The 57,017-nt window shown below is 58.7% G+C and carries 46 protein-coding genes and 2 pseudogenes; 24 read left to right on the plus strand and 24 right to left on the minus strand.

Annotated features, from left to right (window positions below):
- Positions 1-98 precede the first annotated feature (98 nt).
- Positions 99-200: pseudogene (locus tag CFR76_RS18465) on the plus strand (porin); the annotation flags it as partial.
- A gap of 388 nt (positions 201-588) precedes the next feature.
- Here the strand turns inward: CFR76_RS18465 and CFR76_RS12455 are convergent.
- Positions 589-1,197 carry a TetR/AcrR family transcriptional regulator gene (locus tag CFR76_RS12455; RefSeq protein WP_110557331.1) on the minus strand — a complete coding sequence of 203 codons (609 nt, stop codon included), beginning with the start codon at positions 1,195-1,197 and terminating at the stop codon, positions 589-591.
- 100 nt (positions 1,198-1,297) lie between these two features.
- On the opposite strand from CFR76_RS12455, the gene CFR76_RS12460 reads away from it, so the two are divergent.
- The 4 genes and pseudogenes from CFR76_RS12460 to CFR76_RS12480 all read left to right on the plus strand — a co-directional run bounded on the left by CFR76_RS12460 (position 1,298) and on the right by CFR76_RS12480 (position 6,066).
- Complete coding sequence (locus CFR76_RS12460; RefSeq protein ID WP_110557332.1) at positions 1,298-2,704, plus strand: coniferyl aldehyde dehydrogenase; 1,407 nt, start codon at positions 1,298-1,300, stop codon at positions 2,702-2,704.
- Complete coding sequence (locus CFR76_RS12465; RefSeq protein ID WP_110557333.1) at positions 2,701-3,375, plus strand: NAD(P)H-binding protein; 675 nt, start codon at positions 2,701-2,703, stop codon at positions 3,373-3,375. The genes CFR76_RS12460 and CFR76_RS12465 overlap by 4 nt, the downstream gene beginning before the upstream one ends.
- Positions 3,376-3,649: 274 nt before the next feature.
- Positions 3,650-4,954, plus strand: a complete 1,305-nt coding sequence (locus CFR76_RS12470) for an MFS transporter (protein ID WP_110557334.1) — start codon at positions 3,650-3,652, stop codon at positions 4,952-4,954.
- Positions 4,955-5,166: 212 nt separating this feature from the next.
- Positions 5,167-6,066: pseudogene (locus tag CFR76_RS12480) on the plus strand (integrase core domain-containing protein).
- A gap of 403 nt (positions 6,067-6,469) precedes the next feature.
- Here the strand turns inward: CFR76_RS12480 and urtE are convergent.
- The 10 genes from urtE to CFR76_RS12530 all read right to left on the minus strand — a co-directional run bounded on the left by urtE (position 6,470) and on the right by CFR76_RS12530 (position 20,186).
- Positions 6,470-7,165 (minus strand): urea ABC transporter ATP-binding subunit UrtE, encoded by a 696-nt coding sequence (gene urtE / locus CFR76_RS12485; RefSeq protein WP_110557335.1) that lies wholly within the window; start codon positions 7,163-7,165, stop codon positions 6,470-6,472.
- Between the two features lie 11 nt (positions 7,166-7,176).
- Positions 7,177-7,917 carry an urea ABC transporter ATP-binding protein UrtD gene (gene urtD / locus CFR76_RS12490; RefSeq protein WP_110557336.1) on the minus strand — a complete coding sequence of 247 codons (741 nt, stop codon included), beginning with the start codon at positions 7,915-7,917 and terminating at the stop codon, positions 7,177-7,179.
- Entirely contained in the window at positions 7,914-8,993 is a 1,080-nt protein-coding gene (urtC, locus tag CFR76_RS12495; protein WP_110557370.1) for an urea ABC transporter permease subunit UrtC, read from the minus strand. Before urtC ends, urtD begins: the two co-directional genes overlap by 4 nt.
- A 41-nt stretch (positions 8,994-9,034) precedes the next feature.
- Positions 9,035-10,729 carry an urea ABC transporter permease subunit UrtB gene (gene urtB, locus CFR76_RS12500; protein WP_110557337.1) on the minus strand — a complete coding sequence of 565 codons (1,695 nt, stop codon included), beginning with the start codon at positions 10,727-10,729 and terminating at the stop codon, positions 9,035-9,037.
- A complete protein-coding gene (gene urtA, locus CFR76_RS12505; RefSeq protein WP_110557369.1) occupies positions 10,722-12,053 on the minus strand; it encodes an urea ABC transporter substrate-binding protein in 1,332 nt (443 codons plus the stop codon). The genes urtB and urtA overlap by 8 nt, the downstream gene beginning before the upstream one ends.
- Before the next feature lie 115 nt (positions 12,054-12,168).
- Entirely contained in the window at positions 12,169-13,740 is a 1,572-nt protein-coding gene (locus CFR76_RS12510; protein WP_110557371.1) for a tetratricopeptide repeat-containing sulfotransferase family protein, read from the minus strand.
- A complete protein-coding gene (locus tag CFR76_RS12515) occupies positions 13,740-14,726 on the minus strand; it encodes a HupE/UreJ family protein (RefSeq protein WP_167402130.1) in 987 nt (328 codons plus the stop codon). Before CFR76_RS12515 ends, CFR76_RS12510 begins: the two co-directional genes overlap by 1 nt.
- 46 nt (positions 14,727-14,772) lie before the next feature.
- The gene (locus CFR76_RS12520; RefSeq protein WP_167402131.1) at positions 14,773-15,594 is read right to left on the minus strand and encodes a peptidyl-prolyl cis-trans isomerase; all 822 of its coding nucleotides are present in this window, start codon (positions 15,592-15,594) and stop codon (positions 14,773-14,775) included.
- Between the two features lie 322 nt (positions 15,595-15,916).
- Positions 15,917-16,846 carry a response regulator transcription factor gene (locus CFR76_RS12525; protein WP_110557340.1) on the minus strand — a complete coding sequence of 310 codons (930 nt, stop codon included), beginning with the start codon at positions 16,844-16,846 and terminating at the stop codon, positions 15,917-15,919.
- Complete coding sequence (locus CFR76_RS12530; RefSeq protein ID WP_110557341.1) at positions 16,830-20,186, minus strand: hybrid sensor histidine kinase/response regulator; 3,357 nt, start codon at positions 20,184-20,186, stop codon at positions 16,830-16,832. Before CFR76_RS12530 ends, CFR76_RS12525 begins: the two co-directional genes overlap by 17 nt.
- Positions 20,187-20,464: 278 nt before the next feature.
- Between CFR76_RS12530 and CFR76_RS12535 the strand changes: the two genes are divergently transcribed.
- From CFR76_RS12535 to qhpE, 8 genes are all read left to right on the plus strand, one after another.
- A complete protein-coding gene (locus CFR76_RS12535; RefSeq protein WP_244191926.1) occupies positions 20,465-22,975 on the plus strand; it encodes a TonB-dependent receptor in 2,511 nt (836 codons plus the stop codon).
- A 378-nt stretch (positions 22,976-23,353) separates the two neighbouring features.
- On the plus strand, positions 23,354-25,099 hold the full coding sequence (gene peaA / locus CFR76_RS12540) for a quinohemoprotein amine dehydrogenase subunit alpha (protein WP_167402132.1): 1,746 nt from the start codon (positions 23,354-23,356) through the stop codon (positions 25,097-25,099).
- Complete coding sequence (gene peaB / locus CFR76_RS12545) at positions 25,096-26,571, plus strand: quinohemoprotein amine dehydrogenase maturation protein (RefSeq protein ID WP_110557343.1); 1,476 nt, start codon at positions 25,096-25,098, stop codon at positions 26,569-26,571. Before peaA ends, peaB begins: the two co-directional genes overlap by 4 nt.
- A complete protein-coding gene (gene qhpC, locus CFR76_RS12550; RefSeq protein WP_110557344.1) occupies positions 26,568-26,900 on the plus strand; it encodes a quinohemoprotein amine dehydrogenase subunit gamma in 333 nt (110 codons plus the stop codon). Before peaB ends, qhpC begins: the two co-directional genes overlap by 4 nt.
- Before the next feature lie 89 nt (positions 26,901-26,989).
- Entirely contained in the window at positions 26,990-28,081 is a 1,092-nt protein-coding gene (locus tag CFR76_RS12555; RefSeq protein WP_110557345.1) for a YncE family protein, read from the plus strand.
- A 52-nt stretch (positions 28,082-28,133) separates the two neighbouring features.
- On the plus strand, positions 28,134-29,177 hold the full coding sequence (locus CFR76_RS17775) for a hypothetical protein (protein WP_167402133.1): 1,044 nt from the start codon (positions 28,134-28,136) through the stop codon (positions 29,175-29,177).
- Positions 29,178-29,191: 14 nt separating this feature from the next.
- Positions 29,192-30,874 carry an ABC transporter ATP-binding protein gene (locus CFR76_RS12570; protein ID WP_208623995.1) on the plus strand — a complete coding sequence of 561 codons (1,683 nt, stop codon included), beginning with the start codon at positions 29,192-29,194 and terminating at the stop codon, positions 30,872-30,874.
- Positions 30,867-31,631: a subtilisin-like serine protease QhpE gene (qhpE, locus tag CFR76_RS12575; RefSeq protein ID WP_208623996.1), complete on the plus strand. Its 765-nt coding sequence runs from the start codon at positions 30,867-30,869 to the stop codon at positions 31,629-31,631. The genes CFR76_RS12570 and qhpE overlap by 8 nt, the downstream gene beginning before the upstream one ends.
- Positions 31,632-31,674: 43 nt before the next feature.
- Here the strand turns inward: qhpE and CFR76_RS12580 are convergent, their stop codons facing one another.
- Positions 31,675-33,900: a xanthine dehydrogenase family protein molybdopterin-binding subunit gene (locus tag CFR76_RS12580; RefSeq protein WP_110557350.1), complete on the minus strand. Its 2,226-nt coding sequence runs from the start codon at positions 33,898-33,900 to the stop codon at positions 31,675-31,677.
- 541 nt (positions 33,901-34,441) lie between these two features.
- Here CFR76_RS12580 and CFR76_RS12585 point away from each other — a divergent pair.
- From CFR76_RS12585 to CFR76_RS18110, 3 genes are all read left to right on the plus strand, one after another.
- Positions 34,442-35,797: an agmatinase family protein gene (locus CFR76_RS12585; RefSeq protein ID WP_244191927.1), complete on the plus strand. Its 1,356-nt coding sequence runs from the start codon at positions 34,442-34,444 to the stop codon at positions 35,795-35,797.
- A gap of 23 nt (positions 35,798-35,820) precedes the next feature.
- Positions 35,821-37,269, plus strand: a complete 1,449-nt coding sequence (locus CFR76_RS12590; protein ID WP_110557352.1) for an agmatinase family protein — start codon at positions 35,821-35,823, stop codon at positions 37,267-37,269.
- Between the two features lie 246 nt (positions 37,270-37,515).
- Positions 37,516-37,845 carry a hypothetical protein gene (locus tag CFR76_RS18110; protein WP_167402134.1) on the plus strand — a complete coding sequence of 110 codons (330 nt, stop codon included), beginning with the start codon at positions 37,516-37,518 and terminating at the stop codon, positions 37,843-37,845.
- 37 nt (positions 37,846-37,882) lie between these two features.
- Here CFR76_RS18110 and arsH read toward each other — a convergent pair whose 3' ends face one another.
- Genes arsH through CFR76_RS12615 form a run of 4 tightly spaced genes read right to left on the minus strand, consistent with a single transcriptional unit; the run spans position 37,883 to position 40,672 of the window.
- Positions 37,883-38,581 (minus strand): arsenical resistance protein ArsH, encoded by a 699-nt coding sequence (gene arsH, locus CFR76_RS12600; RefSeq protein WP_110557354.1) that lies wholly within the window; start codon positions 38,579-38,581, stop codon positions 37,883-37,885.
- Between the two features lie 23 nt (positions 38,582-38,604).
- Complete coding sequence (locus CFR76_RS12605) at positions 38,605-39,900, minus strand: arsenic transporter (RefSeq protein ID WP_110557355.1); 1,296 nt, start codon at positions 39,898-39,900, stop codon at positions 38,605-38,607.
- On the minus strand, positions 39,900-40,322 hold the full coding sequence (arsC, locus tag CFR76_RS12610; protein WP_110557356.1) for an arsenate reductase (glutaredoxin): 423 nt from the start codon (positions 40,320-40,322) through the stop codon (positions 39,900-39,902). The genes CFR76_RS12605 and arsC overlap by 1 nt, the downstream gene beginning before the upstream one ends.
- Complete coding sequence (locus CFR76_RS12615; protein ID WP_110557357.1) at positions 40,319-40,672, minus strand: ArsR/SmtB family transcription factor; 354 nt, start codon at positions 40,670-40,672, stop codon at positions 40,319-40,321. The genes arsC and CFR76_RS12615 overlap by 4 nt, the downstream gene beginning before the upstream one ends.
- A gap of 120 nt (positions 40,673-40,792) precedes the next feature.
- On the opposite strand from CFR76_RS12615, the gene CFR76_RS12620 reads away from it, so the two are divergent.
- Positions 40,793-41,203, plus strand: a complete 411-nt coding sequence (locus tag CFR76_RS12620; RefSeq protein ID WP_110557358.1) for an RcnB family protein — start codon at positions 40,793-40,795, stop codon at positions 41,201-41,203.
- A gap of 43 nt (positions 41,204-41,246) precedes the next feature.
- On the opposite strand, the gene CFR76_RS12625 is transcribed toward CFR76_RS12620, so the two are convergent.
- Positions 41,247-42,710: a multicopper oxidase domain-containing protein gene (locus CFR76_RS12625; RefSeq protein ID WP_110557359.1), complete on the minus strand. Its 1,464-nt coding sequence runs from the start codon at positions 42,708-42,710 to the stop codon at positions 41,247-41,249.
- A gap of 285 nt (positions 42,711-42,995) precedes the next feature.
- Between CFR76_RS12625 and CFR76_RS12635 the strand changes: the two genes are divergently transcribed.
- Both CFR76_RS12635 and CFR76_RS12640 read left to right on the plus strand, forming a co-directional pair.
- Positions 42,996-43,625 carry an ABC transporter ATP-binding protein gene (locus CFR76_RS12635; protein ID WP_110557360.1) on the plus strand — a complete coding sequence of 210 codons (630 nt, stop codon included), beginning with the start codon at positions 42,996-42,998 and terminating at the stop codon, positions 43,623-43,625.
- The gene (locus CFR76_RS12640; protein ID WP_110557361.1) at positions 43,622-44,431 is read left to right on the plus strand and encodes an ABC transporter permease; all 810 of its coding nucleotides are present in this window, start codon (positions 43,622-43,624) and stop codon (positions 44,429-44,431) included. The genes CFR76_RS12635 and CFR76_RS12640 overlap by 4 nt, the downstream gene beginning before the upstream one ends.
- A gap of 244 nt (positions 44,432-44,675) precedes the next feature.
- Here the strand turns inward: CFR76_RS12640 and CFR76_RS12645 are convergent, their stop codons facing one another.
- Positions 44,676-45,761, minus strand: a complete 1,086-nt coding sequence (locus tag CFR76_RS12645; protein WP_110557362.1) for an ATP-grasp domain-containing protein — start codon at positions 45,759-45,761, stop codon at positions 44,676-44,678.
- 40 nt (positions 45,762-45,801) lie between these two features.
- Here CFR76_RS12645 and CFR76_RS12650 point away from each other — a divergent pair, with 40 nt between their 5' ends.
- The 3 genes from CFR76_RS12650 (at position 45,802) to CFR76_RS12660 (ending at position 48,511) form a co-directional block, all read left to right on the plus strand.
- A complete protein-coding gene (locus CFR76_RS12650; protein ID WP_110557363.1) occupies positions 45,802-46,710 on the plus strand; it encodes a methyltransferase in 909 nt (302 codons plus the stop codon).
- A gap of 19 nt (positions 46,711-46,729) precedes the next feature.
- On the plus strand, positions 46,730-47,614 hold the full coding sequence (locus CFR76_RS12655; RefSeq protein ID WP_110557364.1) for an iron-containing redox enzyme family protein: 885 nt from the start codon (positions 46,730-46,732) through the stop codon (positions 47,612-47,614).
- 351 nt (positions 47,615-47,965) lie between these two features.
- A complete protein-coding gene (locus CFR76_RS12660) occupies positions 47,966-48,511 on the plus strand; it encodes a hypothetical protein (RefSeq protein WP_110557365.1) in 546 nt (181 codons plus the stop codon).
- 218 nt (positions 48,512-48,729) lie between these two features.
- On the opposite strand, the gene CFR76_RS18470 is transcribed toward CFR76_RS12660, so the two are convergent.
- Complete coding sequence (locus CFR76_RS18470; protein ID WP_244191928.1) at positions 48,730-49,593, minus strand: sensor histidine kinase; 864 nt, start codon at positions 49,591-49,593, stop codon at positions 48,730-48,732.
- A complete protein-coding gene (locus CFR76_RS18475) occupies positions 49,500-50,180 on the minus strand; it encodes a hypothetical protein (RefSeq protein ID WP_244191929.1) in 681 nt (226 codons plus the stop codon). The genes CFR76_RS18470 and CFR76_RS18475 overlap by 94 nt, the downstream gene beginning before the upstream one ends.
- Before the next feature lie 309 nt (positions 50,181-50,489).
- Between CFR76_RS18475 and CFR76_RS12675 the strand changes: the two genes are divergently transcribed.
- Positions 50,490-51,176 (plus strand): response regulator transcription factor, encoded by a 687-nt coding sequence (locus CFR76_RS12675; protein WP_110557366.1) that lies wholly within the window; start codon positions 50,490-50,492, stop codon positions 51,174-51,176.
- A 247-nt stretch (positions 51,177-51,423) separates the two neighbouring features.
- On the opposite strand, the gene CFR76_RS12680 is transcribed toward CFR76_RS12675, so the two are convergent.
- The 3 genes from CFR76_RS12680 to CFR76_RS12690 all read right to left on the minus strand — a co-directional run bounded on the left by CFR76_RS12680 (position 51,424) and on the right by CFR76_RS12690 (position 53,293).
- The gene (locus CFR76_RS12680) at positions 51,424-52,131 is read right to left on the minus strand and encodes a VIT1/CCC1 transporter family protein (RefSeq protein WP_110557367.1); all 708 of its coding nucleotides are present in this window, start codon (positions 52,129-52,131) and stop codon (positions 51,424-51,426) included.
- Positions 52,121-52,714 carry a cytochrome b gene (locus tag CFR76_RS12685; RefSeq protein ID WP_244191930.1) on the minus strand — a complete coding sequence of 198 codons (594 nt, stop codon included), beginning with the start codon at positions 52,712-52,714 and terminating at the stop codon, positions 52,121-52,123. Before CFR76_RS12685 ends, CFR76_RS12680 begins: the two co-directional genes overlap by 11 nt.
- Before the next feature lie 102 nt (positions 52,715-52,816).
- Positions 52,817-53,293, minus strand: a complete 477-nt coding sequence (locus tag CFR76_RS12690; protein ID WP_110557368.1) for a hypothetical protein — start codon at positions 53,291-53,293, stop codon at positions 52,817-52,819.
- 467 nt (positions 53,294-53,760) lie between these two features.
- Here CFR76_RS12690 and CFR76_RS12695 point away from each other — a divergent pair, with 467 nt between their 5' ends.
- On the plus strand, positions 53,761-55,266 hold the full coding sequence (locus CFR76_RS12695; protein ID WP_408884371.1) for a carbohydrate porin: 1,506 nt from the start codon (positions 53,761-53,763) through the stop codon (positions 55,264-55,266).
- An 80-nt stretch (positions 55,267-55,346) separates the two neighbouring features.
- On the opposite strand, the gene CFR76_RS12700 is transcribed toward CFR76_RS12695, so the two are convergent.
- Positions 55,347-56,597 carry a carbohydrate porin gene (locus CFR76_RS12700; RefSeq protein ID WP_244191931.1) on the minus strand — a complete coding sequence of 417 codons (1,251 nt, stop codon included), beginning with the start codon at positions 56,595-56,597 and terminating at the stop codon, positions 55,347-55,349.
- Positions 56,598-57,017 lie beyond the last annotated feature (420 nt).

The following is a 57,017-nucleotide window of genomic DNA, read 5'->3' on the forward strand; positions in this document are numbered from 1 at the left end:
AAACGCATCGGCTCACTCATCAAAGGCTTCTCACCACAGGAATGTGCCAACTACCTCAAAAACTCAGGATATGCATCAACCTAATCACAGAATGCTCTAGTGACCGCTCCAACCTTGACGGCCCGTATTTCCTCAGCACTTACGCCTTTCCGCTGGTATCGCAGTATCCCGGCGCATGGTCGGGGCGTGGTGACGGGATTGCAGATGGTCACATCCTCCACGATCGCGCCGATCCATGCGCAGGCCAGCACGCCGTACAGTGTGATGCCGGTCTGGATGGTGCTGACCAGTCCCGCTTCCATCAGCACCAGGGCGATGGCCACGTTGAATATGACATAGAACACCCGGCCCGGATGGGTATTGGGTATGGGGCAGGCGTGTGATCTCGTGGCGGAGGACGTGCGGGCCTACATCACCATCTGAGCATCAGGAACGGATCGATATGCCCAAGGGCGTTCGCCATCGGGCAGGCGGCATGATGTGCGGCCTGCCGTTGGGCCATGCTGGCAACGGGGGAACAGGCCGTGGGCACGCCGGAGGCGGGGCGGGACTTTTGGCACGCTTGAATATTTTCGAAGGTTAGCCTGATCAGTTGCTGCGGCACATGCCATCCAGCAGCACATCCAGCGCGGCCGGGATCGGCGCTGGCCCGACCTTTTCTTCAAGCAGTTGATGACTGATCGCCAGCATGGCCAGGCCATGCACCTGCGCCCAGCCTGCCGCTGCCTGCGCGCTTATGGCAACTGGCCGGAAGCTTCCGTCGCGCTGTCCCTTTTCCAGAAGCCCCAGCAGAATCCCGAAGGTATTCATGGCCGCGTCATGGAGCGACGGATCTATTGTCTTGTCGGCATCGGAACTGAACATCAGCCGATAAAGGCCGGGATTTTGACAGGCAAACCCGATACAGGCCTGCGCCGCCGCCATGAATTGCGCGCGCGTGGACGGCAGATCGGGGGACATTGCCTCTGTCATGGCCTCCCCAAGCCTGTTGAAGCCGATCCGGGCCAGTTCGCGCAGCAGCATTTCGCGATCCCGGAAATGCTTGTAGGGTGCTGCATGACTGACACCCGTGCGCCGCGCCACTTCCCGCAGGGTGAAGGCCCAGTTCTGGTCCGTGGCCAGCATGTCCAGCGCCGTGTCGATCAGGGCGCGGCGCAGGTCGCCGTGATGGTAGGGGCGGTCCTTGGTTTCACTCATTCGTGAGGTCCATGTTTACACAAGAAACTTTTGTTGACACCAGATCGTCATGCTCCATACCCTGCCTGTATAAGTTTCTCCTGTAAACATGGAGGGCGCGATGTCCGATGTTACCGCCATTGAACTGCACAGTATTCTCGACCGGCAGCGTGCCACGTTCCTGAATGCAGGGCCACCGGCCCTGAAACAGCGCCGGACCGACCTGCGCCGCCTGAAAGCCGAGATCCTGAAGCGGCGGACGGACATCCTGCGCGCCCTGAAAACGGATTTCGGCCAGCGCTCGGAACGCGAAAGCGCGATTGTGGAACTGATTCCGCTGGTGCAGTCGATCAACTACATGATCGCGCATCTGGGGCACTGGATGAAACCGCAGCGCCGCCACGTCTCGGCCTATTTCCAGTGCGGTCGTGCCTGGGTGGTTCGGCAGCCGGTGGGTGTCGTGGGCATGATCGCGCCGTGGAACTACCCGGTCTCGCTTGCCCTCGTGCCGCTGGCCACAGCCGTTGCGGCTGGCAACCGGGCCATGCTCAAACCGTCGGAATTCACGCCGGCTACATCGGCGGTGATCGGCGAAATCGTCCGGGCCATCTTTCCGCCAGAGCAGGTTGCTGTCGTCACGGGAGGTGGCGAAGTGGGCGCTGCGTTCTCGGCCCTGCCGTTCGATCATATCCTGTTTACCGGCAGCACGGCGGTTGGAAAGAAGGTGGCTGAGGCGGCCGCGCGCAATCTGACCCCGGTCACGCTTGAACTGGGCGGCAAGTCTCCCGTAGTGATCGCCCCCGGTTTTGCCATGCGGCGGGTGGCGGATCGCGTGGCATTCGGCAAGCTAACCAATGCCGGGCAGACCTGCATCGCGCCGGATTACGTGCTGGTGCATGAAGACGACAGGGACGCTTTTGCCGCAGTCTATCAGGACGCCGTGAAAAAGCTGCATCCAGGTGGTTACGCGGGGTCGCCTGATTATACGGCCATTCTCAACACGCATCATTACGAGCGCCTGAGCAGTCTGATCGACAATGCCGCAGCACAGGGTGCGCAGGTTATCCGGTTGGGGACTGATTCAGCTCCGGATCACGTCCTGGCCCCCGTGCTGCTGCTGGATGTGACACCGCAGATGGCAGTCATGCAGGAGGAGATTTTCGGACCCGTCCTGCCTGTGCTGACCTACCGCACGCTGGATGAAGCGATTGCCTTCATCAACGCCCGTCCCCGGCCTCTGGCCCTGTATTATTTTGGCGACAACCGTGCTGAACGCGACAGGGTGTTGAAGAACACGGTTTCAGGAAACGTGACGATCAACGGTACATTGATGCATTATGTGCAGGATGACCTGCCATTCGGCGGCGTGGGGGACAGTGGCATCGGGGCGTATCATGGAAAGGAAGGCTTCATCGCGCTCACGCATGCCCGTGGCGTGTACCGACAGGGGCGTTTCAATGCGGCAACGCTGCTTCAGCCGCCTTTCGGCAAACTTGCCGATGCCATCATAAATCTGATCCTGCGATGACGACGCGCATTCTGCTTATCGGTGGCAGCGGCCTGATCGGGCATTTCGTTAATGAAAAGCTTGCGACACGGCCTGATACCGTCGTCACCAGCCTGACGCGTCGGAAATCATCTGGTGTCGATCACGTCATTGACTTCGAACGTCTGTGTGCAGCACCGGAGGCGACGTTACGGGCTGTAGCCCTAACTGGCGCTGACGTGGCGATTTCCTGCCTGGGCACGACAATTCGTGCCGCGGGATCGCAGGCGGCCATGTTCCGCGTCGATCACGAATACGTCCTTGCCTTCGCCACAGCGGCGCATGCGCTTGGCGCGCGCCGGTTCATTCTCGTATCTTCCGTGGGGGCGGGTGGTCCCGGTTTTTACCTCAGGACCAAGGGCGCGATCGAGCGCGACATCAGGGCACTCGGTTTCAGCCGCGTGGATATCCTGCGCCCCGGCATGCTGCTGGGCCACCGTGCACAGGCACGACCGATGGAGGCGATCGGGCAGCGGCTGGCGATGGTGCTGGCACCACTCATGGTCGGCAGGCTGGCCAGATATGGCGCGATTGACGCGGAAACCGTCGCAGAGGCGATTGTGGCGCTGGTGCGGCAGACGGGTGATGGATGCCGGACATATGACAATGCGGACCTGCGCCGCATCGTCAGTCAGGCTGCCAGACCATGTTGATGCGGGCGCGATGTCCATGCCAGTTCGGTGGTGGTCTGGCCATTTGCGCCCAAGTTTGCCCTTGTAGTGTTCATGTTGCCGTCAGATTTGGTAACAGACCATATATTGATCCTCAATCGGACTTCTTTTCATATGGGCAACAGGCCGCGCCTGCCTTTCCCGTAACGCGCACATCATGGCGGCGTAGGGCATGAAGCGTGCGTGGCGTGGTTTGTGGTTCTGGCGGCGTATGATAATATCCCCCTGAGTCAGGCATTGCAGGGGTAATGGAATAATGGAAAGCAGCCGGCCTTTGTCCCTGAAGGAAAAGATGGCCTATGGCTGTGGTGATGCCGCCTCCAACATGATGTGGGGCATGACGTCATCCTACCTGATGTATTATTACACGGATATTTATGGCCTGCCGCTTGTTGCCGTATCGTGGATACTGCTGGTAGCCCGTGTTGTTGACGCCTTCTGTGATCCGGCCATCGGCTATATTATTGACCGCATAGGTGGGGTGGTCGTGCCGCGCCTGATCCGCGCCCTTGCCATTCCCTTCGGCGTAACGGGATTCCTGTGCTTTCTGGCCCTGCCGCTTTCGCCCACGGGAAAGGTCCTGTGGGCGGGGCTGACTTATATTGTGTTCGGTGCGATCTATTCCTGCATCAACACGCCCTATGGTGCGCTGGCGGTCATGATCAGCCGTTCCGCAACACCGCGGGTTGACCTGAATGCCTTCCGCATGATGGGCTGCCAGGCCGGATCGCTGCTCGTCGCGTTGCTGACCATTCCCGCCATTACCTGGCTGGGTGGGGGCGAAAGCGCGGCGCAGCATCAGTATGGCATGGCGGTGTATGTGCTGGTCCTGTCGGTTCTTGGTGGTTTTTTATGGCTGTGCGTGGCGCATGGCTGCACCGTGCGGCATCCGCCAGCCCCCGTGCGGCGGGATCTGGTGGTCACGGTGCGGCTTCTCTGCCAGAACCGGCGGTGGGTGCTGAGCAACCTGCTTGCGTTCTTCTATTTCGTGGGGCAGGCGGCCCTGTTCGGGTTTGCCCTGTATTACGCCCGTGTCATTCTTGGCGGCACGGAGCAGGTGGGGGCCAATATCATTACCTTTGTCACCGTGCTGCTGTTTGCGGGCGTGCCCGCATGCCTTCCCCTTGCCAGACGCCTGGGGACCGTGCGCAGTGGGATCATATGCCTGATCGCGCAGGGCGCCGCCTATCTGGCGATGGCTGTAGCAGGGGCGTCCATGACAGGTTTTTTCCTGTCGGTATCCCTTCTGGCGCTGGCGCAGGGCGTGATGTCCCCCCTATATTATACCCTGCTGGCGCAGGCCGTGGATGATGGTGATCCGCATGCCTCCACCGGGTCGGCAGGTCTTGCCTATTCGATCAATACATGGGTCACGAAACTGGCGATGGGCCTGACCGGCTTTGTCCTGGCGCAATTCCTGTCGCTGGGTCATTACGTCGAGAACGGCGTGACACAGCCACCGGCTCTGTCATTGTGGGTTACGGCGGGATTTGTCTGGCTGCCGCTGGGGGCGGTCTGCATGCAGACCCTTTGCCTTCTGGCATGGCGTGACAGGGGCTGAGTATTCCGCTGGCGCGCTCATCAACTCCGCAAGGGTTGTGCCGGATTGCCCGCCACGCCACGGACTGTTCGTTCGGGCCTGCGTCCCGGCCCCCACGAGCATGCCGCCCGCATGCCTGTACTGACTGCCATCATGCGCGAATGGATGCAGGCTAGATGTTTAGTCCCAGGATTTGATGGTGCATTATTTTCATGAGAGTGGAAGGATGCGCTATGGGCCAGGTTCACCACGGATGCGCCACGACGACAGCGGCAGTCCGTCGAGCGATACAGCATAGTCAAGAAAGCCTGAGATCTCTGGCGAAACGCTACGGGGGCAACCCGAAGACGGTCGCCAATTGGAAGGGACGGCCCGATACAGCGGATCGGCACACTGGCCCGAAGGCTCCTCTTTCGACGGTCTTGTCGATCGAGGAGAAGGGCATCGTCGTGGCGTTCCGTCGCCATACATTATTGCCCCTGGACGACTGCCTTTACGCGCTACAGGCGACGATCCCGCGTCTGACGCGCTCTTCATTGCATCGTTGTCTTCAGCGCCATGGAATCAGCCGCCTGCCCGACACCGAGGGCGACAAGCCCAGGCGCTCGAAGTTCAAGACTTATCTGATCGGCTATTTTCATATCGACATCGCCGAAGTTCGCATTCGTCCAACTGCACGAGAAAGCAACACGTCGCGTTGCCGGTGACTTCCTGCGCACCCTCGCCGCTGCGGTTCCATACCGCATCCATACCGTGCTGACCGGCAACGGCATGCATTTCACCGATCCGACCGGCGACGGATGGACACCGGACGATATCAAAGCCATGCGGGCCGATGGCGTCCAGTTCCGTTGCCATTCTTTCGAAGTGGCCTGTGCCGACCTCGATATCGAGCATCGCCTGACAAAACCCCGACATCCGTGGACGAATGGCCAGGTCGAACGCATGAACCGGACGATCAAGGAGGCGACGGTCAAGCGCGTCTATTACGAAACGCATGACCAACTGTGCCAGCACCTCACCGATTTGGTCGCGGCCTCACCCCATATGAATTCATTTACCAGCAGTGGGAAAAAGAACCATCACGGTTCATACAAAATCCGCACCATCAAATCCTGGGACTAAACATCTAATATATGTCGTGAAACATAATTTTATAACAAAATTCAGAAATTTTCATTAAATTATAATGAAATTAATTCAGTTACTTATTTTTTATTAATATTATAAATAAAAATTATATTAAACGGATGTGTTTTTGTGGATCAGTCCCATTGCCGGTATGGGGGCATCACTCTGCAGAGCAATCTCGTTCAATAGGGTATATGATTTGAATTTATCACGTCGATGCGTGCAACTGCAGTTCTGAAGGGCAGATTCAGAATTCCTGTCTATTATAAAAACTGGATTGGCACGTTAGATATTTAGTCCCATGGATAATATTTTCGAATTTTTAAGTATCGAATATTCAATACAGTTGCATCTGTCATTACTATTATAGCGTATAGATCAGTATGATATTTTCATATTGCCGGATCAGATTGCCACATGACTGCGGATTATATCTGCATCAAGCGTTTCGGTCGGTCCGGATGCGACAACCTGTCCACGATCCAGAACAATCACTGACTGCGCCAGGGCAAAAGCAAATTCGAAATACTGTTCCACCAGCAGGATCGCCATTTCGCCGCTTTCTCTCAATCGATCGATGACGTGGCCAATATCCTTGATAATGCTGGGCTGAATGCCTTCGGTCGGTTCATCAAGAACAAGTAGTCGAGGGCGGATGACCAGGGCACGGGCAATGGCAAGCTGTTGCTGTTGGCCACCGGACAGGTCACCGCCCTGCCGATTGAGCATCTGGGCCAGAACCGGAAAGGTCTCAAAAATGGCATCCGGTATTTTACGCTGCCCACGTGGCAGCAGGCCAAAGCCTGTCTCGAGATTTTCGCGTACTGTCAATAAAGGAAAAATATCGCGTCCCTGTGGAACGGTGGCGATGCCGCGTCGGGCGCGTTCATAGGCGGGCAGGCGGGTGATGTCCTCGCCTTCCCATTCAATCCGCCCTGACGAGACGGCATGCATGCCCGTAACGGCCCGCAGCACGGTTGTCTTGCCCACCCCGTTGCGACCCAGCAGGCAGGTGACCTGCCCGACACGTGCTTCCAGCGAGACGCCACGTAGCGCGATGGCCGCCCCATAATGAAGACGGATGTCCCTGACCCTGAGCATGCCGTTTTTCCTTACCGTCCCAGATATACGTCAATAACCCGCGGATCGGCACTGACTTCGTCAAGCGGTCCCTCAGCTAGAACCGAACCCTCATGAAGAACCGTCACACTCACATTGAGGGCACGGACAAATTCCATGTCATGTTCAACCACCACCACGCTGCGCGTGCGGTTTATATCGCGCAACAGGTCAGCGGTCGCCATTGTTTCGGCATCTGTCATGCCGGCAACCGGTTCATCCACCAGCAGAAGTTGCGGTTCCTGACCCAGAAGCATGCCAATTTCCAGCCACTGTTTCTGCCCATGGCTGAGACTGCCCGCCTGTTCTTCCGCCCGGGCCGCAAGGCGGGTGGTTTCCAGAAGCGCCCTTATGCGGAACGTCTCGACTTCCGTTTTCTTGGCAAAAAGCAGGGAGAAAGGTGAACGTAATCCTTTTAGTGACAAAAGCAGGTTATCGCGTACGCTCAGCGCTTCGAATACGGTTGGTTTCTGGAATTTGCGTCCGATCCCAAGACGGGCAATGGCAGGTTCATCAAGCCTTGTCAGATCGCGTCCCTCAAACCGCACGATGCCGGTATCAGGGCGGGTCTTGCCCGTGATGATGTCCATCATGGTCGTCTTGCCCGCGCCGTTGGGGCCGATGATCGCCCGCATTTCTCCCGGCTGCAGACTTAAAGACAGGTCATTGATGGCCCGGAAACCATCAAAACTGACCGAAACGTTGCGAAGTTCAAGCAGTGGGGATGCATTCATGATTCGGCGTCCCCTTCCGTCTGGGTCACTTCGGGTGTGACCTCGGCACGCCGTCGCATGACCTGGTGGCCTAGTCCCATCAGTCCTTCCGGCAGAAAGAGCGTTGTCAGAATGAAAAGCAGCCCCAGCCCATAAAGCCATGCTTCGGGTAACCATGCGGTCAGAAGCGTCTTGCCAAAATTGACAAGAACGGCGCCGATAACCGCCCCACAGATCGTACCCCGGCCGCCGACGGCGACCCAGATGACAGATTCGATCGAATTGGCAGGGGCGAATTCACCGGGGTTGATGATCCCGACCTGAATGACATATAGCGCGCCACCCAGTGCTGCGATCATGGCGGAAACCACCCAGACCAGCAGCTTGACCTGTTCAGGCCGGTAGCCAAGGAAACGCGTGCGGCTTTCCGCATCCCGCACGGCAATCAGCAGCCGTCCAAACCGCCCACTAACCAGCCAGCGTGCGCCAATCATGGTGCCTGCCAGTAGCAGGGCGCTGAATACAAGCATGGTCGCGCGCGTTGTCTGGCTGTGAAGGTCAAAGCCAAGGATATCCTTGAAATCCGTCAGGCCATTATTGCCGCCAAAGCCCAGCCCGTTCTGGAAAAATGCTAGCATGAGCGCGTATGTCAGGGCCTGGGTAACGATCGACAGATAGACGCCGCTCACCCGTGAACGGAATGCAAGCCAGCCGAACAGGCCAGCCAGAATGCCCGGCACAAGGAAAACAAGCACGATCGCCATAAGGATATGGTTGCTGCCCCACCAGTACCACGGAAGTGATTTCCATGACAGGAACACCATGAAATCAGGCAGGTCGGGATTGCCATACACGCCCCGTGTTCCGATCTCACGCGTCAGGTACATCCCCATCGCGTAACCGCCCAGCGCGAAGAACGCCGCATGGCCCAGTGTCAGGATCCCCGCGAAACCCCATACCAGATCGACCGCGACCGCCAGCATGGCATAGGCAAGGTATTTCCCGACCAGCGTGACAATGAACGGCGATACGGATAGCGGGTTTGAATCGGGCAGCAGGCTGCCGAGGGAAAGAAATCCAGCCACGATCACCACCATGCAGGCAATACGCGGCACGTTGCGAAAGCCGAACCCAGCCGTCACGATTCAATCCCCCGTCCCCGCAGCGGGAACATGCCGCGCGGGCAACGCTGGATAAACACAATAACCAGAACGAGAAGCAGTATCTTGCCCGATACGGCCCCCAGCAGGGGTTCAAGCGTCTTGCCGCCAATGCCCAGCGTCATGGCGGCGGCCAGTGTGCCCCACAGGTTGCCTACGCCACCGAATACCACGACCAGAAAACTGTCAATGATATAACCCTGTCCCAGATTGGGGCTGACATTATCGATCTGGCTGACGGCAACGCCCGCCAATCCAGCCACACCGGACCCCAATGCGAAGGTCAGCGCATCAACCCGGGCCGTACGGATACCCATGAGTGTCGCCATGCGCCGGTTCTGTGTTACGGCGCGCATTTCAAGGCCAAGCGCGGTACGACGGAGTACGAGCATCAGTGCAACCATCACTGCGGCTGCGAACAGCATGATCGCCAGCCGGTTCATGGTGATTGTCATTCCTCCCAACTGAAAAGCGCCCGAAAGCCAGCCGGGGGTCGAGACCGCCACATTTGTCGACCCGAAGACCGAGCGCACAGCCTGCTGGATGATCAGGGAAAGCCCCCATGTCGCCAGCAGGGTTTCCAGCGGGCGACCATACAGGAAACGGATCAGGCTGCGTTCAATCAGGACACCGATCGCAGAGCAGACCACAAAAGCCGCTGGCGCGGCCAGAACCAGCGTGAATCCCGACAGGCCAGGCGCTACGGCCAGCACGCCTTTCTGGACCAGATAGGTGGTATAGGCCCCAAGCATGACCAGTTCACCGTGCGCCATGTTGATGACGCCCATGACCCCAAAGGTAATGGCAAGACCCATCGCCACCAGAAGCAGGACGGAGCCGAGGCTGAGGCCATAAAATGCCTGCTGGCCCAGCGCCCAGATCTTTTCACGTCGGTCGATGGAGGCCATGGCATGACGGGCGGCGTCGCGAGCCTGCGTGGGTGCGGTTTCATTACCAGCGAACCCGGCCAGCACGGCACGGGATGTCAGGCCACCCTGCGCCCGCAGGCTCGCCACCGCCGCCAGCAATGTCGCCGGATTGCTGACCGGGGCGCCTGGACTGAGTATGATCGCCGCTTTTGCACGCTTCAATGTGGCATCCAGCGCTGCATCATGTGATGTATCAAGTGCATGATCGACAAGCAGAAGCAGCGCAGGATCGGGATGTTCCGCAAGACGCGATGCCGCTGCAAGTCGCTGTGCAGGCGTTCCGGTCACCAGCGCCTGTCCGGCCTGGACTTCGGCAAGGGCCAAGCGCACACGGTTGTTGACCCGCACCGGATGCACCTGGTTCGGATCGGGACTGGCTGGGATGCCTGTTCGCACGTCACGCCAGCCATCGCCATCATGGATATAAAGCGCGTGGCCGTCATTACCGGCAAACAGGTGATGTGACGCAAGCGCCTTCAGCGTATCGTGGGCCTGCGGTGTCTCCTGTGAACCGATCTGGGCAATGCTGGCCGCGATTACGTCAAAATGGGTTGAGGCCAGGCCGCTATAGGCATCGGGTGCAGGTGTAACAGCAACAACCGGGGCCGGGGCGGCAGGCTGGTCGGCCTGCCGTTGGATGGCGGACGGCGTGTCCGTTTGCGCCTGCACGGGCGATACGGCCATGTAGCCTGATGCCGTCAGGATTATGGTCGCAAGCGCAAGACGCCACCGAATGTCACGCATGGCGCGTGCCAAGACAGGCTTTCTTTGCTGTATCATAGTTGCCGCAGGAGATGGGTGCGCGCCAGTCCCCGGTCAGGTTGCGTGTTTCCGGAACATAAGGTGACCATGCCTGAGCAGGAATTTCCTGGGGGGTCTGCCAGACGACATTGAACTGTCCGTCGTCCTGAATCTCCCCGATATAGACAGGTTTGGTAATGTGATGATTGGGCAGGACCTCGGCAATGCCGCCTGTCAGGTTGGGCTGTTTCAGCCCGACCATTGCCGCGATGACCTTATCATGATCGGTGGTACCGGTCTTCTCGACCGCCTGAACCCAGAGATTGAAGCCGATGTAATGGGCCTCCATCGGATCATTGGTGACCCGTTTGGGGGACTTGGTGAACGTGTGCCAGGCATTGATGAAGGCTTTGTTGGCGGGGGTATCGATGCTTTCGAAATAATTCCATGCCGCAAGTTGCCCCACCAGCGGTTTCGTATCCATGCCTGCCAGTTCTTCCTCCCCTACGCTGAATGCCATGACGGGAATATCGGTCGCGGCGATGCCCTGTGCGCCGAGTTCCTTGTAAAACGGCACGTTTGCATCGCCATTGATGGTGGAGATGACAGCGGTTTTCTTGCCTGCCGAACCGAAGGCCTTGATCTGCGATACGGTGGTCTGCCAGTCTGATTGGCCAAAGGGCATGTAGCTGACCATTACATCAGCGTCGGCAATGCCTTTCTGTTTCAGATATGCCTGCAGGATCTGGTTGGTCGTGCGCGGATAGACGTAGTCCGTGCCAATCAAGGCAAAGCGCCGGGCGGATCCGCCATCCTCGCCCAACAGGTAGTCAACTGCGGGAATGGCCTGCTGGTTGGGGGCTGCCCCCATGTAGAAGACGTTCCGGCTGCATTCCTGTCCTTCATACTGCACGGGGTAGAACAGGATGCCGTTCAGTTCCTCGAACACCGGGAGGACGGCCTTGCGCGATACGCTTGTCCAGCAGCCAAAAACCGCCGCGACCTTGTCCACGGCAAGAAGCTGCCGGGCCTTTTCCGTATAAAGTGGCCAGTTGGAAGCGGGATCGACCACCACCGCTTCCAGCGGGCGGCCGCCGACGCCACCCTTTTTGTTCTGCAGGTCAACCAGCATCAGGATCACGTCTTTCAGCGTTGTTTCGCTGATTGCCATGGTGCCGGAAAGGGAATGGAGGACACCGATGCGGATTGGCTCACCCGTCGGGGCGGCCGCGCGTGCCGTCTTGCCGCCGACAAGCATCGCCGCAGACGCTGCAAGGCTGAACCGGGCAAAATCGCGGCGGGAAACGCACATTGTCGGGTCTGTCATCTGATCCATTCCATTAGAATAACGGAGGCATTTGTCCCTTATCCGCAACGTGTTGGCCATACGTAATCTTGCGTAGGGTGAAGCCTTTGTGGAAACCGAAAAAAGTGATTGTTGTCTATACGCTAATTCCGTTTTGTTCAAAAATTACGCGCGCAGGTTCCAGTTCCACCTCATGGCGTTTCCACCGCGCCAGGGCATCACGATAGATGGGGCGGCGCACCTGTGCCGCGCTTGGTGTGGAGACGGGGGCAGCGTTGGTGTGGAAGGCAAGACACTCTTCCGACCAGGGCAGCCCGCAATGAGCAAGCAGACGGCGCGTGGCGCCTTCCTGGTCTTCCACAATATCCTCATAGCGGATTTCGAGTACACGACCGGGAATGGCCTTTTGCCACAACCGCATCAGCCGATCGAAACGGACATAATATCGTGCAATGTCTTCAATGCAGTAACTATAGTCATAGTAGCGTGATGTCGTGGCGAACAGATTCTTGAAATTGCTTAATACGGTATCCATCGGATGGCGACGAAGGCATATGAGGCGCGCCCGGGGCAGGGCGCGGGCAATCAGCCCCGCATATATGAAATTGCCCGGGAATTTATCGCTGAAACGGGGACTGTCCTTCGGTACGTGGGGATGCGCACGTTCCAGATAGGCCTGTCCGATGGCGCCCAGATCCCGACCTGCCGTATGGGCCACCGTTTCAGGGTCGAGCACCATGCGGGTGCGCACGCGTGATGCGATCTTGACAGCAATCGGAAACGCCTGAAGTTCGCCTGCACTGGCTATGTCGGGATGGGAAGAAAGAATGCGATCCACCAGGGTTGTGCCCGTGCGGGGCATGCCCATGACAAAAACGGGTGCCGCATCGGGTGGATTGCTGACGGGGGCTTGAGCGAAGAGAGACCAGTTTTTTTCAATCGCATCAAAGATGGCGGCATCCCGGTCAAAGCTGTAAGGCAGGTTTTTCCTGTGTTCGGCATTGGCATTCCGCAACGCACGGAAGGATGCCTGCGTATCTCCCAGATCCTCCAGTTCCTTGGATAGGGCATAGCCGAGCAACAGCCGGTCTTCCGGGGTGCGCGTGGCCCCGTGGGCAGCGTTCAGGCGCGGCACATGGTTGTTTTCGGCCGTCTGGCGACGCAGGCGCGACAGGGCATGATGAGCACGCGCATGGCCCGGCGCGCTGGCAAGCAGCCTTTCAAACGCTTGTTCCGCTTCCTTGACGCGTCCGACAAAGCTTAACGCCACGGCAAGATTGTAGAGAAACTGCTCATGGCGCGGCTTGCCCTGCACGGCAGCTTCGAAATGCGGGACGGAAGCGGCGTGTTCACCTAGTCGGGCATAGGCGCAACCAATCGTGTCCCGTGTCAGGGGATCGGATTTTTCCCCAGCTTCCAGGCAGCCTTCCGCGTCACGCAGCGCAGCCGCCGCATCGGCGTCACGCCGCAAAAGCAGGAGGCAGCGCGCAAGTTGCGCAAAGAACTCGGCAGAGCGTCCCAATGTTACCGCCTGTTCCATATGCGCCGCGCCGGGCCGGATATTGCCCAGGGTCACTTCGCTCAGTCCAAGCAGGAAATGGGCTTCCGCCCGATCCGGTTCACGGGCGATGATCATGGCCGCAATATTACGTGCCTGAACCGGATTGCCACGTGAAAGGGCATATCGGGCCTGGCGGACATTGCCCATCACAATGCCGCCACTAGTCCAAATATCGAGGCAATCCTGTCAATCATCCAGAAAGCTCCCAGTGAACCGGCGGCATACAAAAGAAGGCTGCGTGTCTGTTGCGATACGCCGATGGAGCGGCATAGCCAGAAGGTTGTCTCAACAATGGCGACAAAGATCAACTGTCCGATCTCGACGCCAATGTTGAAGCTGACCAGAGCTACAAGCCGTTCGTGCGGTGCGACGCCAATTTCCTTTAGCGCATCGGCAAAGCCCAGACCATGCAGCAGCCCAAAGCTTCCTACCACAAAGGCGTAGCGTGCAAGGGGAAATGCTGCAGTCACGGGGCGGTGGGCCGCCAGTATGCCTTCTTGTGCCATGAACATGATCGACAGGGCGATTACCGCTTCGACCGGCGGTTCAGGCACGTTCACGACATGCAGAAAAGACAGTACCAGCGATATGGAATGGCCGATGGTAAAGGTCGTGATAAGCAGCAGCAGACGTGATCCACCCGTCAGCATGCACAGGCACAGTACGAAGGTAAGGTGGTCCCATCCCGTCAGGATATGCATGATGCCGTGATCGAGATAGGCGCGCGCCGCAGCGATCAGGGAACGTTCCACAGGCATGCCCATGGCCACAGGCAGGATGGCGCGCCCGGCTTCAAGTTCCAGTGGATGGCGGGCATGATCGGCGCTGAGGGCGCTCTGGAATCTTGCCCCATCCAGACGCCAGGGGGTGCCGATCCGGTCATTTTCTGTCAGTGGTCGGTCACAGTGCAGCGAAATGGCGATGCCCAGGCGGCCACCAGATCCCGTTTCTTCCCGTTGTGTTTCCGCACATCCGGCGGGAAGAGTCAGGGGATCGGGTGTCATTACGGTCCGGGGCAGATCAACGGTCAGGACATAGGTTCCTGCCGTAGCGCCACGTGTGAAGCTGAAATCCCCTGCGTTGAATACATCCGCCTTTGCCACGCCTGTCAGCGTAAGGAGAACGGCCGCCACGAATGCAAGGTTCAGGGCAAGGGCAGAAATCCGCCCGGTGAAGCGCCTATTTCTGAATAATGACGTCATAGCTCCTCCGCAGACGGGTAATCTCGGTTGCGATGGCGTCATCACGCATTTCGGATGTCATGTCGGCTTCGATTTCATGCTTTACGCTGTCATAAGGCATCTGGATGGCGGACGTGCGGGCCGTGACCTTTACGAAGTGGAAACCACGACTTGACCGGATTGGTCCCGACCAACTGTCTAACGGCGCTTTTTCCAGTGCATGCAGGAAATCAAGCCCGAACATGCTGCTGATCATCGATGCGCCATAGGATGGAAGTTCATGGCCCATCCAGAAATCATCGCCTTTTACATCTGTCCCTTCGCGCAGGGCGAGCAGTATGGAGACGGGATCTGCTGGCATCGTTCTGAAAAAGACATGCTGGAAACTGATTTCCGGTTCCTGCCGATAGAGATCGGCATGGGCTGCGTAATAGGCCCGCATCTGTGCCTCAGTCGGGTCGCCGGGCGAACCGCCAATCAGGAAACGGGCCTGATCAATCATGCGCTGGCGAATGTTTCCATCTGACAGGTAGAGACGGCGGCGCAGGGATTCGCGAAACAGGATTTCATCGGAAATATAGCTGTCGACTATCTTTTTCTTTTCCTGCGCATCCGGCTCGTGGCCTGACAGGGTGGCATAATCCTCAAACAGCATATCCTGTGTCGAACGGCTTACGTCAATCGTTTCCCGTCGCCCGTCCACCATCCAGTAAAGCAGGAAACAGCAGCCGCCGATCAGCAGGAAAACAAGAAACGGCAGCGCATCACGCCATATGGCGGGTCGCGCGGTCGGGGGCACTCGACGGTCATTCGTATCCATTGCCATGCTCATCCTGCCCGACAGGCATCAGGCCACGGGCACCGATCCCGCATGTTCCATAGGGAAATGGGGCGGCGGGACAGGATATATGTCGGCATGAACGGAATGTCCCAGGTAACGGAAGAAAGGCCCGGCATAAAGGCAGGACTGCCCCTGAATGTCATGATATCAGGAACATGACTGTCTCATGTTCCGAAATATGCGGATTGCGGAATGGATGACATTCTCCATGGACGTGACTTGGTTGCGACATATCATCGTTGTCTGCAGTTTATGGTGTCACTACGTCAAATACCGCAGGCCGGTTGATGCATGCATGGGACTATTCGCTTAGTGTCGTGACAGCGATAGCGGCTGCAGAAGCACGGTTTTCCACCCCGAGCTTGGCAAATATCTGCTCAAGATGCTTGTTGACCGTACGGGGACTGATCTTGAGGATCTCACTCACGTCACGGTTCGGCTTGCCGCGACTGATCCATAGCAGGACCTCCGCTTCACGGGTTGTCAGGCCATGGCTTTCAGCCAGGCGTCTTTCTTCTTCTTTCGGTCGTTTCAGCAGGAGCGTAACACACATCGATCCGTCGTTCATGGTACCGCCCATGACGCAATCCAGATTGCCCTGCGGTACCTCTATCGTCTGCCGGGTAACCAGCGGGCGCTGGGCGGCAAGTTTCATGACCGCCGTGCGAAGGGGGGCGGGTAGTGGATCTCCTACTTTCCATCCAGGAAAGCCACCCGACAGGACGGACGCCGCCCCCGGTGTATGCCACAGCAGTATACCAGCCGTATCGGTCCCTATGGTTGGCCGATGCCCGAAATCCAGTGCCATCTGACTGGCCCGGGTGGCGCGGGCATTGCGTAGGTGAACCCGTACCCGTGCAATCAGTTCGTCCACAACAATGGGCTTGTGGACGTAATCCACGCCACCGGCCTCAAGTCCGCGTATGACATCCGTGGTTTCTGTCAGGCCCGTCATGAATATGACCGGGATATGCCCCAGTGTCGGGTCGTTTCTGATTCGCACCGTCGTCCCGAAGCCGTCAAGCCCCGGCATGACGGCATCCATCAGGATAAGATCAGGCACCGCATCGTGCAGCAGGTCAAGGGCGGCATGACCGTCCGGCGCGATAAGCACAGTCATGCCCGCGCTTTCCAGCGCGCGCATTACAAAACGCAAGGACTGCGGGGTATCATCAACGACCAGAACGCATGGTGGACCCGCCTCGATCAGTCGGTCAGGATGCTGCATCATCAATTACCTTCACTATACTTTTCAGATCGAATGTCTCCAGATGTACCCCGACAACCGTGAGAAAACGCCGGTCTTCCTCCGTTATGGGCACCAGTTGGGCCAGCGATGTCTCGACTGCCCGTACATGACCCAGTTTCGCCGCACGCCGGAGTTCGGACAGGCTATGAAGCAATGAGGGCGACAGGGCACGGATTGGCAGATCCGGACGCGGTTGGCGTTCGCTCGTGTTTTCCGGCATTGCCGCATGGATCCACTCCAGTTCCAGCAGTCGTGCCATCATAGCAAGGAGCGCGTCCACATCCACCGGTTTTGTCACGAATCCATCATGGGCGGCCCGCCCGTCCCCTCCGGTGCTGAATTCCCCGGCATTGGCTGATACCATGACGATTCGCAGCCCCGCCCCTTCCAGCGACCGGAGACGCGACGCCACATCCCACCCGCTTTCGCCAGGTAACTGGATGTCAAGCAGGGCAAGATCGAGATCGGACCCAAGGGATATGGCCAGTTCCTGCGCCTCAGCCCCATGTCTGGCCTTGTGAACGATAAAGCCCAGCGGCGTCAGCAGGCCGTCAAGAAAATTACGCTGCAGGGTATCGTCATCAATTACCAGCACATGGCGTGCCCGACCATGAAATCCTGTTATCTGGCCGTACGCCGTAGCTGGTATGGCGTTATGAACGGCTGGTAGCATCATGCGCAGACGGAACATGCTACCCTGACCGGGAACGCTTTCAGCCGTAATATCACCACCCAGGATACGAGTCAGGACACGTGTGATGGACAGGCCCAGCCCTATGCCCGGCTCGCGCTGGACTTCCGCGCCGGTTCCGCGTTCGAAGGGTTCGAATATCCGCTTCAGATCCGTGGCAGCGATACCGGGGCCGGTGTCGCTTACCTCGATACGTACGACTTCACTGCGATACCAGACGGAAACGACCGCGCCGCCACGGCCCGTATATTTCACGGCATTGGAAATAAGGTTGATCAGGATCTGGCGAAACCGCTTTTCATCCGTTTTCACGTGATGCGGAAGACGGTCATGAATGACAAGGCCAAGCGTGATTCCCTTGGCCGCCGCCTGCATTCTGAACATCGTGACAAGATGATGGAGCAGTGATTCGATGGGGACGATATCCGACCGAAGTTCGACCACGCCACTTTCAACGCGTGAGATTTCCAGAAGCCCTTCCACCAGATTGGTCAGATGTTCGGCGGACTGGCGGATCACACTGCCAGCCTCGGTCGGATCGATGCTATTGCCCCGTTCAAGAAGCTGGGCATAGCCATAGATTGCATTGAGGGGGGAACGGATCTCGTGACTGACGGCCACGAGATAGCGCGTTTTCGCCACATTGGCCGATTCCGCCGCGTCCCGCGCTTTTTGCAGCGCCGCATCGGTTTCGATATGGGCTGCGACTTCCTGGCGCAGCATGGCGGTCTGCTGCCGGGTTTCGCGTTCGGCTGCGCACCGGCTGTCATGCGCCAGCACAAACAGCCATGCCACGATCCCGGCCAGTACCTCCAGTGTTACGAAAATATCGACAAGATCACGGCGCAGGGCTTCAGCCATCGGCTCGCCGAAGGTTATCCAGTAGAACACGACAGCCAGGGTCACGCTGAAGGCCAGCATGATGACCAGGAAATGCGCGACGCTGCCGTCTATGTAACGTTCAATGCCCCGGGGCGAGATCCTGCGCAGGAGATTGCGTGCCTGCTGGATGAAATCACTGTTTTCCTTGCATTGGTCATGACAGCGGTTTTCGAGCGTGCAGCACAGTGAACAGACCGGCCCACGATGAAATGGGCAGGCCACCATGTCTGGCGCTTCATACACGATATCGCAGGCCGTGCAGCGCAGGCTGGTCCTGAAGGTGGCCGACGTCCGGGCGATATAGAAACGGCCCCGTGTAATCCAGGCAAGAATGGGCGCGCTGACAAAGGCAACAACCAGGCCGAGCACGGGGGCGAATGCCTGCATGGTCGCCCCGGCAAGATCGGTCAGCGCCACGGAGGCCGCGAAAAAGGACAGGGCCATCGCGCCGACCCCGACGGGATTGACATCATAGAGGTAGGCGCGTCGGAATTCGACCTGTTTCGGACTCAGGCCAAGGGGTTTGGAGATCATGAGATCGCCAGAAAGGGCGCCAATCCAGCCTGCGGCTAGATTGGCGTAAAGTGCCAGCAATGTCGCCGTGGCCCCGATGACACCTGTTTCCATGATAAGCAGGGCCAGCAGGGCATTGAAGACAAGCCAGACCACGCGTCCGGGATGGGCATGGGTCAGGCGCGCAAAGAAATTCGACCATGCCAGCGACCCGGCATAGACATTGGTCACATTGATTTTCATCTGGCAGATCACGACGAATATGAGCATGAGGGCCAATGCCACTCCCGATGATCCGGTAATCTCCTGAAACAGGACCGTGTACATGATTGGGGGACTGTCCGCCTGGGCTACGCTGGTGACTTCAGTCAGCGTAAACATGACCAGGAACGATCCGGCAGCCAGTTTCAGTCCGCCGATAATTCCCCATCCGGGGCCGCCCACCAGCACGGCCGCCCACCAGCGCATGTCGGTACGGTTGCGTGCTTTGCGCAGGAAGCGGAGGTAATCAGCCTGTTCCCCGATCTGGGGCAGCAGGGACAAAATGGTGGAAAGGGCCAGCCCGAAGAAAATGAGGTTGCCTTGCGTGGCATGTCCCGTGCCATCCGGCCCGGTCCAGATTGCAACGGCCGCGTTCCAGTGAAAGAACAGATAGACCAGAGGACCGAATTGTAAAAAAAGCCATATGGGCTGGGTCGCGATCTGCATGCGGGTAATAGCCTTCATGCCATGCAAGGCAACCGGCAGGACACCAAGCGCACTAATGACATAGGACAGGGCTATGGGCAGACTGGTCGCAAGCGTTATGGCCAGCGCCATGATGCTGGCCTCCACCGCGAAAAGCAGGAAGGTGAAACTGGCGTAGATAAGTGACGTTACCGTGGATCCCAGATAACCAAATCCCGCGCCCCGCGTCAGCAGGTCGATATCCAGTCCCTCACGCGCCGCACAGATTGCAATGGGCGCGCCAACCACCAGAAAAATTACCATGCCAGCGGCAATGGCCAGCATGGCGTTGTAAAAACCGAACTGCAGGGTGATCGTGCCGCCAATCGCCTCGCACGCAAGGAAGCTTGCGGCGCCCAGCGCCGTATTTGCGATCCGCCAGTCGCTCCAACGTCGTCCACGTTGCGCCGTATAGCGCAGCGCGTAATCCTCCAGCGTCTGGGTATTGACCCACTGGTTGTAGGTCCGTCGTTCCAGGGGGAGGGGTTCATTGGTGGGATCCGCCACCATCAGATACCTTTCATGCGATGGAGCATCCTGACTTCGTTGTTATAAAATAATAATATGGACGCGGTTGCATTTATTGCCATCCCCACCCCGATGCGTTCAGCCAGATGTAAACTATAGTACGAATCGGTCAGGCAACCAAGGTTTACGTCAAATAACCCATATCTATATCGAAACGACATCTCCAGATTATCAGAAATAGCAGGTCAGTGTGAAAGCGACCCTTTGTTTCGAAGGGGAAATGCAGGCCAGGGCTGGGCACATGGGATTGTAGGGGGAGAATGATGAAGGGCCTTTCCACAAAGAAGACGTGGCTACTTTGTGCTACCATGTTCATCAGTTGCGCACCGATGGGGCTTGTCGTGTCGGCTTCCGCCGCGGATACAGCGACCAAGTCCACAAAGGCCGGGCAGTCCGCAACGGGAAAGGCAGGTGCCACGACCGCCAGTGCGCCCCCGAAACCGTCTGGCACAACACAACAGTCCACCACGACGGTTTCAGCCGCAGAGCCGACAGCGAAGGCGTCCGGCGGCGGGGAGCAACTTTTTGTCACCGCCTCACGGCGTCGCACGAAGCTTGAGGATTCGGCGATCAACATCTCTGTCGTGGACAAGAAGTTGATGCAGAAAGAGCGCATCAATGACATTCGTGACCTGAGTTCCTTCGTGCCCGGTCTGACCATCACGGATACAGGACCCGGCAGTTCCGGCAACATCATCATGCGCGGCCTGTCATCGGCCAGCACGTCGACCTTCGGGACCAATACCAACAACTCCGTTGGTGTCTATCTTGGGGAAGTGCCGCTTTATGCCGATTTCAAGATGATCGATATCGATCAGCTTGAAGTTCTGCAGGGGCCGCAGGGTACTCTGTACGGTCTTGGCACGCTGGCGGGCGCAGTGCGTTACATGCCGCATCGTCCCGATCTCAATAAATGGTCCGCTGACATGACCAGCAAGGTATTCGGGGAAAGTCACAGCGACTCACCGGGCGGCGAAGTAACGGGAACCTTTAACATACCGATCATAAAGGATCACGTGGCGTTCCGCACGGTCCTTGGTTATTACAATGATCCCGGCTTCATGGACTACAATTATACGCTGAAGAATCCCGGTGTATCCAGTCCGCAGGCCGGTACGGGGACGTTTGGTACACCCGGCCAGCAGGCTGAGAACTATAACAGGCGCAGGGACCTCAACTACGATCATACATTCACGACCCGTAACCAGTTGCTGGTACAGGTCAATCCGAATATCAAAGCCTATCTGACATACATGCATCAGGAAACAAAGACCGGTGGCCGGCAGGCCAACGGTGCGGGTGTCATGGGGACCAGCGAGTACGAATCCCCGTGGCGTTATGCCGAACCTTCGGATCGTACGACCGACCTGTTCAGCGGCGAATTCTTTTTCAATCTGTTCCACTTCGCGCAGCTGGTCCACACAGCGGCATATACGCACCAGACTGTTGATTATACCGAAGATAATACCGATCTGCTGATCGATCTCGATTACGGATATCAGGAATATCCCAAATTTTCGTCCTATGCGAAAAACCACTACAAATATACGCAGTTCAATGAAGAACTACGTCTGGTTTCCACCCACAAGGGGCCGGTAAGCTGGGTTCTCGGTGGCTTCTATAACGATCTTAAGAGTGATTATGACCGTCATGAATATACCCCGGGCTATGCGCAGTGGGCGGGTATCGATCGGCCGGACAATCTTGAATATGCTTCGATCGTTCATAACAAGACCCAGGAACGTGCCGTCTATGGTGAACTGACCTATCACATCATCAAGGGACTCCAGATTACGGGTGGCTTCCGTTACTTCGACTACGACGCCCTGGTGACGGGTGGTACGGCCCTGCCACTTTTCCAGACCTATCCCGGTGTCAATTATTCCATGAATCATGGCACGACAGGGGCGAACGGCACGATATGGAAAGCCAACGTTTCCTATCGTTTCAACCCGAACATCATGGCGTATTTTACCTACAGCACCGGTTATCGTGTTGGTGGGGCGAACAGGGTGGCCCCCTGTCAGATGCCCATGAACCCGAATACGCAGCATGCCTGCGCCCTACCGAACGAAATGTTTTACGAGCCTGATAAAACCCGCAACGTGGAACTGGGCGTACGCGGCAACTTCTTTCATCGGCGTCTAGTATTCACCCTTGCCGGTTATAACATCGACTGGACCAACGTACAGATACCCGGTCAGACGAAATACGGTAATGTGGGTATCACCAAGAATGGAGCGGCCGCTGTTTCCCGCGGGTTCGATGCTTCTGTCAATGTAAGGGTAACACCCAACTTCACTGTCTCGGCCACATATGCCTATACGGATGCACATCTGACGAAATACTCGCCGGATCTGGTCAGTAACGTGCTGGGTTCCTATCCGGGGCGTCCTGGCGATCGTCTGCCTGGTTCAACCAAGAATTCCGGCAGTATCATTGCTAACTATACGATACCGCTCGACAACGGGCGCAGCCTGCAGCTTAACTGGGCGACCACGTATGTGGGCAGCATCTATTCCCGCGTCGGGCTTGAGGGATATGGCTACCGGATGCCCAGTTACGTGACGCATCGCGCGGCGCTGACCTATAACACCAAGCAGTGGAGCCTGGATCTGTTCGTCAATAACCTGACAAATCAGTACGCCGTTACCGCCGTCAGTAATGATTCCAGTTCCATCCGGTCGCGTGATGGCGTGACTGAACGTTATTATGCCTATAGTGTTCTGACGCCACGTACATTCGGACTGGAAGGTCGCGTGCATTTCTAAGGTCGGATTGCAGCGGTCATGTGTTTTCGTCCCACGCGGACATGGTGCCGCGCAGTTCAGGCAACACGGGAATAACCGGTGACGTCATGTATTCTGTCATTTTCTGGCGTGGGAAATGACAGAATACACCGTGCGGATGCCAGCAGGAAACCGGCTGGCATGACACAATCCCCAAATCGAAATATTCCGGGCTGGATATTATGAAATGTCCAGAAAGCTGTACAGCAACGATCGCTTGGCGGAGCGGCCGTCTGACCGATCTAACAGGAGGGTCCGCCGCATATGAGCACCTTGTCCGCTACCGTCGGTGATCAGAAGCCGGATTCTGCGCCCTTACGTTTCAAACGCGGACGTCCGTCGTCGCGGATGCCGCTTGGCATGATATTACTGACCTGTCTGTGCGCCACTTCGATAACGGCCGCGCATGCACAGGATAAGGCGGGAGTTGGCAAGGATCCGGCAGACTGGGTCGAGACCGAAACTGGAATTCCCGTAACCGATCTCCTGACCACGCAGAAATGTGGCGCGTGTCATACGCCAGATGGCAAGGGAAATCTTTCCCGTATTTCGTGGACCCGTACGACACCCGAGGGTTGGTCCCAGACGATCAAGCGTATGGTGAAGCTCAATGGTCTGTCCATCACGCCGGATGATGCGCGCGCAATAGTCAAATACCTTTCGACCTATCACGGTCTTGCGCCCGAAGAAGCGAAGCCGGTGATGTATTTTGCCGAGCATCGCGCCGTGGATGAAACAATTATTCCCAATAATACGATGCGCCAGACATGCGCCAGTTGTCATGCCTTCGCACAGCCGATGTCGTCGCGTCGTAGCCACCGTGAATGGGCGCTGGTGGAAAACCTGCACAAGGCCATGTATTCAACGGCACAGCGGATATATGAGACCCCGATCAAGGATCACGCCAACGAAGAAGGCGAGGCAGAACCGGACAATGTTCCGAAACCCGTGCTTCAGGGGCAGGCAGCACTTGACTGGCTGAGCAAAAATGCACCTGTCAACACGGCGGAATGGGCGGCGTGGCGGCCACGTATCCGGCCGCCAGATCTGGGCGGAAAATGGCTGGTGGCCGGCAGCATGAGTGGCCATGGACGTTTTGTGGGTGAAATGACCATCACACCCAAAGCGCCCGGATCGGATGAATTCATGACCACGACAACCCTGCGTGCGCTTGATGACAACCATACCTATACCCGGACGGGTGTTGCGCTCGTCTATGCGGGCTATTCATGGCGGGGCACGTCACAGGGGCAGGGGGCGACACAGCCTGGCCATCCGGATGATCCGACAGGCATGATGCGTGAGGCGATGTGGTTCGCACCGGACCAGACGGCAGGGCAGGGACGTTGGTACTGGGGTGACTATCATGAGTTTGGTCTTGACGTCACGCTGGCGCGTGAAACGAAAGCGCCCGTTCTTGTCATGGCGTCCCCCGATGCGCTCAGGACCGGTACACAGGAAAAGGAACTGCATCTTTATGGCGCGGATCTGCCAACCGACCTCCAGCCGCGGGATATTGATTTTGGTGGCGGGGTAAGCGTCCGCAGGATTGTATCCGCATCACCCACGGAAGTGGTGGCTGTGGTTGATGTCGCCAGGGATGCCGTGGCTGGCATGCGTGATGTTTCCGTGCGTGGCGCAGTTTTGCAGAAGGCCGTGCCGGTCTATTCAGGGATCGATTATATCAAAGTATCGCCTGAAACCGGGTTGGCCCGTCTGGGTGGTATTAAATATGGTAAGGGATACCAGCAGTTTTCCGCGATCGGATGGTCGAATGGTCCGGATGGCAAGCCAGATACGTCAGACGATTTTCCTGTTCATGTCGTAGATGCAGACTGGTCGCTGGCGGAGATGCCAACCGTCACATATGATGATGACATCAGGTTTGTTGGCAAACTTGACCCTGCTACCGGCTTCTTTACCCCAAATGTGGAAGGACCGGATCCGCAGCGACGCTTCATGCGCAATAATTATGGGGAAGTCTGGGTTGTCGCGAATTCGAAAACAGAAAAGGACGCGCAAGGCAAACCACTGACAGCTCGGGCCTATCTCGTCACGACGGTGCCTACGTACAAGCGTTGGGATCAGCCGGAGGTTTCAAAATGAACGCTATAGTGGAAGCAGCCCCTCGCGCACCGGCCGTACGCTACAGGACTGGTGAACTGCATGAGTTCGATGCTGCTGGCCAGAACTTTGTCTATCTTGTCGCGGCTGGCGCCATTTTCATGCTTGATGAAGGTGCATATGCGGTAATCAGACGGCTGGATGATGGCGCGCTGGAACATCATCAACTGGTGGCGGCCCTGATGGAAAATGGCTATTCTCATGAGGATGCCATGGACCTCATCCGTGAACTGCTTGCGGTGCAGGGAATTGTTACGGATCAGAGGGACATGGCGGCGTCTGGGCCTGTTTCGCCACCCGCCGATTTTCCGTTACAGGCACTGGTTCTCAATATTACCAATCAATGTAATCTTGCGTGTACTTACTGTTACGAATTTGGTTCCGACAAGATCGCGACCCCACACGGCAAGCAGAAATTCATGACGCTGGAAACGGCAAAAATGTCGGTGGATTTCCTTCTGGCGCAATCGCCGGGGCGCAAGGCGGTTCACATCACCTTCTTTGGTGGTGAAACCCTTATGAATTTTCGCCTGCTGCGTGATGTCGTGTTCCATGCCAGTGAACAGGCGGCGGCGCATGGTAAGGCGATTACCTTCAGTCTGACCACAAACGCAACCTTGCTGACTGATGAGATTATTGCCTTCCTGTCTGAACACGAAATTGGTGTGACCGTCAGCATGGATGGTCCCCCCGACCTGCAGGACCGACACCGCGTTTACAAAAATGGCAAGGGGTCGTACGATGTTATTGAACCACGCTTGCGCAAGCTGATAGCAGCCCACAGGACCCGTGCCATAACCGCCCGTGTGACACTGAGTGACGGCGTGACCGATGTCAGGCGCATATACCATCATCTGAAAGACGAACTGGGTTTCCATGAAGTCGGGTTTGCGCCTGTCACCAATTCCGGGAAACAGGACTACGCCATTAACGCAGTCGATATGGACGAAGTACTGCGGGCGTTCAATGAACTGGCCAATGAATGGCTGGAAGACGCATTGCAGGGAAAAACACACGGTTTTTCGAATGTTTCGGAAACAATAGGCGAACTGTTCCGGGGCGTGAACAAATCACACCCCTGTGGCGCGGGCCTGGGGCTATTGGGTGTCAGCGCATCGGGTGATCTTTCGCCCTGTCATCGTTTCACGGATGCCGACACGCATACACTGGGCAATGTCAGAAATGGTATTGACGCAGCCAGACGTGTGGATTTTCTGGCGCGGGGGCACGTCGGCACCAAATATGACTGCCAGTCTTGCTGGGCACGTCCATTATGTGCTGGTGGTTGCCATCACGAGGCATTCGTCCGTTATGGTGATACAGGCCACGCAAACCTGCATTATTGTGACTGGATTCGCGAATGGACGGATACATGTCTTCGGATCTATGGCGTCCTCGCTGTGAAAAATCCTGAATTCCTTGATCGTTTTGCCGTGCGGAAGGGTCTGTCATGAAGCATCTGAAACCGGTTAATCAGAAGGCCCGGCGTATTGACGACCTTACGTCCTCTACCGACGAGGATTTTGTCGCGCTCCAACATACGCCGCCCCGTCCTCATGTCCCGATGGGATGTACCCTTGCCTTTTCACCGGGATGGGAAGTTGATGCAGGGGGTGGTACGGCAGGTCTGTGCCAACCCGTCGAACGCGATATTTATGATTGTTATGTTACCTGTTTCTGGCCGGTGCAGGTAGCAGATCACGTCAATTATTCGCCCGACTGGGCCAGCAACTGTGCATCGGCTACCAAGGACTGGCGTAATCTGGACATTGTTTTTCCCTGATCGTCGCGTCCTTTCATTCAATGTTATTTTCAGGCCGTTCCCGGCATGTTTCCGGGGCATGGTCCCCGCTTCGAGGAAGAGCATGTATCATGAATATGCTTCGTCCCGCCCTTGCACTGTTTGCCTCAGCGTTTGCATTTGTCTCCTCAGCCTGCGCTGGGACAGTGGTACTTGGCGGTTATCCTGATCAGCTTCAGTTTATCAATGACATAAATGGCACGGTTGTCCAGAAAGTAACACTAGAAACCGGGCTTCCCGCGAGTATCCAGCTTTCAGCAAATCGCAGCAGGATCTATGTGCGCACGCTCACGACATCCGGTATTGAAGTGCTGGATGCGACAAGTCACAAGGTACTGACACGGTTCAGCCTTAATACCCCGGTCACGAAATATCGGTTCTCCGGTGGCATACCGGATGCGAGTGGTCATTATTTTTATGCCACAGGCTGGCGAATGGACAAGGAAATCGACCGCTATCGTTTCAGCAGGCCACAGTATTTCCAGATCGATATGAATGCCCGGAAAATCATCCGCGCGGTGGATATGGCGGATGAAGATATTTCCGAAAATAGCCGCGGGGCGCTGGCAATTTCACCGGATGAAAAAATACTCTACGTTTTTGACAAGAAGTTACGGGTTATCAGCACCACAGATTTCAAGGTTATCCAGCGCATTGACCTGGCGAAACCCGATCTGCCCTGGAAACAGGACATCAGCATGGGAAGCGCCCTTGAAACGCTGCGTGACCCCAGACATTACGTCTCCCTGTTTCAGGCGGAAGACCCCTATATCCATAACAAGGTCTTCGGGATCGCCCATTTCGATCTTGTAACGCGTAATTTTTCATTCCATCCCGTGGGACCTGCACCCAAAGCTGTTGATCGCCTGCAGGTTACACCAGATGGCAGGGATGGTTATACCGTGGTGATTAATGGGGAATATGGGAATCAGCGCTGTGAATTCTGGCATTTTGACCTTAACGCCAACATTGCCATGAACAAGGCGGAGTTCCCCTGCCGCCGCCGTTTCTATTTTGGCATGTCGGAAGACGGAAAAAAGCTTTATATTTACGGAGCGGGTTTTGACGTCGCGGTTTACGATGCAAAATCATTGAAATATGAAACTGACTGGGTGCTGGGAAACGACATTACCATGTCGGGTATCATTACATTAAAACAATGATATGATGAACAGATACCGTGATGTATGGTATCTGAATCAGAGGAGTAACCGTATGGTCGTCCCCCCGCTGTCGCGAATGCCTGCTCATGTTACCATTCGGGGTTCGGGCATGGCGGCACGGTGTTGCGCCCGGTTGCTGACCCAAAATGGGATTATGACTAAATGCGCGGGCGCGGTGACTTCTACCGGGCCTGCCGTGCTGCTTGGTGAAACCGCGCAGGTATTGCTGCGTGACTGTATGGGTAAATCATTGCAACAGTCGCGCTATATGCCCGTGACCCGGCGTATCGTTGCATGGGGCGGTCAGGAACCAGTTGTGGTGCCGCACCGTGGTGCCGCGTTTGCCCCCGGGGCGCTTAATGCCCTGTTCCATCAGCCAGGACGGCAAGAAGCGGATATGATCGGGGCGCCTTTGTTTATTGTGCATGGCATCGGGCCATTTCCGAAGTCCCGTCTTCGTCGTTTCGGCAGTCGGCCAGCGACAGCTGCTTCGGTCACACTTCTCCATCCTGAAGACGAAGATGCATGCTGGATCGAAGCGCTCGATCATGGCTGGCTTTTCATGCTGTCAACCGCACCGGGGCAGGGGTGGTTACTCGGTGTGGGGGCGCCACTGGATGATTTATGCCAGATGAGTCGCCATCTCGCCCCCCGGGTGGTAGTGACCGGACAGCCCCAGGGACCATTTGAGACCGCGCCACGGTTGCTTGAATGTCTTGCTGCCCCCGGTTGGCTTGCCTGTGGCAATGAAGCGATTGCTTTTGATCCCCTGTGTGGTGACGGCACGGCGCAGGCCGCGCGTGAAGCCATTCTTGCCGCCGCAGTCATTACGGCGATTATGGAATATCCTGACGATCCTCATGCCATGGAGACATTGCTCATGCATTATCGTTCGATGTTGCTGGCATCAATGCGGCGTCATCTGCGGTTTTGCGCGCAATTTTACAGTATGGGTGGGAACAGCCCCTGGTGGCGCACGCAGATTTCGGCCCTTGCTACGGGTTTTGAATGGTGTTCCGGACAGCTCGCGGGCCTGCCCCAACCGCGTTATGAACTGCATGGGCTGCGTCTGGTGCCGCGAATGGTTCCCGCGTGACGCGGCCATCACCCGTGGCGCAATGGCGCAGCTATCGTCTATTGCTGCCATTTCTGCGGCCATATGTGTATTCGCTGCTGTTTGTCGTTGTGGTCAGCCTCATGGCCACATGTCTGGGACTGGCCCAGCCGTGGTTGTCCAAGCTGATGATCGATCAGGCCTTGCTGCCACGGGATATGACGGCACTGGTCCGGATCGCCGTACTCATGGTGGTGGTGGCAGTGGCGAATTATGCTCTTAATATCATTGCCAGTTATCGTTATGTAGCCACTTCCGCTGCGATGCTGTTTGACATACGGGCGGCGTTGCTGCGCCATCTGCAAACCCTGTCGCCACGTTTCTACAGCCGCTTCCGGCTGGGGGATCTGATGTCGCGGATCAATAGTGACGTAAGCGACATCCAGCGTGTGACTGCGGATACCCTGCTGTCGGTAATCAGTAATATGATGATGCTGACAGGATGCGTCGGCATCATGCTGTGGCTGGACTGGAAGCTGTTCGTGATCAGTGTGGTGGTCATTCCCGGTTGCGTGCTGCTTTTTCTTTATTATCAGCGGCGCATTACGGCGCTGACCCGTCAGATGCGGGCGCGTGGGGCCGATCTGGGCTGCATGCTGGTCGACAGCCTGATGGGCATGCGGGTGATTACCTCCCTCAATGCAGGGGAACAGGAAGTCTCCCGTTTTCATAAATGCAATACGGCGTTTGTCTCCGTCATGATGCGAATGCAGGTGGCGTCATTCATGGCCGGAGCGGTTCCCGGCACATTATTGACCGCGACGACCTCTGGCGTGGTGATTTATGGCGGCGCGCAGATCATTATGGGCAAGATGACGGTGGGAACACTCGTTGCTTTCATGACCTATCAGATGCGTCTGTTCGGACCTGTTCAGACGCTGATGGGGCTTGTGTCAGGATTGAGTTCTGCCCGGGTGTCCCTTGCACGTATTCTTGAACTGTTTGAAATGCGGGCTGATGTCGTTGACTCGCCTGATCCTGTCGCATTGACACGGGTGGCGCGGGAACTGCGTGTCACGGATGTATCGTTGCGCCATGAAACGCGTGAGGTGCTGAAACGCGTCAATCTGCTGGTTCCACAGGGTGCCTTCTGTGCCGTGCTTGGTCCCAGTGGGGCTGGTAAATCGACCCTTGCGGATCTGATTGTCCGTAATCTTGATCCCGACAGTGGACGGATTACGGTTGATGGCATCGATATACGTGATGTGAAGCTGTCCGATGTGCACCGTGAAATACTGCTTGTGGATCAGTCCCCGCATTTGTTCAATGATACGATTCTTGCAAACATTACGTTTGCGTTTCCTGCGGCAAGCGAGGCTGATGTGGCACGGGTGGTGCGTCTTGCCGGACTGGAACATCTGGTCGCACGGCTGCCCCATGGCTTACGGACCCAGGTGGGGGAGCGTGGGCTGGCGCTCTCGGCAGGGGAGCGACACAGGGTTGCCCTGGCGCGCGCGTTGCTGCGCCATCCCAGCGTGCTGATTCTTGATGAACCGACCGCAGCACTTGATGGGGAGACCGAGCAACTGGTGGCCAAAGGACTGCGTGCGGCATTTCCTGGGACGACACTCATTGTCATAACACATAAACCGGCACTGGCCGCGATGGCCGATATGGTTGTCACCCTGAGAGAGGGGCACGTCGATGTAGAACGTCCCGCCCTGCACGCGCATGCTTGATGCCAGTGATCCGTCATTCGGTCGTCCGATCGCCCTGCCACCGCTTTTCCCCGGTATGACAGGCGCTGGCGTGCGGATTGCGGTAATTGATAGTGGCGTGCAGGCTATTCATCCGCATATTGACGCAACCCGACTTGCACCCGGCATCATGATCGGGACGGATGGGCGGCTGGATACAGGTCTGGAAGCCACCTGTGATCAGCTTGGTCATGGTACGGCCGTTATCGCGGCAATTCAGGAAAAAGCGCCCGATGCCGTCTGTCTGCCCGTAAGGGTTTTCGGTTCCGTGCTGCGTACCAGTGGGGCTGCGCTGGTTACGGCCATCCATTGGGCAGTGCGGCAGGAAGTCGATCTGATCAATCTCAGTCTTGGTTCGACCAATCCGGCCCATATGCCCCTATTAAGTCAGGCCATCGGGATGGCAGTCAACCATGGCGTGAGCGTAATCGCCGCGCGGGATACAGGTGGCAGGCCGTGTTACCCGGGAATGATAAAAGACGTGATCGGGGTTACCCTCGATTGGGATATTCCGCGCACGCACTACCGGATCATGCAGCAGGACGGGGCATGCGTGATTAGCACTGCGGGTTATCCGCGTGCCATTCCCGGGGTGCCGCTTCGACGTAATCTTTACGGTGTCAGTTTTGCGGTGGCGCAGGTAACGGGTTTTGCCGCCCTTGCACTGGAACCGATCGCCCGACCGCGATGCAGGCGAAGTCTCGAAACAGCACTGAAGGCCGCGTTGGAAGTGATGTGAAGCGGGCCATCCTGAAGCAGGTTTCGCGGCAGGGCGTCATTTTTCAGGTCGGGTCAGAAGTATCCGCGTCACCGGAAATACGGAAAGGATATCTGCGAAAGCGTTTCCCCGTGGCGGCAAACAGGGCGTTGCCAAGAGCTGGAAATGCCGAAACCGTTCCCACTTCACCTATGCCGCCCGGTTCAGCGCCACTGTTGATGATATGTACGTCGATGCGTGGAATCTCATTAATTCTCATAAGCTGGTAATTATGAAAATTGCTTTGTTCCACGCACCCGTTCCTGATTGTGATTTCACCATATAATGCAGCTGAAAAACCGAATAGCAGGCCGCCTTCCATCTGGGCGATCAGGGAATCGGGATTGATCGCCATTCCACAATCCACCACGGCTGTGACGCGTACGATCTGTATTGCTGTCGTCGGCAGGACCGAAACTTCCACGACGACGGCGCAATGCGAACCAAAGGCATTGTGCAATGATACTCCGCGCCCCGAACCCGGTGGCAGCGGCTGTCCCCACAGGCTTTGCCTTGCAACAAGATCAAGAACGGCCAGCGATCGGGGATTTTGCGACAGAAGACGCCGTCTGTATTCAATTGGGTCCATGCGGGCTTCAGCCGCCAGCTCATCCATGAAGCTTTCAACGACATAGGCATTATGCGCGGGTCCGACGCCTCGCCACCAACTGACCGGAACCGGTGTATCCGCCCGTGTCCACATCACGCGCATGTGGGACAGGGTGTATGGCGTATCAACAGCACCGGCCACGGCATCCCGGTCCAGCGTGCCCTGTGGCAGCCCACCGGGGGAAAATCTGTCAACCACAGATGGGCCAGTGACATGATGCATCCATGCGACCGGCAGGCCGTCATCACCCAGTGTGGCGGTCATCCGGTCATGGTATGCGGGCCGGAACAGGTCATGCCGGATATCTTCTTCCCGGGTCCATATGAATTTGACCGGATAGGAAAGCTGGCACGCAAAGCTCGCGGCCTGTTCCAGTGAATCAACCGCCAGTCTGCGTCCAAAGCTACCGCCGATCATGTAATTGTGGATGTAAACCTTCTCGCGGGGCAGTTTTGTAATTCTGGCAATGGCGTCCTGCCCGCGGGTGGGCACCTGTGTACCGACCCAGACATCACAGCCATCGGGGCGAACATGGATTGTGGTATTGATCGGTTCCATGGTGGCATGCGCCAGGAAGGGCAGGTCATAAGTACGTTCGACTTTTTTCCCCTCTGCAAGGGCTGTATCCATTCCCTTATCATCATGCGCCATAACCGGTGCGCCATGGGTAGCTGCATCATGCAGGGTCTGCCGCACCTGATCCGTGGACAGGGATGCGTTCGCACCATCGTTCCAGACAATCCCGAGGGCGGCCAGCCCCTTGCGGGCAGTCCAGTAGCTTGTCGCGGTGACCGCGACGGCCGAACCGATATTGACGACATCGCGCACGCCGGGCATGGCCCGTGCCTTGCGCGCATCTACTGACCGGACCGTTCCACCCAGAACCGGACAGGCCATTACGGCGCCAAACGCCATCTTGGGAACACGGACATCAATCCCGAAAACAGCCTGTCCCGTGATCTTGGCGGGAATGTCAACGCGGGGAATGGATTTTCCCAGCAGCTTCCAGCGTCCCGGTTCCTTGAGGGGGACAGGATTGGGGACGGGCTGCTTTACGGCGTCGGTAACAAGATCACCATATGTTGCCTGATGGCGTCCCGCCGTATCGCGGACAATACCGTTTTCCGCCATGACATCCGCCATGCTGATCCCCCACCTGTTAGCGGCAGCGGCCAGAAGCATCAACCGCGCGGCTGCCCCTGCCTGACGTAGCGGCAGCCAGCCCTTGCGGATGGAGCGCGAACCACCGGTGGAGAGGGATTTGAGCAGGTCAGGCGAAATATCAGATGTTTCCTGGGGCAGGGCGGTCAGGACATGGACTTTCCCGGGGGCCACTTCAAGTTCTTCGGCAATCAGCATCGCTTCCGCCGTGTATATTCCCTGTCCCATTTCGATATTGGGAACGATCAGGGATATCTGGTTATCAGCACAGATACGAACGAAACCGCCAAGCGCGACATAGGGTTCATTATCCGGTCCCGGGGTTTTGGTATCAGCTGCTGCGCCACGGCCCTTCGGAACGGCTGCGAATGCCAGCAGCAGTCCCCCGCCAATCAGGAAACGTCGTCGGGATGCATCATTCAGGGTGTTCGTGGCAAGGCAGACGAATGAGGGGGCCGTCTTGTCTGATCTGTTTGTCATCCGTAGACTGTCTCTAAATATTATCAGTGGTTATTATGACTGTCGAATGGGTACGTCACGCCGCATCTGGCTGGCCTGTATAGTATTTTAAGGAGCAAAGGACCGGGATGCATGGGCGCAATGTCAGTCTGGGTATCACGTATCGTCAGTATCCACCATGGGAAAGAAGGTTTCGTAGCCTTGAGGAAACGTTATGGACACCATGGGTAGCCAATATCATGACATCAATTTTTTTCAGGACGCGCCACCTTCTTTTTCTACGTCAAACGCCCTATGTTCGTTTCGATTTCGTATGCCATTGTAATGTCTGTTTCCGGGGTCTTTACTAAGGCTGCGGCGGTATATGTCGCGATCTTTTCGACTGGGGCTTTAAATGAGAACACGTCTTGCGCTCATGGCTGCTGCATCGCTGATGCTGCCACTTCTGGCAGGTGGCCATGCTGTTGCCGCACCGACTGGTGATACGCCTTCTTTTCCGAAGGTGCCCCCAACCAAGCCAGGCGAAATCCCCAAATACATTGATGCTTACACGCCGGGTATCATGAAGACGGAGCCTCTGGACATTCCGGCCGATGTCATGGAACGCCTCAAGGGCCTGCCTGCCGAGAAAATTGATTTCATCAAAAGCGGCAAGAGCGCGGCCGTTCTTTCGTCAAAGCAGCTTTTCAAGCAGATCAACGAGACATCCTCGCAGCAGGAACTGGCGCAGTATGTCGATACCGTGATGACGGTCTACGATCAGGTGCAGTTTCACAAGGGCGTTGATGTGGAAACCATCCCGCTTGATACGAAATCACCCAGATTCAATGACTGGCATCTACGTCGCCCCGCGGAGCTTGATCCCCCCCGCAAGCCGGGACTGATCGATACATCCCGTTATGTCCGTAGTTATGGATCAGGACTGCCGACCTTCGCCGGTTCCCAGATTGCCCTTACCCCGGAAGACCTGAAGGCCGGGAAGGTCGATGTTGCCATCCTGGGCGCCCCCCTGGATATGGGGTCCGGCTGGCGTGATGCCCGTCACGGACCCAACGCGATGCGCGTCATGCGCGACGGGACTGGTGGCACGGAAGTCAGCAGCATGATTTCGCCCAGCGAAGAACTGAAAATCGTGGATTACGGTAACGCCGCCATTGACCAGAACAGTACGGAACGCAGTATGCAGGAAGTGCGCCGCATGGTTGGTGAAGTCGCCAAGGCCGGCGCCATTCCCGTCGTGATCGGTGGCGATCACAGTCTGGAATATCCGGATGTTGCCGCCATGGCCGATGTGTATGGCAAGGGACAGGTCGGTGTCATCCACTTTGACTCCCATCTTGATACGGGGCGTGGGCGTATTCACCTGCTTGATCATGGTCAGCCCATCTATCGCGCCATGAAGGAAGGGCACATCCGTCCGGAAAATTATATCCAGGTTGGCATCAAGGCCCATTATTCAAAGGATTATTACGAGTGGGAACGCCTGATCGGCATGCGTTACCATACGATGGCGGAAGTCGAGAAACATGGCTGGACGGCCGTGATGGAACGCGCCATTCAGGAAGCGAAAAAGAACACGAAATACCTGTGGATCTCGTTTGACGTGGATGTGCTTGATCCCGCCTTCGAACCCGGAACGGGCACCCCCGTGGCTGGTGGTCTGACCATGCGTGAGGCCATTCCCATCATGCGACGCCTGTGCGCGGAAGCCAATGTCGTTGGGTTCGACGTTGTGGAACTCGCCCCTTCGCTCGACCCGACCTATCGCAGTGCGTTGAATGCCAACACGATCATGTTCAGCTGCCTGACAGGGCTTGCGATGCATAAGAAGGGCATTACCCAGGCCAATTACTTCAGCCCGCTTTCTTCCGAGCATGGGCAGGATAATTATTACGCGACCAAGGGGACGAAGCAGTGATACATCCAGCAAGCTTTCGGACCATGAAACTTCCGTCCCTGTGTCACCGCACCGGTCGCCGTGCGGCCTTGGCCGCACTCACCCTTGCGGGTCTTTCCCCTCTTGCCGGGCCTGTTGGCGCGTGGGCCGCGACAAGTCCCTCGATCGACGGGCTGACAACAGAACAGAAAGCGTTCATTGCCGATAACTCGGTTCTGGAACGTTTCCACCTGACACCAGAAAAAATCGAGAACATTCTGGCAGCCAAGTCACCTGATGATGCGCGTAAAGCTGTGTCGGCCATGATGCGCACGATTGAGGCAGATAAGTTCCAGCCTGCAAAAGGACCAGCCGAACCAGGCAGATCTGCCCTTGACCCTGACGGGGACATGGCAGCGGTTGAACTGAATACCACCGCTGGGGATTTCAATGCCTCGACGGTTCTGCGGCCACCCGCGCTGGATGCGACGCAGCGTGCGCCCGGCCCGTTCAGTGTCAAGCGTTATATGTATGAAACGGACAGTATCCCCACCTTTGCCGGGGCACCATTTGCACTGCGTAAGGAGGACCTGATCGCGGGCAAGGTGGATGTCGCCTTTGTCGGTGTGCCGATTGACTTCAGCAGTGGCTGGCGTGATGCGAAAAATTCAACGGCTGTCCTGCGTGCAATGTATGGTCTGGGTGATTATGACGTCTATGCGGGCGTCAATCCGGGCACCTTGCTCAACATCGTTGACTACGGCAATTTCGCCGTTGACAGGATGAGTGTTGAACTGTCCATCAGCCATGTTCGCAAAATGGTTGGCGAGATGGTGGATGCAAAGGTTGTTCCCTTTATCGTCGGGGGGGATCATTCGACCCTGATCCCGGCGGTCGAAGCGATGGCGGACAAATATGGCGCCGGCAGTATCAGCCTGGTCCAGATCGATGCACATAATAATGTCGCCCGCGATCAGGCACATTTTTATTCGGATGAGCAGGCGGTGTCCCGCCTCGTTACTGAAGGCAGCGTAAAAGGCGGGTCGGTTGTCCAGATCGGCACGCGTGGACCCGGTCTGGCTACGTCTGATTTCGAGTGGATGAAAAGCCACGGTATCCATTACCATACCATGGCACAGGTCGAGACGAATGGATGGCAGAATGTGGTCGATACAACATTGCATGAAATCGAAGGAGGGCCACAAAACGTCTTTGTTTCCTTTGATATCAGCGCGCTTGACCCGTCTTATGCCAGCGGTGCGGGGCGGCCAGCTTCAAATGGTCTGACAATGCGGGAGGCCGTGCCGCTTGTCCGGCGCATCTGCGCGGAAACAAAGGTCGTGGGTTTTGCTATGCTTGATGTCGCCCCCTATCTCGACCTCAGCTATGCAACTGCGCTGAATGCCAATCAGATCATGAATGCCTGCCTGACGGGGGTCGCGATGCGCAAGATCGGGGTCAAGGGCATAAACTATCATGATTCCCTGACCGTCGGCATGGCCGCAACGCCCTAAACCCAAGATAGCCTGCCAATGTCACTTGACCTTATGGCGTGGATGGTTTTTCTCGACCGGACCATTGTCAGGCTATTGCAGGGGAGGTCTATCGTGTCAGAATGGAGCAGGCACGCCACTATCGGCCGAATACGGTCTGGTTCATGGGTAGTTGGCGCTGTTGTCATCCTGACGATGACCGGCGCCAGCCCCGTTTATGCGGCGCCGCGCGAATTCATCTGTCAGGGAAAAACGACGGCGCGCAGCATGTCGGATGAAAAAAGCCATTTGTTCAATGCCGACTTCATTTTCGATCAGGCGGCGCGAAGCTGGGTCAGGACTGATTCCAACACCGGGGCGTCCCTGCCGATGTGTGATACCCCTGATTGCACGGTGACGTTCAGTCCAGCCAAGGTCATTGCCCGCACTGGCACGCTGGTGGCGACCTTTGACGCGAAGCAGAAAACCTTTGTCGCAGCCGATCTTAAAGATATTGATGGAACAATGGCTGAAATCGTGACCCATGCGCAGTGTCGTGCCGCAACGTCCGCCCTGTCCGGCACAACGGGCAAGAACGCGCGCTCAGGAAAACGCTGATCGCCGCTTGTGGAACGTGGCATGGTCACCTCCCGGCTCACGGCTTTTCAGGCAGGCGGTGTTCCGACCTGCGCTCGCTATAGCGATCGACGAGGTAGTCGGCCCGGTCCCGCAGCAGCCACGTGAACTTCATCAGTTCCTCCATGACATCCACCATCCGGTCATAGAGCGGGGACGGCTTCATCCGGTCATCATCCCCAAACTGGGTATAGGCCATCGGTACGCTGGACTGGTTGGGGATGGTGAACATCCGCATCCACCGGCCCAGAACCCGCAGGGCGTTGACGGAATTGAAGCTCTGCGATCCGCCGGAGACCTGCATGACCGCCAGCGTGCGGCCCTGGGTCGGGCGGATAGCCCCTTCGGACAATGGCAGCCAGTCGATCTGGTTCTTGAACACGGCGGTGATGTTGCCGTGCCGTTCAGGGCTGCACCAGACCTGGCCTTCCGACCAGATCGACAGTTCCCGCAGTTCCTGCACTTTCGGATGCGTGGCAGGCACGGAATCCACTATCGGCAGGCCGGCCGGGTCGAATACCCGCGTTTCCGCGCCGAGGACATTCAGGATGCGCTCCGCCTCCAGCACCAGCAGGCGGCTGAACGAGCGTGGCCGCAGCGAGCCATAGAGCAGCAGGATGCGCGGCGGGTGGCCAACCCGTGGCAGCGGCTCAAGCCGCGCGAGGTCGACCCGTTCGAGGTATTCCGGGTGCAGGGCGGGCAGGTCGGGGTTGGTCATTGCGGCAGCGTCTCCTTTGCCTGTCACGGGTGGCTGATCCGGGGCAGCCACAGGGCCAGCGCCGCAAGCGCGGCCAGCAGGACGGGCGGCGTGATCGCCAGTCCGACCGTCATGTATTGTCCCCATGTGACCCGGTGGTTTCTGGCCGCCAGCACATGCAGCCACAGCAATGTTGCGAGACTGCCGATCGGGGTGAATTTGGGGCCGAGATCGCAGCCGATGACGTTGGCATAGACCATCAGGTCACGGGTCAGCGGCGTGATGTCATGCGCCTGCCCGATCGCCAGCGCGCCGATCAGGACGCTGGGCATATTGTTCATGACCGATGATAGCAGGGCCGCCAGAAAGCCGGTGCCGAGCGTGGCGATGAGTGGCCCCTGATGGCCAAGCCAGACCAGCGCCGTCGCCAGATCATCGGTCAGCCCGGCATTGCGCAGCCCATAGACCACCAGATACATGCCCAGCGAGAAGATCACGATCTGCCACGGGGCGCCCCGCAGCACCTTGCGAACAGGGATCACCCGGCCATATCCGGCGACGAGCAGCAGGATTGCAGCGGCCAGGCAGGCGACGACACAGACCGGGATATGAAACGGCGCTGTCAGGAAATAGGCCGCCAGAACGAGGGTCAGCAGCGGAAAAGCCGCGCGGAATACAAGGGGGTCACGAATGGCGGTGGCGGGCGCGGGCAGTTCGGCCACGGGGTAGGCCCGGGGTACCTGCCGCCAGTAACGGAGCCACAGGACGGCCAGCGTTGCACCAAGTGCCACCAGATCGACAGGGACCATGATCGCGGCATAACGGTCGAACGCAATGCCGAAGAAATTGGCGCTGACAATATTCACCAGATTGGAAATGACCAGCGGCAGGCTGGTCGTATCCGCGACAAAGCCCGTGGCGATGATGAAGGCCAGCGCCGCGCCATGGCTCAGGCGCAACTGCGTGAGGATGGCGATGACGATCGGCGTCAGCAGCAGCGCGGCGCCGTCATTGGCGAACACGGCCGCGATCGCGGCACCCAGCAGCACGATCAGGGGAAACAGCGTCCGGCCCCGGCCCTTGCCCCAGCGGACCACATGCAGGGCGGCCCAGTGGAAGAACCCGGCCTCATCCAGCACCAGCGAGATGATGATCAGCGCGACAAAGGTAAAGGTCGCATCCCAGACGATATGCCACACGACCGGGATATCATGCCCGTGGATCACGCCTGTTCCCAGCGCCATGGCGGCGCCGGCCATGGCGCTCCAGCCGATGCCCAGCCCCCGTGGCTGCCAGATGACGAAAACCAGCGTCGCAATGAAAATGGCAAGCGCCAGCATCAGACGATCCGCTTTCCAGCCGCGTCCACGATCTTCTCACCGTCCTCCCTGGCAAACGCGCCGCGCTGCGGGGCGGGAAGAATGTCCAGCACCGTCTCGGATGGACGGCACAGCGCAACACCGAGCGGAGTGGCAACGATGGGCCGGTTGATCAGGATCGGATGTGCGATCATGGCGTCGATCAGCGCGTCATCCGTCAGGGCCGGATTATCAAGGCCGAGTTCATGAAAGGGCGTGCCCTTTTCCCGCAGCACCGAGCGCACCGGGATTTTCATACGGGCGATCAGATCGACCAGTTCCGCACGGCCGGGCGGTGTTTCCAGATAGGCGATGACCGTCGGCTCGATCCCGGCATTGCGGATCATCGCCAGCACGTTGCGTGATGTGCCGCAGGCCGGGTTATGCCAGATCGTGACGGTCATGGGCAGGATTCCGTAGCGGGGCAACATGAGACCAGGTTCGCGAGAAGGGGCGCGCAGAGTTCGGGACTGCTCGCGCAGCAATCCCTGACAAGGAAGACCATCAGCGCCCGTAGCCGCGCCAGACTGGCGCGATAGATGATCAGGCGGCTATGGCGTCGTGAGGTCAGCAGGCCGGCACGGCTCAGGATCGCGAGGTGGGTCGAGATGGTGTTCTGCGGGATATCGAGATGGCGCGCGACGTCTCCGGCGGGCAGACCGTCCGGTTCATGGCGCACCAGCAGGCGGAAGATATCCAGCCGCGTGGACTGGGACAGGGCGCTGAGCGCGGCAAGGGCTGATTCCATATCCATATATCCTTGATTGTGGATATATAAAATAATGTCAATCCCTGTTCTGGCACGCGGTTTCGCGCGTTCACACAAAAGCCATGAGGGCCTGTATTCCTTACCCTGCTTGTCCGTGGAGGCATCATGATAGATCGATTTCCGGCCGCCATCCTGTCAGCCTGCCTGATCATGGCCAGTGCGACGGCCCATGCGGACCCGCCATGGGGGCACGGCGGGCATGACCGTCATGACGGGGGGCGCGGCCATGGCCACATGAGGGACTGGCGAAGGGGGGAGTATTATGCCAACTGGCGCTCGCAGCGGTGGCGGGTCCGTGACTGGCGGCGCTACCATGGCCTGTGGGCGCCGCCATCGGGCTATTACTGGATGCAGTCCGGGGCGCAGTACCTGCTTGTGGCGGCGGCAACCGGACTGATCGCGGGTGTGGTCGCTGCCACTGCCGGCGTGGCGCCGCCTGCTCCGGTCGGTCCGGTAGCGCCCGGTTACCCGGCGGCGCCCTATCCGGCGGCGCCGGCCTATCCGCCACCCTATTGAACGGGCCGTTGATCGCGGGCGCTGGCGGTCATGTCCGTCGCCATCACGCATAATCGAAAAGCGCCATGAACCCGAAATCCATGTGGAGCTGCTGGTGGCAGTGAAAAAGCGTCGGTCCCGGGTTGTCGGCGACGAAATCGCATTCAAGTTCCTGGAAGCCACCCAGCATCACGACATCCTTGATCACGCCCCGGGTTGCCCTGCCGCCAACCCGGATCAGTTCGAAGCTGTGGCGGTGCAGGTGCAGCGGATGGATGTCGTCGCTGGCGTTGCGGACCCGCAGGCGGTAACGCCGCCCCTGTTGCAGGATATGGCGCGGCCACGGTGCCGCCATCGGGAAGGCTTCCCCGTTGAGGGTCCACTGGTTGAAGCCGTTCAGGACTGCATTGCGCTTGATGATCGTCATTTCGATCGTCTCATCCGGTGTGATGGCGGGAAGGGAAGCGCCAAAGCGCGCCCCAAAGCGCGCATAATCCCAGCGCGCGGGCCGGGGGGCGATCCACCGTGGCCTGCCCGTCTGTCCGGCATACGCGACGACAATGCCCATCCCGCGCCGGCGGTCATCATCCGCCACGTCACCCATCACCCAGACGCCCGGGTGATCCATCCGCACCATGGCCGAGATACGCTCCGCCGTGCCCAGCCACAGCACCGGAACCTCGGCCTGCGTGGGCACCGGGTTGCCATCAAGGGCCATGACCCGGAAGGTGTGGCCCGGCAGGGCCAGGCTGCGGATTTCACCGGCGCTGGCGTTCAGGATGTGAAACAGCACATGCTCCCCCTGTTTCACCCGGACGGGTTCGCCATGTCCCAGCATCTTTCCGTTGATCGTGAATGACCCGTAGCCGACCTCGAATCCCTTCGTCCCTTGCGTGGCGGCCGCGTCGGCGGCCTTTCCCATCCGCTGGAGTTCGGCTACCGGATCACCCGCAAGCGCATCCACCGCCATGTCGCCACCACGGCTGAAAAATGGCGCGAATTCCTTCAGCACAAGGAAGACCTCGCGGTCATGGGCGCCGGGATTATCCTTCGGCTCGATATAGAGCGGCCCGACCTGCCCGGTATAGGTGCCACGGTTGAGATCGCCCCCGGCCATGACATGCGTGTGGTAGAAGCGGAAGCCCGAAGGCCGTGGCAGGAAGCTGATCCGCCGCATGCCATGTGGTGGTATGAAGGGCGTGCCTTCCTCCGCCGCCCCGTCCACCGCGCTCGGGATCATCTGGCCATGCCAGTGCACCAGTTCCGGCGTGTCGGTATCATTGAAGATGTCGATCACGCTCCGCCTGCCTTCCTCAAGTCGCAGCAGGGGGCCGGGAAACTGGCCATTATAGAGCGTGGTTGAAATGATGCGCCCGGGGGCAGGTTCGACCTGTCCCGTGGCGATCCGCAGCGTATGGTCCGCTTTTCCACCCATGGCGGGGCCTGCGCCACGGACCCGGCCCGGGATCATGGCCGCCAGCGCCGTTGGCCCGGATAGTGCCAGAAAGGAACGGCGGTCCAGCGTCATGGTACTGTCCGATCATGGGGAAGCAGGCAGGATTCCCAACGCCCGCAGCCATTGGCCGGTTCCATCGGGCCGGCGCGGGGGTGGGCCGTCCCGTCGCCGGGACCTGTCCGTAAATGGGCTATGGACCGGGCCATGCACACCGTCAGGGTGCCGGTCGCCATGTCTGGCGAGGATATAATATTTCCTCATATCGAGAAATTCAGATATGGGAAAAGGCCCGGGACTGGACGCAACATGGCTGATGTCTTCGCGCGAACGGGCAGGGATGGCTGTTCAGGAGGATGGATGACTGTAGCGACAGATCAGGCCAGGCCCGTGGCGCTGGAGGTACTGGCCTTGCGCAGCGCCCATGGTGGCCCGTTTGCATTTACTGTCCCGGCGGGGGCGTGCGTGGCGATCACCGGGCCATCAGGCAGCGGGAAGTCGGTACTGCTGCGCATGATCGCCGATCTTGACCCGCATGAAGGCGATGCACGGGTCGATGGACAGGCATGCTCGGGCATGCCCGCGGCGCAGTGGCGGCGTCTGGTGCAGTATGTTCCGGCGGAACCCGCGTGGTGGTCCGATAGTGTGCTGGACCACATGGCGGATACGGACGCGGTGCGCGCGCTGGTCGCGCGCCTTGGCCTGCGGGAAGACTGCCTGCGCACGCCGCTGTCGCGCCTGTCCACGGGGGAACGCCAGCGGCTGTCCCTGATCCGCGCCCTGCTGCTGCGCCCCCGTGTCCTGCTGCTCGATGAACCCTGTTCGGCGCTGGATGCGGCCACGACGGACAGGGTCGAAGCCGTCCTGCAGGAGGTGCGGGCGCAGGGGACGGCCATTGTCCTGGTCTCGCACGACATGGGGCAAGCGGGACGCATGGCCGGGACGCAGTTCCGGATGGCACGGGGCCACATGGAAGAAATCGCGCCATGACCCCCATCGTGCTGACGACCGGGGACATGCTGGTGGCCGCTGCGCTGATCGCCATTGGCAGCGCGCTGTCGTTCCTGCTGTCGCTGGGGTTGCAGCGGGTGCTGCTGGTCTCCGCCGTGCGCATGGCGGTACAGCTTGCGCTTGTCGGCAGCGTGCTTCTGTTCGTGTTTGGCCATGCGTCCGTGTGGCTGACCATCGGGCTGCTGGCCTTCATGTTCACCGCCGCCGCCTGGGAAGCGGGGTCGCGCCAGCAGGTCCGCCTTGGCCTGCGGTGGCATTTCGGGATTGCTGGCATCGCCACGGTGACGGGGACGGTCATCGTGGTGCTGATCGGGCTGCTGACCGCGCTCCAGCCCCACCCGTGGTACGTGGCCCGTACCGCCATTCCCCTGACGGGCCTGCTGCTGGGCAATGTCATGAATGCCACCAGCCTGTCGATGAACACGCTCCTGTCCGCCATCATGCGTGAACGCCAGGCCATCGAGGCGCGGATCATTCTCGGCGCGACCCGCGCGCAGGCGATGAACGGCCTGATCCGCCAGGCAATCCGGACGGCCCTGCTGCCTACGCTGAACCAGATGGCGGCCGCCGGGATCATTACCATGCCCGGCATCATGACAGGGCAGATCCTGGCGGGCATGAATCCGCTGGATGCCTCAAGGTACCAGGTCCTGCTGATGTCGCTTATCGTCAGTGGCAACCTGATCGGCGCGACAGTCGCGGCCTACCTGGCCGCCTGGCGGCTGACGGACAGCCGGGGGAGGCTGCGGCTGGAACGCCTGCTTTCCCGATTGCGGAAGGACTGAGGAAGTGGTCGCATCGGCTGCACGGAAATCGGGGGGAAACCGATGTGGTCCTGACAGTCCCGGCCGGTTTGCCGCCCCCTACCGGGTTTTCGTCGCAGGGACCGGCTGTTGGCCGACGCCCGGAGACGGCGGTATTTTTTCGTTCGTGGCGGCGGTATCACATGTCGTGGCATGACAGCGCCGATCGGGGTCATGCAGGCGCAGGGCCGGTTTCCAGATCATGATCCGGGGCAACCCATATGAACTAATTGGACGAAGGATAGCGCCGCATCAGCCTGAGTTGCCGCCACCATGCCCTGGCAAGCGCCATGGCGCTGATCGGGACCGCGCCATCGGCCCGCATCCGGGCGGCCAGCGCGAACAGGGCGTCCTGCTTGGCGAACACGCCATGATAGGCATCCCGCAGGCGCAGCGTCGGGTCCCAGAACTGGATGGCTTCGGATCCGGCGCCGTTGATTTCGATAATCCGGAACTCCCCGCGTTGCAGGGCCGCCTCGCTGGCAAAACGTACGTCCAGGCGACCGAAATGGAAACCGTTCATGGAGCGGGCTATGGCATCGACACGGCCTTCAAGGGCAGGGGTATTGAGCCGCATGGCATCCTCATAGCGGCCGCCCACCCGCAGGGATGCGACCGTGCCAAGGATGACGCGTTCGCCACGCATCGGAACACGGTCAATCCCTCTGGTGGAAAGGGCGCGCCGGTAATGCCCGATCCGCGAACACAGCCGTGGGTCGGCGGCCATCAGGGCCGCGATGGAACGCACGCCGTCGCCCGTGACCTGTGGTGAATGCCGGATGGCGAGACCGATAAGGCGGCCACGGGCTTCGGTCGGGCCACGGCTGTAGAACAGTCCGGCCTCAAAGGGGCCGGGCACGAATTCCTGCAAGAGGAAGCTGGCGTCGGGGGGGAAGGCCGCGATGTAGGCCGTCAGCCCATCTACGGTATCGATCCGTCGCACGCCATGGCCGCACCAGCCGATATCGGGCTTGGCAACCAGCGGGTAGCCCAGTGTCCGCGCCATGGAGGCTGCCGCCGGGATGTCGGCGGGAGAGACGAGGACGGTGCGGGCGACCCATGGCGCATGCGCCTGACCGATCCGGGCCAGGCAGGCGGCTTTTGATTCGCCCGCCAGCCCACCGGTCTCGATCGCCGGGTTGACCACCGATGGCAGCGTCAGGCTGCGGTAACGCAGCCCCAGCCATAGCCACTGCAGGACAAGGGGTATACACAATACCGGCTTCGGGAGCCGTTCCATCGCGCCAAAGCCGTAGGCGTTGCCGGCATGGTGGGAACAGGCGTCATTCGTGCTGCGTTGGGGCTTCATCATGGACAATCCTATCTTTCCCGCGGCAGTTCGGGATCACGCAATGCGACAGGTGGGGATCACGCTGTTGCGATCAGGCTACAGATTCGTCTGCCCCACGCCAGAGACCCAGCGCCGTGTCAATGCGCGGCCGGGCAATGGGTGGGCGGCGAACCCCGTCGATATCTTTGGCTGGAGCCGGCCCTTCCGGCGTGATGCGCTGCCCGCGCCCCTCTTCATGCAGGCGATGGAGGCGGGGATGCTTGTTGCGGATAACGGGGCCTGGCGCAGCCGGTTCCGGTTCTCGACGCTGGGGGGCAACGGGTTCTTCCATTCCGCCTTTCCCACCGTGGCGGCGGACGCGGTGTTCTTCGGCCCCGACAGCTACCGGTTCGGGGCGGTGCTGGCGGCCCATCTGCGCACCGCCCCGCCGCCCGTGCGGGCAGTAGACATTGGCTGCGGCACGGGCCTCGGTGCGATCATGGTCGCGCAGGCCAGTCCGGGGACCGAGGTGGTGATGGTCGATATCAATCCCGAGGCCCTGCGGCTGGCGCGCATCAATGCGCGTATTGCGGGCGTTGATGGCATCATGGCGTGGCAGGGCGATCTCCTGTCGGGGCTTTCGGGTGAATTCGACCTGATCATCTCCAACCCGCCCTACCTGCCGGACCCCGGCTGTCGGCTGTACCGCAACGGTGGCGGCAGGCTGGGGGAGGGGCTGTCGCTGGCGGTCGTCAGGACGGCCATGGAGCGGCTGGCGCCCGGCGGGACATTGCTGCTGTACACCGGGAGCGCGATCATCGATGGGGACAATCCTTTCCTGCGCGATGTGGCGGCCCTGCTGGATGGCAGGGATTTCACGTGGGAAGCCAGTGAACTCGACCCGGATGTATTTGGCGAGGAACTGGAAGGTGGCCCGCTCTCCGTGGCGGAGCGGATCGCCGTGATCTGCCTGACCGTGACACGACGATAGCAGGACAGGAATGGCCCCAATGAACGATATCATGGCTGGCGACAGTATCGAACGGACGCAGCGGGATCTCCATCTGGCCCTGGCCGGACTCAATCGCCTGCGCCTGACGCCATGCCTGCCGGAGGAAGACGGCAGGGCGGATGTGGACCTGCCCCGCCTGCTGGCGGGGGAAGCCGGTTTTCTGCGCGCCCTGCGTGCGCGGGTTGCGCCACTTGCCGCGCGGGCGCCCCGGGAACCCGCGGCATTCCTTGCATGGTTTGAAGGGCTGGAACAAACCGGCCCCGGCCAGCGTGACCGGCTGTTCCCCTGGCTGGCGCATGAAGCGCCGCGTGCGGCCATGTGCTGGTTTGTGGAACAGGAAGCGGCGGGAGAAGCGGGTTTCGAGGACCTGACGGCGCTGGTGCAGGTGCGCATGCCAACGCGACCCAAGCTGGAACTGGCGCGTAATTACTGGGATGAAATGGGGCATGGCCGGAAAGCCGGCATGCACGGGCCGATGCTGGCGCATCTGGTCCATGCCCTTGGGCTGCGGCCCCGGCCGGAGGATACGGTCTGGCAGTCGCTGGCCCTGGCCAACACCATGGCCGGTCTGGCGTGCCACCGGCATCTGGCGTTTCACGCGGTCGGCGCGCTGGGCGTGATCGAACTGACCGCGCCGGGCCGGGCCGCCATGGTTGCGGCCGGGCTGAAACGACTGGGCGTGCAACCGGATGACCGGCATTATTTCGACCTGCATGCCGTGCTGGATGTGCGTCATTCCGCAGCGTGGAATGCGGAGGTTATCGTGCCGCTGATCATGGAAGATCCGCGTCGTGCCCCGGCCATAGCCGAAGGGGCGCTGATGCGGCTGGAGTGTGGCGCCGCCTGCTTTCGTCGTTATCGGGACCATCTGGGCCTGAAGTGACAGCGGGCCGGATACGGGCGGGATGATGGCCCATGCGGGGTAGCGCGCCGCGTGCCGGCCCCCGTGGCGATCGCGTCATGACCCGCCCGGTCGGCCTTATGCCCGTAACCTGGCGCCAGTAATGGCGAATGCGCGGGCTGGGAACCGGAAACCGGCCATAGCGCGCCTGAAACAGGCCGGGTTGCCCGCGTGGCCGTTCCATCCGCGCCCGATGCCGGGGGAACGGATGCTTCGGAGCGTACGTGCCCCAGAGGCGGAGTGGATGCAATCCAGTCCGCCTTTTTTACGCGCTGCTGCTTCATTGTGACATGGTGTATTATGCTCACGGGTATTTGAGAGTGGAGGCCAGATGTGAGCCAGACTTGGGGTGATTTTCAGGCGGTCGTGCAGTTGTCAGCGGCCCTGAATGTGGCAATTCTCAGTTTTGTCGATATCAGCCTGCCCGCCATCAAGGAACGGCGGCGGGTTTTTGCCAAGGCCCAGCAGGAACTGAGCATGTACCGCACCGCGCCGACGAAGCTGGTCAGTGCGCAGCAACTGGAACGCGACTGTCAAATTGAGGAAGTGAACCAGAAGCTCTATCTGCTGTGGCAGGAAAGTGCCGACTACAGCAAGGAGGAAGACACGCTGGTCTATTATACCGGGGTGCTTGGCTTTCTGGGCGCCGTGCTCAGCCTGGTGCTGTTGTGGTATTCGGCGGAATGTTACGACGTTGTTATTGGTGGGCTGGGACAGGCGATGATCGCACTGTCGTTCTGTTCGCTGGTGGTGGCGTTCATCATCAATTTCATGACGGCCTCCCAATCAAGTGTCTTTACAAAGAAATGCAATGATATCAGGGAACAGGCGCGCAAGAACCTGGGCCAGCAGAATAGCCCCCCAAGCAAACCGTCGTAAGGGTACGGTACATATCCGGTCCCCGAGACACCGTCTGGTGGCGTAAGGTCCGTCCAGTGGTACTTCCGGGCCATGCCCATGGCCGGAGCAATGCGCACATGCGGGGCTGGTGTTACAGCCCGGCCGGACAGGGCCATATCGAGGGCGCGCCGCATGCAACAGGCTGGTTTCTTCAGGCTCACATCCCTTTTCCAGAAGGCCCGCGCGGGATACGGCGGTCAGAAGTTTGCAGCGTCCACGTTCCCGGCGGACTGCGCGCCAGGCCGATCCGGCCTGCGCGGGAAGTCTGCTCCGGGCCAGATCGTGGCGGTCGGGTGAAGTTCCTGCGGCAGTTGGATCACACATCTTAAGCCAGGGCTGTTATCGTATAAAGCAATGGTGCCGGCGTGAAGCCGTACGATGGCCTTCACCATGCTCAGCCCAAGCCCGTTACCCTCATGCGTGCGGCTTGTGTCAAGACGGACAAAGCGGTCGAACACCCGCTGCATGGCCTCGGCGGGGATGCCGGGACCGTTATCGGCAATCTCTATGTGAATACTGTTGCCTGATGACTTTATGCTGGCAGTGATGGTGGTCTGGCCCGGCGTGTGGCGTATGGCGTTCTCGATCAGGTTGGAAAAGGCCTGCCGCAGCAGGACAGGGTGCCCGATGACGGCGGGGCATGTGGGCATGATTTCGCCCAGCAGGTGCTGCCCGTGGTCCTCCATGACGGATCGGTACGGTTCGAGGACCGATCCCAGCAGCCGGGCAGGATCAAGGGATTCCATCTCATCCTTCCAGGCCCCCGATTCAAGCTGCGCCAGCTTGAGCAGGGAGGAAAATATTTCCAGCGCGGCGTCCAGTTCCCCGATTGCGCACTCGACCTGTTCATACATGGGATCGGAGGGGGCATGCGTCAGGATGGCCCGTTCAAGGTTCTGGCGCATCCGCGCGAGCGGACGGCGCATGTCATGCGCGATGTCATTGGAGACCTGTTTCAGGCTTGCGATCAGGAATTCATTCTGGTCGAGCATCGCATTGAGGCTTTCCGAGAGATGATCAAGCTCGTCATCCGTGCCACGCAGGGGGATGCGACGCGACATGTCCCCTGCATGATGCTGCGTGCCGTCCTGCTTATGGTCTCGATCCATTTCAGGATCAGGCTGCTCAGGAAAAGGCCGCCCGCCATTCCGGTCAGGCCAAACCCCGCGATTTCCCAGAAGATCGTTGCCCATAACGCATGTTGCAGATGCGTCAGGGGGGAGGCATCCATGCCGACAAAGTAATAGCCGCCATCATCCAGTATATAGCCGGTTCCATAAACGATATTCCGGTTTGTTTCCCTTGGCAGGCGGTGGGACCATGCCAGCCAGCGTTCGCCGGGCACCGGCCGTAGATGCAGCATGTTGCCCGCGACAATGGCCTGCCCCGGGTCCTGAAGCAGGTAATGGAAACCCGGCTCATGTTCGATCAGTCCCTGTACGACCGGCAGCAGGTGATGGACATCCGCGGCCCCGGCATCCGCAAATGTCTCATGGGCTTCGTTCTCTACTTCCCGGTGAAGCTGCTGGCGCATGGCCGACTGGCTGTACAGGCCAGACATCACGGTCATGACCATGCCACCCAATATGAAAAGACTGGCGAACAGCGTGACGATGCGAAATGACGTGCTGGCAATAATGCGTCGCATCGCCATGTTCCGGCGTTTCGCCATCGTGTTCCAGAACCTCATTGAACATATCCATCATGGAGCGACATCCGTTCTGGACGTGGATGGCTGGCCAGCATACCGATCATGTTCCTTGCGCGCCCTGTGGGCATTAACCCTGCCATGAATGCTGTGGCGCTGATTCCATGTGAAGGGATGCGCAGATTAAAAAATGCCAATCATCGCCGCGCCGCCACCATGAATGGTGTCATGCCACGATGAAGCTGGTAGACTGCCGGAATGGTCGGCCCGGCTGGCCGGGATGCTGAACCTCCTGATTGGCCTGCATGTATGACGCTGGTAGCCCGCCCCCGCCTGCTTTTGGTCGAAGATGACCGTGCAACCACGGAATATTTAAGGCAGGGGCTGGAAGAAAGCGGAATTGATGTGGTTTCCGTCGCAAATGGCAATGATGGGTCACAGTATGCCCTGTCGCAGCCATGGGATGTCATCATTCTGGACCGGATGCTGCCGGGTCTGGACGGGCTGACAGTTCTCATGCGCCTGCGCGCCCATGCCATCACGACCCCGGTACTGTTCCTGACGACGATGGATGGCGTGCCGAGCCGTGTCGCCGGTCTGCGGCATGGTGCGGATGATTACATGATCAAGCCATTTGCATTGCGTGAACTCGTGGCGCGCGTGCAGGTGCTGCTGCGCCGATCATCCTCTTTTCAGCATGCGACTGTCATGAATGTGGCTGATGTCGAACTCAACCTGCTGACGCTGGCGGTGACACGGAATGGGGAAAAGATTCTTTTACAGCCGCAGGAATTGAAACTTCTGGAATATTTCATGAGGAATGCTGGCACGGTGCTTTCCCGGAAAATGTTGCTGAAGGATGTCTGGCATATGGATTTCCCGGTTCGTACAAACCTTGTTGAAACGCATGTCTGCCGCCTGAGGGAAAAGCTGGGGCAGGATGGACAGTCCCTGATCCGTACCGTCCGGGGCAGCGGTTATGTCATGGGTGCGTGACCCCGGCGGTCGGGCAATACCATAGGCAGCCTGCTCCACGATCCCGTTTCCCGGTCATCAATGGGGGCATGGCTGCTGGCCCTGCCCCCGGATTTGGTTCTATGGAACTTCATATTGTTTTGGTTGCGACGTAAATAAAGAATGCTCCGTATACATAGAAAGGAAACGACCAGCTTCGATAGGGCGATTACAGGAATTACACTCATGATGTGTTTCCGTTCATGTACTATATGAAATATTCAGTGCGTCATGCCTGCACCCCGAATATCCGGCCGATGGCAGCCGTCACGGCCATCGCCATGACGCCCCAGAATATGACCCGTAGCGCCGGGCGCCATGGTTCCGCCCCCCCGGCCCGTGCGCCCACGACCCCCAGTACCGCCAGCCCGACCAGCGATACGGTGGATACAATCCATGACACAACCCCGGCGGGTGACAGCAGGGCAGCCAGCACTGGCAATATGGCGCCGGACGAGAATGCGCACGCTGATGCAAGGGCGGCCTGTACCGGACGTGCCGCGGTGGCTTCGGAAATGCCGAGTTCATCGCGGGCATGGGCGCCCAGTGCATCATGCTTCATAAGCTGGAGGGCGACCTTGCGGGCCAGAATGTCATCCAGGCCGCGCTGACGGTATATGCCGGCCAGTTCACTGACTTCCGCATCCCAACTGCTGCCCAGTTCCTTTTTTTCGCGGGCAAGGTCGGCCTTCTCTGAATCCGCCTGCGAACTGACGGATACGTATTCCCCCGCGGCCATGGACATGGCCCCGGCAACCAGGCTGGAAATCCCGGCCAGCAGGATGCTGCCCTGTGTCGCATGGGCGCTGGCGACACCAATGATCAGGCTGGATGTTGACAGGATACCGTCATTCGCCCCCAGAACAGCCGCCCGCAGCCACCCCAGCCGCGATGTCGCGTGGACTTCCTTGGGGCGTGGCGCCGTTCTATTTTCCATATTCATCAGATACAGTACCTTTTACCAGCATTCTCTGAAAAACATCGTCCCTGAGAATGAAATAATGAAAACATGCGGCCAGCCCATGACCCGTGGCCAGTATGATGATCAGCCAGCCATTCCACTGGTGCAGCCAGTGCAGGAGGTCGACCGTCGATGCTGAAAACCTGCCGAAAGGGGGCGGGATCTGGATGGCCAGGAAGCTCATGGGCTGCCCGTTGCCCCATCGCCACAGATATCCAAGGATGATTTCCAGCAAGACCAGGCCATAAAGGCCATATTCCACACTGCGGGCCAGGACGGCGTCAAGCCAGCGATCCGCGGCGCGGATATGCCGCCCCCGGCTCATCCGCCACAAAAGGCGCGCTGGCATGAGCATGCTCAGGATGATGCCAAGCGTCAGGTGCGTGACCACCAGCTGGTGATGCAGTGGATTGCGGAACAGGCCCCATATATTCGCGGTTGCGAACTGCAGCACGATAATGGCGGCACAACTCCAGTGGAAAACAATCGTTGGCAGGTCATAGCGTGCTGGCGAAGGGCTGGGTTTCTGTTCCATGCGGTCAATATACATGACGGACATGACGCGAACCTGAACGACCGGCCATCAACCCGGCCTGAAGGTGCGTGGCCGGTTGCGTGGCGCGAACTGGGGTGGACGTGCCGCCCCGGGCATGCCTGTCCATCATGGAATGGCCGGTTTCCCCTGCGCGACCCGGGCTGCCAGGTCATCCCACAGGCGTGCGGTCGCAAGATTGATATCGGCCTTTACCGAAAACGGGGACTGGCTGCGTGAGAAAGGAGACAGCGCCATGCGTTCGCCGATGACGAAATGTCCCTGGGAGAACAGCATGACGGACACCGATCCCTGCTGCCCCTGTCCTGTCGGGCGCATGACCGCTATACGCATGTGCGGGGGCGGCACGGCAATGGCGTCGAAAGCGCGCATCTCGGCCTGGCCCGATGGGCAGGACACGCTTTCCAGTACCACGTCACGCAGGACCGAATGCGGATATCCGCCATATACGCCGTCAACATGCAGGCGGACGCCGTGTTCCACCGTCTTGCAGATTTCATCCGTTCCGGTTTCGGCATGAGCCGAGCAGCCAGCGACGCCGAACGTCATCAGGATGGCCAACCCGTAACGCAAGGTCCATTTCATGGTGTGTGCCCGGCCTCCTGTCGCATGACCCTGTCCTTGGCATCGTGTTGATGCGTTCTGTTCTTGTAACAGGCCAAGATGACGTGAACCTGAACAGGAAAGGATTGCGGCAGGTCTGCCTGTGGCAGGGAGGCGCATGGCCGGGATGATGGATGTTTTACAGGCAGTATCTCCTATTCATCCGTCATGACCACGAATGGAATGGCACGGTACGGGAATTCAGGCTGATATTTCCTGAATAAAAAATAAATACAAAAGGGAAAAGCAATATTTTTCTCTGTTTTATTTATATTTTATGTTTAACAAAAACATCATGTTGTGAAAAGACAGGCGCGCATATAATATCTGGCCAGGCTATGAAGGGTTCCTTGCGATAATATGAGAATCATTTGCGACCGTGCAGACTGACACCATGCGGGATTCCGGCCGTTTCCAGGCCCGCATTCTTCCGGCATGTCTGTGGGGGAATTCTTGTCTGGGGCATTGGCGGTTTCATCTCCGTCCCGGGCCATGCCCAGACTGCCATCGCTGACGGACATTCCCGCCTGGGGTCTTCCGCGCCTTTTCTTGCCCAGATTGACCCCGCAGCCATCCGTGATTCGTGGCAGGCTGACGAAATTGATGCCAGCCGGAGCCAGGATACACCGTCCGCCGCAGGCGGAAGCCTGCTGGGGGATATGGGGGGACTGCGTCCATGGCTGGCCCGGTACGGCATGACGCTGAGCATCCAGGATGTCAACGAGTTATGGGGCAACGCCACGGGCGGGATCGCCAGTACCAATGGCGATGGCAGGGGGGCTGGCACGGGCGCATCATATATTGGCATCACCATGCCAAGCCTGACAGCGGATCTGGAAAAACTCATCGGGCTTAGGGGGGGGACGTTCAATGTCAGCGCCCTGCAGATCCGCGGACGCGCCATTACCCAGGACCACCTGGGCGATTTCAACCCCATCAGCGGATTTGAGGCGGACCGTTCCACCCGCCTGTTCGAATTGTGGTACCAGCAATCTTTCCTGAAAGGCGCGCTGGACATCAAGGTAGGCCAGCAGGATCTTGATACGGAATTCCTGATCAGTGATTACGCTTCCCAGTATCTCAACGCCAATTTCGGGTGGCCAATGGGGCCTTCGGTCAATCTGTATGCCGGCGGCCCCTCATGGCCTCTTGCCGCGCCCGCGATCCGGTTCCGCTACCGGCCCAGCGGAAAATATACGTTCATGTTCGCGGCCTCTGACGACAATCCAACAGGCAATCGGGACAGTAATGTCTTTGGCGTGACCGGGAACCCGTCTGACCCAACCAGCCAGACAACAAACGATGGCAGCGGCACGCTCTTCAATATGGGAACCGGCGCCCTGCTGATTACTGAAGTCCAGTATGCCCTCAATCCCCAGGATGGCGTTCATCACCCGGGCCTGTCAGGCGTTTATAAACTCGGTGGTTATTATGATACGGCACGATTTCCGGATTATCGGTACAACACGCTGGGACAGTCCCTTGGGGCACAGGGGGGCACGCCGCGCTGGGATCGCGGGAACTGGCTGGTTTACGGGATAATGGACCAACTGATCTGGAGACCTTCGCCCGCTTCGCCACGCGCGCTGGGGGTGTTCGTCCGGGCGACGGGAAACAGTGGTGACCGCAACATCATAAGTTTTGCCATTGACGCGGGCCTGAACCTGAAGGCCCCATTCCGGGGCCGGACGAATGATACGCTGGGCATCGGCTGGGGCATCGGTCGTGTGACATCGGGCGTGCGCGCGTATGACCGCGCGCGCGGGGCGCTGGTGCAGGGAAACGAAAACCATTTCGAACTGACCTATCAGGCCCAGATATTGCCATGGTTGGTCGTGCAGCCCGATTTCCAGTATGTCCTTGACCCATCGGGCGGCATGGGCGACCCGTCCTGTCCAACGCGCCGTATCGGTAATGAAGCCGTATTCGGGCTGCATACGAATGTGAATTTCTAGCGCGGATCGGGACAGGAGCGGGGACGATCCGGACAAGTCCCATTCCCCATGAAATAGGGGGGCAGGCGCATGGCGGTCGTTCAGAATGTTACGTTGCTATGCAGGCCGAAAGTCGCCTCATCACGTACACGCTCCCCTTTACTGTCAAGGATGCCGCCACTGGGCGACACGATACCCTGGATATCGGGCTGAAGCATGAACCATGGCGTGATCTGGACCTGATAGGTCAGTTCCAGATGATATTCGGTGCCCTGCATGGGCAGGCCGGCGCGCCTGTCCGCCCGGGCAAGGCAGGGACTGGCGGCCCCCAGCCCCGCCCCAAGTCCCAGCACGTCGCCCGCACGCCCGAACGGTCCCTTCAGGGCGAACCCGCCATCCACGGCGTAGACGATCTGGTTGCGGTCGGTGTCCGCTGTCCAGTTTCCCCTGACAAAGGCATCCAGTTCCGTAATCCGCCCGAAATGCTGGAGCGTCTGGTCCGCGATGCCATAGATCGCCCAGTTGGTTTTATGGCTTTTCGCAAGATCAGACTGGTCGGGGAAGCGCCCGGTATCAAAGTAGCCGCCGAATTTGTATGTGCCCTGCCTGCCGGATATGTCCCTGCGGTACTGGACCTCCCCGAAGAAAAGGGCGCCCGTGTTGAAATTGAACCGTGTGCCACCCGGGTCGCGGTTCTGGTTCCACGGGTCCCTGGCGTTGATGAAAGGGCCGCCGACAGGATTGTCATCGGCCGCCGCGAACAGGAAATTCCATTGTGGGGACAAGGTATAGCGTAACCGTATCGCAGGCGTGGCCACGGGTGAGACTGGCCCCTGATCATACAGGTCATTATCGGGCATGATAGGCCAGGAAAAGGATGCGTTCAGGAAGTTCAGCCCGACGCCGCTGATCATGAAATCATGCCCGAGATCCAGCTTGCCGATCCGGAAGGCCAGCCGCTCCCCCATGAATTTCTGGCTGTACCACAGTTCATACAGTCGCCCGTTATCATCCGCTTCGATATTTGATGTCTGGTTGAAAACATACAGGGGCGTATTACTGAATGGTCGCCCACGGATTTCCATGGCGCTGATGTCGAATGTACCCAGCGGCAGGCCCGTCAGGGTATGCAGATCCGTCACCATTTCAACTGCCGTGGACCCAATGTAGTTGCTGGACGCCTGCGCGCCCCCCACCGGGTTGGACCAGAATTCATTGGTATCCGATATACGGATATCAATACCCTGTGCCAGCAGCCAGTCCCGTATCCCGCCCCAGTTGCCGGACAGGCGGGTGCGCGGGTCAATATGGTCGGGAATATTCTGCTGCGGTGTAACGCCCGCGCTCAGCACGCTGACAGGAACAGGCTGGGCATATGCAGTAGAGAATGCCGCCGGAAAAATAATGATAATCAGCCATGCATGACGATGATTGTTATCACGGAAGCATCTCATGTTCTTGATATAGCGTCATGCAGAAAAATTTAAAATAAACTATTTATTGAATTATTCTTTTCATTAATTCAAAATATATTTTAATAAGAGGAATGGCTTCATTATGCCGAAATATGTACAAAATACGCCTTAATACGGAATACATGCCAGAGTTCTTACTGTACATGGCGTACACTCCTTAATCCGTTCTTAACGCGGGTCACGCAGGTTCAAGCTCTGCCTCGACGGGCCGCATGACGGGCGGGGCGTGCCAGCGGCCGTGGTCCACATCCGCGATCTCGCGGTCGATCTCGGCGATGACCTGGCGTGAAAACGGGC

Origin of the sequence: Komagataeibacter swingsii, assembly GCF_003207895.1 — a bacterium.
GTDB lineage: Bacteria > Pseudomonadota > Alphaproteobacteria > Acetobacterales > Acetobacteraceae > Komagataeibacter > Komagataeibacter swingsii.

Coding starts and splice junctions, on each gene's coding strand:
- CFR76_RS12455 (WP_110557331.1), bottom strand. CDS start 1,197: ATGAGTGAAACCAAGGACCGCCCCTACCATCACGGCGACCTGCGCCGC.
- CFR76_RS12460 (WP_110557332.1), top strand. CDS start 1,298: ATGTCCGATGTTACCGCCATTGAACTGCACAGTATTCTCGACCGGCAG.
- CFR76_RS12465 (WP_110557333.1), top strand. CDS start 2,701: ATGACGACGCGCATTCTGCTTATCGGTGGCAGCGGCCTGATCGGGCAT.
- CFR76_RS12470 (WP_110557334.1), top strand. CDS start 3,650: ATGGAAAGCAGCCGGCCTTTGTCCCTGAAGGAAAAGATGGCCTATGGC.
- urtE (WP_110557335.1), bottom strand. CDS start 7,165: ATGCTCAGGGTCAGGGACATCCGTCTTCATTATGGGGCGGCCATCGCG.
- urtD (WP_110557336.1), bottom strand. CDS start 7,917: ATGAATGCATCCCCACTGCTTGAACTTCGCAACGTTTCGGTCAGTTTT.
- urtC (WP_110557370.1), bottom strand. CDS start 8,993: ATGGTGGTGATCGTGGCTGGATTTCTTTCCCTCGGCAGCCTGCTGCCC.
- urtB (WP_110557337.1), bottom strand. CDS start 10,729: ATGCGTGACATTCGGTGGCGTCTTGCGCTTGCGACCATAATCCTGACG.
- urtA (WP_110557369.1), bottom strand. CDS start 12,053: ATGACAGACCCGACAATGTGCGTTTCCCGCCGCGATTTTGCCCGGTTC.
- CFR76_RS12510 (WP_110557371.1), bottom strand. CDS start 13,740: ATGGGCAATGTCCGCCAGGCCCGATATGCCCTTTCACGTGGCAATCCG.
- CFR76_RS12520 (WP_167402131.1), bottom strand. CDS start 15,594: ATGGATACGAATGACCGTCGAGTGCCCCCGACCGCGCGACCCGCCATA.
- CFR76_RS12525 (WP_110557340.1), bottom strand. CDS start 16,846: ATGATGCAGCATCCTGACCGACTGATCGAGGCGGGTCCACCATGCGTT.
- CFR76_RS12530 (WP_110557341.1), bottom strand. CDS start 20,186: ATGGTGGCGGATCCCACCAATGAACCCCTCCCCCTGGAACGACGGACC.
- CFR76_RS12535 (WP_244191926.1), top strand. CDS start 20,465: ATGATGAAGGGCCTTTCCACAAAGAAGACGTGGCTACTTTGTGCTACC.
- peaA (WP_167402132.1), top strand. CDS start 23,354: ATGATATTACTGACCTGTCTGTGCGCCACTTCGATAACGGCCGCGCAT.
- peaB (WP_110557343.1), top strand. CDS start 25,096: ATGAACGCTATAGTGGAAGCAGCCCCTCGCGCACCGGCCGTACGCTAC.
- qhpC (WP_110557344.1), top strand. CDS start 26,568: ATGAAGCATCTGAAACCGGTTAATCAGAAGGCCCGGCGTATTGACGAC.
- CFR76_RS12555 (WP_110557345.1), top strand. CDS start 26,990: ATGAATATGCTTCGTCCCGCCCTTGCACTGTTTGCCTCAGCGTTTGCA.
- CFR76_RS17775 (WP_167402133.1), top strand. CDS start 28,134: ATGGTCGTCCCCCCGCTGTCGCGAATGCCTGCTCATGTTACCATTCGG.
- qhpE (WP_208623996.1), top strand. CDS start 30,867: ATGCTTGATGCCAGTGATCCGTCATTCGGTCGTCCGATCGCCCTGCCA.
- CFR76_RS12580 (WP_110557350.1), bottom strand. CDS start 33,900: ATGACAAACAGATCAGACAAGACGGCCCCCTCATTCGTCTGCCTTGCC.
- CFR76_RS12585 (WP_244191927.1), top strand. CDS start 34,442: ATGAAGACGGAGCCTCTGGACATTCCGGCCGATGTCATGGAACGCCTC.
- CFR76_RS12590 (WP_110557352.1), top strand. CDS start 35,821: ATGAAACTTCCGTCCCTGTGTCACCGCACCGGTCGCCGTGCGGCCTTG.
- CFR76_RS18110 (WP_167402134.1), top strand. CDS start 37,516: ATGTCGGATGAAAAAAGCCATTTGTTCAATGCCGACTTCATTTTCGAT.
- arsH (WP_110557354.1), bottom strand. CDS start 38,581: ATGACCAACCCCGACCTGCCCGCCCTGCACCCGGAATACCTCGAACGG.
- CFR76_RS12605 (WP_110557355.1), bottom strand. CDS start 39,900: ATGCTGGCGCTTGCCATTTTCATTGCGACGCTGGTTTTCGTCATCTGG.
- arsC (WP_110557356.1), bottom strand. CDS start 40,322: ATGACCGTCACGATCTGGCATAACCCGGCCTGCGGCACATCACGCAAC.
- CFR76_RS12615 (WP_110557357.1), bottom strand. CDS start 40,672: ATGGATATGGAATCAGCCCTTGCCGCGCTCAGCGCCCTGTCCCAGTCC.
- CFR76_RS12620 (WP_110557358.1), top strand. CDS start 40,793: ATGATAGATCGATTTCCGGCCGCCATCCTGTCAGCCTGCCTGATCATG.
- CFR76_RS12625 (WP_110557359.1), bottom strand. CDS start 42,710: ATGACGCTGGACCGCCGTTCCTTTCTGGCACTATCCGGGCCAACGGCG.
- CFR76_RS12635 (WP_110557360.1), top strand. CDS start 42,996: ATGACTGTAGCGACAGATCAGGCCAGGCCCGTGGCGCTGGAGGTACTG.
- CFR76_RS12640 (WP_110557361.1), top strand. CDS start 43,622: ATGACCCCCATCGTGCTGACGACCGGGGACATGCTGGTGGCCGCTGCG.
- CFR76_RS12645 (WP_110557362.1), bottom strand. CDS start 45,761: ATGATGAAGCCCCAACGCAGCACGAATGACGCCTGTTCCCACCATGCC.
- CFR76_RS12650 (WP_110557363.1), top strand. CDS start 45,802: ATGCGACAGGTGGGGATCACGCTGTTGCGATCAGGCTACAGATTCGTC.
- CFR76_RS12655 (WP_110557364.1), top strand. CDS start 46,730: ATGAACGATATCATGGCTGGCGACAGTATCGAACGGACGCAGCGGGAT.
- CFR76_RS18470 (WP_244191928.1), bottom strand. CDS start 49,593: ATGTCGCGTCGCATCCCCCTGCGTGGCACGGATGACGAGCTTGATCAT.
- CFR76_RS18475 (WP_244191929.1), bottom strand. CDS start 50,180: ATGCGACGCATTATTGCCAGCACGTCATTTCGCATCGTCACGCTGTTC.
- CFR76_RS12675 (WP_110557366.1), top strand. CDS start 50,490: ATGACGCTGGTAGCCCGCCCCCGCCTGCTTTTGGTCGAAGATGACCGT.
- CFR76_RS12680 (WP_110557367.1), bottom strand. CDS start 52,131: ATGGAAAATAGAACGGCGCCACGCCCCAAGGAAGTCCACGCGACATCG.
- CFR76_RS12685 (WP_244191930.1), bottom strand. CDS start 52,714: ATGTCCGTCATGTATATTGACCGCATGGAACAGAAACCCAGCCCTTCG.
- CFR76_RS12690 (WP_110557368.1), bottom strand. CDS start 53,293: ATGAAATGGACCTTGCGTTACGGGTTGGCCATCCTGATGACGTTCGGC.